Consider the following 46,925-nt stretch of genomic DNA (forward strand, 5'->3'; position numbering starts at 1 on the left):
CTCAAGATGAGATTTCCCAGTATGTAAGACCCCTTGTAGACGACGAGGTTGATAGGTTGGGGGTGGAAGTGCCGTAAGGCATGGAGCTGACCAATACTAATCGGTCGAGGGCTTATCCAAATCTATAAACGCGATGTTTCAGTTTTCGGATTCAGTTTTCAGGGAGCAACACAGCCTGACTGTTTGGTAATGATGGCGGAGGGGTTCCACACGTACCCATCCCGAACACGACCGTTAAGCCCTCCAGCGCCGATGGTACTTGGACCGCAGGGTCCTGGGAGAGTAGGACGTTGCCAAGCAGAATAGTTTTATCCCTTCGGGGTTTTTTTTTCGCCGAAAGGTTAAGATTGATTTTAGTAGGTTTGAGCGTCTAAGCTGACGCTGTTACTTTTTTAGCGGCCCGTTGGTCAAGTGGTTAAGACACCTCCCTTTCACGGAGGTAACAGGGGTTCGAGTCCCCTACGGGTCATTAACATATACACTATGCCGGTGTAGCTCAGTTGGTAGAGCAACTGACTTGTAATCAGTAGGTCGGGGGTTCAAATCCTCTCGCCGGCACCATTTATTTTTAATATTGATTTGATTGCTATGGCGGTCGTGGCGAAGGGGTTAACGCACCGGACTGTGACTCCGGCATTCGTGGGTTCAAGTCCCATCGGTCGCCCTTTATTATCTTAATAAAGAATTAGCTTGATATTAGTATTAAAATGTTGTAGAATGTAATATGTATGTTAAATCTATATTGTTACTGCCTAATTGTTATGAGTCATTAGCTCAGTCGGTAGAGCACCTGACTTTTAATCAGGGTGTCGAAGGTTCGAGCCCTTCATGACTCACCATTTTATTACATGCGCGTGTGGCGGAATTGGCAGACGCACTAGACTTAGGATCTAGCGTCTCACGACGTGGGGGTTCAAGTCCCTCCACGCGCATAGGTTTTGCGGACGTGGCTCAGCGGTAGAGCATCGCCTTGCCAAGGCGAGGGTCGTGGGTTCGATTCCCATCGTCCGCTCCAATCTTTATTCAGTGTAGAGCGTATATATTATATACGTTTTTATTCTACGCTTTAATTCATATAACAACTATACTGGTGTATAGTTAGCATGTGTGAGATTTGATTAACATGGTTATTCAGGTGTTAAAATGTCCCTGTTTCAACCATATCCTCTTAATCCGCGGGTGTAGTTCAATGGTAGAACTTCAGCCTTCCAAGCTGATAGCGTGGGTTCGATTCCCATCACCCGCTTTATAAAAAAGGATGTCTGCAATATGCAGACATCCTTTTTAGTTTTTCTAATAGAATATTTATTTATAGTATTGTATGTTTTGAAGACTTCAATCAACATACTTAGAAGAACGAAGAACGAAGAACGAAGAACGAAGAACGAAGAACGAAGAACGAAGAACGAAGAACGAAGAACGAAGAAAGAAGAACGAAGAACGAAGAACGAAGAACGAAGAACGAAGAACGAAGAACGAAGAACGAAGAACGAAGAACGAAGAATGAAGAATGAAGAACGAAGAACGAAGAATGAAGAATGAAGAACGAAGAACGAAATATAAAATCATAGTAGTGTTTACAATAGCATCAATAGCAATAAACAGTTTAAAGAATTATTTCAATTGTGAAAAAGTAATTGTAGAAAAAATAAAAATAAAAAGAAACAGCAGAGAAAATTAATTCTTTCTTTGCTGTTTCTTTTTATTAAGGTACATTTTATTTTACATACATAGTTTCTTTGATACATATGTAAAATAGAGAAGAATTATTTTAAGTTCCAGCGTAGAATCATACCCATTTGAGTGAGACCAGCGCCAAAGCCGTACAGTAATACAGTATCTCCGTTTTTTAATTTTTGGTTGTCTCTGCCTAATTGTAGAGCTAATGGGATAGAAGCTGAAGATGTATTACCGTACCATTCAGCACTGGTTAACGTGTTTTCTAAAGCAAATCCAGTTTTTTCACAAATAGAATCAATCATTTTAAGATTAGCACTATGAGGAACAAACCAGTTAATATCGGTCAGTGATAGATTGGTCTGATCTAAAAGATGTTGAATTCCTTTCGGTACAGTACGTACTGCCCATTTGTAAACTTCACGGCCATTTTGTACGATTTTGCCATTGCCCAGCATAGGTTGGTTATTGATCTGATCTGCTATTCCTGTACGGTATACGTGCTCGCCCCCAGAACCATCGCTATCCATAAATGTTCCTAAAAAGCTAGGTTGTTCTGGATCGTATTCGACCAAGGCTGCACCTGCACCATCGCCAAACAAAATGCAAGTGCTACGATCTGTATAATCTGTTATTTTGCTCATTGTTTCACTAGCAATAACTAAAATTTTGCGATGAAGACCGGAAGTGATAAAGCTATTTGCTACATGAAGCGCATACACAAAACCTGCACAAGTAGCATTGAGATCAAGAGCACCAGCACGTTTAATTTTAAAATAAGACTGAATTTGAGTAGCTGTACTTGGGAATACATAATCTGAAGTTGTCGTAGCTACAATAATAAGTTCTACATCTTCTAAAGTACCCGGGTATGTTTTTTGAAGATTTTTGACAGCTTCTATGCCTAATGTAGATGTAAATTGTTGATCATTAGCGATACGGCGTTCTCTTATGCCTGTACGTTGAACAATCCATTCGTCTGATGTATCGACTAGCTTCTCAAGATCGTTATTAGTTAAGCGTTTTTCGGGGACATAAGTTCCTAATGCTGTAAGACGAGCTGTTGAATGATTGATAAAAGTCACCTCTAATATGATTTAAGTTATAGGTTTGCAATAGTTCGGTGTTTACGGATTAATCGATTAATTTTGAAAAGATTTGGTTGATCATATTCATTTGTTATGGCGTGATAGAATGTTAAAAATAGCATTTGCTATTGAAAACTAAAATGAGATCTAAAAGAACTCAATTCTATTGAGTTTTTTCTGGTAATAATACTTGTGAAAAGAAAAGCGATGATTAAGGATACGTTTAATACGATGTTGTAGTGAATTGAAGAGAATAGTAAGCGATCCATTCTTACAATTTAGAATTAATACTTGATACTAATACCAGGTACTAATTAATTTTAAATATAACGTATTTGAAGGATAATGTAAATCGCTTATTGGTTTTGGTGGAATTGTAGATGTTATAATGTAGGCATATGAAGTTATCATACCATATAGAATCATATTGTTCGAAATAAGCGATAAGTATATTTCAAATCATAGACTTTTATTTTTTAATTTGGGTTGTTTTAAAAGTAATATAAGAGTTGGTATGCGTAGTGATGTTTCTTGGTAGGGTGTTTATTTGATGACTTTTGCTGTGATTGAGTGGTAGCGTATTTTGATGTTTAGTATTATTTTGTTATGCTAAAGGTTGTTGTGTTAGAGGATGTCATTATATTTTGCAATAAAGTAGTCGTTATATAGCAAGTCATTATATGTTGGTATTATTCAGTGTACTTGCAATAGATGGTTTTATCGTCCAAGTGCATCTAAAGAGATACGATGCCGAGAGTAATAGTTTTTCAGTATTAAAGGATCTTATCATTTTCAGTGAGGTGACTATAGGAATGGATATTAGACAATTAACTCTAGAAGATTTTGATGCACGAGCAGAGTTAGGAATGTATGCTTTTCAATATCGTAAATCTACAGAAGAACTGGAAAAAGAAAAACAAGATTTTAAACCAGAACGAACATGGGGTCTTTTTGAAGAAGAGCAATTGAGTGCTCAACTGACACTGTTACCATTGCAGACGTACATACACGGGCAAGTTTTTGAAATGGGTGGAATTGCAGGAGTTGCCACCTGGCCTGAGAAAAGAAGACAGGGTCTAGTGGCGAAGTTGTTGGAGCATACGTTGCAACAGATGAATGAAGCAGGTCAATCGATATCCTTTTTACATCCATTCCATTTCCCATTTTATCGTAAATTCGGTTGGGAAACGTATATTGAATATCGCAAGTATACGATTCCAACGAACAAATTACCTGCTAAAGTTCATGTCGAAGGTACGATCAAGCGTGGTATTCGTGATTTGGAGCTTTTGAATGCGATCTATGAGAAGTATGCGGCTCATTATAACGGAACTTTAGTTCGAGATACAGAACGTTGGGAACGCAAGTTGCCATCAGGAGACGAACTATTTACAGCAGTGTATTATAATCCTAAAGATCAGGCTTGTGGTTACGTCATTTATGAGATCGCAGATCAGAAAATGAATATTAAAGAATTAGTGTATCTGGATGAACGTTCACGTCAAGCATTATGGACTTATATTGCTAATCATGATTCGATGGTGACTGAAGTGAATTTGCAAGCGCCTATTAATGATGCTTTACCGTATTTATTGAATGATCCACGAATAGAGCAACAAGTTGTTCCTTATTTTATGGCGAGAATCGTTAATGTTAAGCATTTTCTTGAGCAATATCCATTTACAGTAGGGAAGGTAGAGTCGTTATCTATTCGTGTTAATGATTCAGCAGCCGAATGGAATAATGGTATCTGGGATGTGCTTATCAATGATGAAGGTAAAGCCAAAATAAGTCGACGTGAAGCTTTACCAGAAGGGCTACAACAGGATCTATGGGATCATAGTGATATTGATACAGATATTCAGGCATTAACGGTGGCGCTTATAGGATATAAACGTCCATTAGAATTATGCAGTTGGGGCAAATGGACAGGGAAGTTAGAAGCTGTGTATATTTTGGAATCACGCATTCCTATAGCGACTACACATTTGATGGACTTTTTCTAAGCAAGTATGAATGAGTGATGTAAAGATAGAATAGGTTTTAGAATAAAGCTTTAACTTGTGGAAGTTCTTATAGAGTGTGGAAAGATATTCATAGGGTAAGAGAATAATAGAACTGAAATCGTAAATATTAAATAGTACAATCTTTAAAATGATAATGAAGTAAAAAAGCTTATCCTCTATTGAAGTGCATTATACACTTTGTAGAAGATAAGCTTTTTTTAATATAGTGGTGCTTTTTTACTATCCAAGTATACTTTTGATGACTGAATGACTGAATGACTGAATGACTGAATGACTGAATGACTGAATGACTGAATGAGATAGAATATTTATATGGTATTGGGTATAGAAAAGATTTAAAAAAGGTATTTAAGGTGTTAACGTAGGTGCTTGACGATGATGAGTACCTTGTTCGTAGCTGTATGCTAATTTGATCAATGTACTTTCATCAAAAGGACGACCTAAAAACTCAATGCCAACAGGTAATTTGTTATTCACAAATCCAGCAGGCACAGTAATCGCTGGAAAGCCTGAGAAAGGGCTTAAACGGTTATTATCACCTGATATCTGTTCTTCACCAATCGTAGCTGCTGGCTGTGTTGTCGTCGGGTAGACAATAGCATCTAGATCATAATCTGCCATTACTTTTAAAAGAGATTCGCGTGTCACTTTGGTACGGTTGAGTACAATATCTTTATATTCTGGTGTATCGAGTGTGGCTACAGCATCACGTTTTTTCATCGATTCTGCTTGTTTGGGATCAAACTCATTAGAGGCTAAAATATCAGTCAGATTATGATAAGGTGCATCTTCTCCTAAGCTATTCAAGTAATCATTGATTTGAAATTTGAATTCATAGCCACTTAAGCTAGGATATTTCATAATCTGTGGAAGGTTAGGAATTTGAATCGGAACGGCTGTTGCGCCAAGCCTCTGAATATCATCTACAGCGGTATAGACTACTTGAGTAACTGATTTCTCGGTAGCGGTAGTATTGTTGAACAATTCAGTAGCGATTCCGATCCGAGCCCCTTTTAGACCATCCACTTGTAAATAGTCCGTATAGTTATCAGGAATATGTCCAACACTATAAGCGGTAGCCATATCATCTGGATCATAACCAGCAGTGGTCTGCAATAATATTGCTGCATCTTCGACTGTGCGTGCAATCGGCCCACCTACATCTTGTGTGAGAGCGAGTGGAATAATACCATCACGACTACTCAAGCCAACTGTAGGACGAATACCGACTAGACTGTTAAAAGCAGATGGTATTCGAATCGAACCACCGGTATCTGTGCCTAACCCAGCTGCTGCAAAGTTGGCAGCAATTGCGGCTCCTGTTCCACCGCTTGAGCCACCTGGATAATGATCAAGTGCATACGGATTAAGCGTCTGTCCTCCAAGAGAGCTAGAAGTGGTAATCCCGAATGCAAATTCATGTAGATTCGACTTGGCTAAAATAATAGCACCTGCTGCTTTGAGCATAGCGATCTGATCGGCATCTTGATCAGGAATAGAGTTCTGCAAGCAGACACAACCGGCTGTGGTCGGCATATCAGCAGTATCAAAGTTATCTTTGACAATAATCGGGATACCATGCAAAGGTCCACGAACGCCTGTGGTTGCACGTTCTTTATCTAATTGGGCTGCAATCTCAAGAGCTTTGGGATTAAGGGTGAGAATAGAATTAAGCTTAATACCTTGATGATCATATTTAGCGATACGATCTAAGTATTGTTGAACAAGCTGAACAGAAGTGAGACGACCATCTTTCATAGCTGTTTGCATATCTGCAATCGTTGCTTCTGTAATCACAAAAGGTTCATTTGTACCGGGAGAACCAGCTGCTTGTACAGAAGAAGTAACACCGTATGTACTGAATGGAGCAACAACTAACATCATAACTGTTAACCACATGACAATCATTTTACGATATGCTCTGATAGGTTGGATCTTAGACAAATAACTTCACTCCTTTAGAAGATAGACTCAATTATTGTCGATACATGTAATTAATTATGTATTTTAGTGTCAATAAATATTACATGTCAATATAAATTATATTATCTGCATACATTTTAATAAAATAATGAAATAAAATGATACATATTTAACTGTTTTTTAGTTTGTGAGCAGTTACATTAAAATAGAACTATAAAAAGAATATTTGTAAAAAAGAAACTTTATATTAAAGCTAAAAGTTTGATAGAATGAAATGGTAATGGTTAAAATGGAATTATAATCCAGTATGGGAAAGAGGAACTGAAATGGATAAGAAGTCGGTATATCATTTGGTTATTGTAGGATATGGCGGTATGGGAAGTTATCATGGGCAACTTATTGAGAAAGTACCTTCTCTCCAAGTCACAGGTGTGTATGATATTGTGGATTACCGTATGGAGCTTGCTGGACAACATGGTTATCAAACGTACGATACAATGGAAGCGGTTTTATCAGATGAAACTGTAGATATTGTGCTGATCGCGACTCCGAATGATGTACATAAAGAATTATCGATTCAAGCTTTGCGAGCAGGCAAACATGTGATTTGTGAAAAGCCTGTTACGATCAATAGCGCAGATTTGTTAGACATTGTAAAAGTGGCAGAAGAAACAGGTCAGGTCTTTACAGTGCATCAAAATCGCCGTTGGGATGAAGATTTCTTAATTATTCGTGAGATGTTTGAGAAACGTACTGTAGGAGAAGTTTTCCATGTAGAATCACGTGTACAAGGAGCAAATGGTATCCCGGGTGATTGGAGACAGCTCAAAGCTTATGGTGGCGGTATGTTGTTGGATTGGGGAGTTCATTTGTTGGATCAGTTGTTGTTGCTCACAGATAGTAAGATTGAGAGTGTGCATGCTCAATTGAGTACGGTGCTGGATACAGAAGTTGATGATGGATTTACCACATCTATTCGGTTCAAAGATGGGTTAACGGCTGTGGTTGAAGTGGGTACAACCAATTATGTTAAATTGCCACGCTGGTATGTGAAAGGTACAGAAGGAACTGCAATTATTCAAGATTGGGATCTAAGTGGAGAGATTGTCACCCGTAATACAGAAGTAGAGAAAGTAGAACCCAAACCGATTCAAGCAGGTCGTGGATTAACAAAAACGATGGCTCCGCCTTCTGAAGAATCTACCATTCGCCAACCGATTCAAACGATCGAACATCCGCCTGAAGAGTTTTATATCAACTTTTTATCGGTGATCGAAGGGTCAGCCAAATCAGCTGTACCGAATGAAGAAGTGCATCGAGTATTGGTATTGATCGAAACGATTTTTGAAGCAGCTGAAAAAGATACTGTTATTCATAAAGAATTTTAATATTGTATTAAAATCAATCCTATACAGCAAGAGCTGGTATTCTATAGAACGATATAGATATCAGCTTTTTTGCTATGATTTAGAGTGTATATCAGATCAGTTGAAGAAGAGCAGAACTGATGATTTGAAAAGTGTTACAATATGTAGATGTGCATCAATACTTATCGTAAAAGAAATAATATGAATACCAAATAGGATATACACACATATAAAGGAACGTGAAAGGATGGAACACGATGAAACAAGTGGTACTGGCTGAAAAGCCTTCTGTTGCAAGAGAAATCGCACGTGTGATGGGAAGTCATCAAAAGCATAAAGGATATATGGAAGGCCCTCAATATATAGTCACATGGGCATTAGGTCATCTGGTAGGTCTAGCAGAGCCCGAGGATTATGATACTCGTTATCAGAAATGGAATTTGGAAGATTTACCGATTTTACCAGAGAAAATGACGTTAAAAGTACTTCGTGAAAGCAGTCATCAGTATAAAATCGTTCAACATCTGTTAAAACGTAATGATGTACAAGGGTTGATTGTGGCTACAGATGCTGCGCGTGAAGGGGAATTGTTAGCACGCTGGATTATTCAGATGGCGAAGTGGAAAAAGCCATTTCAACGATTATGGATATCTTCACAGACGGATAAAGCAATTCGTGAAGGATTCAACAAGCTACGCCCGGGAAAAGAGTTCGATCGGTTATATGAATCTGCACGTTGCCGGGCAGAAGCAGATTGGATGGTTGGACTGAATATTACACGTGCACTTACTTGTAAATTTGATGCTCAATTATCAGCAGGACGTGTGCAGACCCCTTCACTTGGAATGATGATGAAACGGGAGAATGAAATTAAAGATTTTCGCTCACAAGATTATCATACTTTGCATATTGATCTAGGAGATCTGCAAGCCGAATGGAGACATCGTCAAGGAGACGGACGTATTTTTGAATCGCAACAAGTACAGCAGTTGGAACAGGCTCTAGCAGGTAAGCAAGCGAAGATTGTATCAGTGAAAAAGAATGAACGCCAAGAACCTCATCCACTAGCATATGATCTGACCGAATTACAGCGTGATGCGAATAAAAAATACGGATTTTCTGCTAAGCATACGTCTAATGTATTGCAAAAGTTGTATGAGCAACACAAAATCGTTACGTATCCGCGTACCGATTCACGTTATTTGTCTTCCGATATGACAGATACTTTCAAAGAACGTTTATCCAGTGTAGCTGTAGGTCCGTATGCGCCACTGGCACGTCCTTTGTTACGTAATGCTCTTAAGATTGATAAACGAATTGTAGATGACAGCAAAATTAGTGATCATCATGCTATTATTCCTACCGAGGAAATAGTTTCTTTGAATGCACTGACTAGCGATGAACGGAAGCTGTATGATCTGATTGCACGTCGGTTTATCAGTTTATTTTATCCACCTGCTACTTATGATACGGTTCAAGTGATCATCGAAGCGGCAGGAGAACAGTTCCATGCTAAAGGAGTAACAATTAAAGATTCCGGTTGGCGTACGGTATACGGTGAGCAGTGGGGTGAAGAAGATGAGGATGAAGATGCTACTCAAGATTCTCAGCGTTCATCTGATCGTCAAAGCACACAAAAGTTGCCAGAACTCCAACAAGGTGAGTCGAAAATGATTGCTCGTTGCGTGGTCAAAGCAGGTCGTACAATGCCTCCTAAACGGTACACTGAAGCGGCTTTATTATCTCAGATGGAAAAACACAGTCTGGGTACTCCTGCTACACGAGCAGACATTATTGAAAAATTAGTGTCGTCAGATACGATTGAACGTAAAGGAAATCATTTGCACCCTACTGGTAAAGGAGCACAATTAATTGAACTGGTGTCTCCTGAACTACGTACACCTGAATTAACAGCACGTTGGGAACAACAATTAGAAAAAATTGCCCGTGGTCAAGGTCAACCTGAGCCGTTTTTACAAGAGATTCGTCAAATGGCACAGTCCATGGTCGATGGAGTGAAAAAGAGTGATGTGAATTATAAACCTCACAATGTATCTTCAAGTCATTGCCCTGAATGTGGAACACGTATGCTAGAGAAAAAATCGAAGCGAGGCACGTTCTTGATCTGTCCGAGTGAAGATTGTAGCTATCGTCGATCAACCGAAAAGCAATTATCCAATCGTCGTTGTCCGCAATGTCATAAAAAAATGGAAATTAAAGACGGCAAAGCTGGGAAGTATGTGCAGTGTCTGGGTTGTGGTATTACCGAAACGTTGAATAAAGACGGCGGTCGTCCAGTGAATAAACGAGAGCAACAAAAGCTAGTGAAGAAATTTGAGCAAAAAGAATCGTTTGGTTCAAGTCTAGGCGATTTGTTGAAAGCAGCTTTGGAAGATAAAAAGGAATAGAAATGAATCGATACGATTGTTATAAGCTCTTTAGTGATTACATATGCTAAAGAGCTTATTTGCTATGCAGTGAAAATTATTTTATTAAAATAATCGTTGACGAAAATGGTTTTCATAATCTATATTTAAAAGAAAATATTTTCAGGTGGTGCAGACGAATGAAAAATTTTTTCGAGAAGGCCCAACGATTTGGTAAATCTTTTATGCTTCCGATCGCCGTATTACCCGCAGCAGGATTACTTTTAGGTATAGGGGGTGCCCTTTCTAATCCTAATACGGTAAGTACATATCCTGTATTACAGATTAGCTGGTTACAATATATTTTCAAAGTAATGAGCAGTGCTGGAGATATTACATTCAGTAACTTGGCGTTGATCTTTGCGATTGGTGTAGCTGTTGGACTGGCACGTTCAGACAAAGGAACAGCAGGACTGGCGGCGGCACTTGCCTATCTGGTCATGAATGCTTCGATCAATGCGATGCTGATTAACAGTAACCAGCTTGTGACTGAAAATATGGCGGCAGCCGGTCAAGGTATGATTCTTGGTATTCAATCTCTACAGACAGGTGTACTGGGCGGGATTATTATCGGTCTTGTCACTGCAAGCCTTCATAATCGATATAACAAAATTGAACTCCCTCAATTTTTAGGATTTTTTGGTGGTTCACGTTTTATTCCAATTGCTTCTTCGTTTGCAGCGATATTTGTAGGATTGGCTTTATTTCTAGTATGGCCAACGATTCAATTAGGGATTACAAAGCTAGGTGGAATCGTAGATGCTACAGGGTATGTAGGTACATTATTCTATGGATTCTTTTTACGTATGTTAGGCCCTCTCGGACTGCACCATATTTTTTACCTCCCTTTCTGGCAAACCGGACTTGGTGGTACAATGGAAGTATCTGGTAAGATAGTAGAAGGAACCCAGAATATTTTCTTTGCTCAATTAGGTGATCCTTCGACTGAAAAGTATTTCTCAGGCACATCACGCTTTATGTCAGGTCGATTTATTACGATGATGTTTGGATTGTTGGGTGCTGCATTAGCGATCTATCATACTGCACGTCCAGAACGTAAAAAGGTTGTTGGTGGCTTGATGTTATCAGCGGCGTTGACTTCATTTTTAACAGGTATTACAGAGCCATTGGAATTTGCTTTTCTATTTGTTGCTCCCTTCTTGTATGTGATTCATGCTGTTTTTGACGGATTTGCTTTTATGCTCGCTCATATATTTCAGATTACGATTGGTCAGACATTCTCGGGTGGGTTGATTGACTTTATTCTGTTTGGGATTTTACAGGGAAATGCCAAAACCAATTGGATCTATGTACCGATGATCGGTGTGGTCTGGTTCGCTCTGTACTATGTGACATTCCGCTTCTTGATCGTCAAATTCAACCTCAAAACACCGGGGCGTGAAGATGAGACTGTCGCTGATGCTAAAGGAAGTACAGACAGTGGAAGTGGGCAAACAACAACTCTAACCGATGCAGACGCTACAGATGCTGGTGAAGTGGATACATCTCGTCCTGCGGTGATTTTGAATGCATTGGGTGGCAAAGACAATATTAAAGACTTGGATTGTTGTGCGACTCGTCTACGGATATCCGTCTATCATCCGGATCAAGTCTCTCAAGATTGGTTGAAACATTCAGGCGCTAAAGGTGTCCTCATTAATGGTAACGGGGTGCAAGTAATCTATGGTCCACAAGTGAGTGTAATAAAAAATGAAATTGAGGAATATATGGAAACGGAGTGAATATAGTATGGATTTGGATTCATTGGGATTACAGCAGGGGCTAATCGTATCTTGTCAGGCATTGGAACATGAACCTCTGCATAGTTCTTTTATTATGGGTAAAATGGCAGTGGCTGCGCAAGAAGGCGGGGCTGTGGGTATTCGAGCCAATACAGCGCAAGATATCAAAGAAATTAAGCAAAAGGTGCCTCTACCTGTGGTCGGAATCGTCAAACGTAACTATGGAGATCATCCTGTATTTATTACACCTACGATCACTGAAGTTCATGAATTAGCAGAATCAGGTTGTGAGATTATCGCATTAGATGCAACGTCACGTCCTCGCCCGGATGGTGTGGCACTTGCAGATTTGGTCAAACAGATTCGTCTGCTTTATCCTGAATTGTTATTGATGGCAGATGTATCGACTGTCGAAGAAGGGATCATGGCGGAACAGCTAGGATTTGATCTGATATCGGCTACACTGGTAGGATATACCGAACAGACTTCACATCAGAAAGTATACGAGAATGATTTTGCTATTCTCAAAGAGATGATTCGCCAGATCAAAACGCCTATTGTAGCTGAAGGTAATATTATGACACCAGAGATGGCAGCACGTTGTCTGGAGCTTGGTGTATATAGTGTAGTGGTAGGCGGAGCAATTACTCGTCCGCAACAGATTACAGCACGATTTATGGAAAAAATGAAAGAAGTTCGTTCGGCATCGATTGTACAAAATAGACTTTAACCTTTATTTTATGTAACAAAAAATGGATAGCAAATCTAAAGAAAGAACCGGAGATGATCGATATCCGGTTCTTTTTCTTATGTTCCCTTTAAGATGGATCTTGTTTGTATAGAGCATGGAGTGTACGTTGACGTGCAGATAGCAGTTCTTCATTTTGCAGTAATAGCATGGAGATCATATCTAGTACATAAATAATCGCTAATTGACTATTGATAAAAGGAATATCGCCCATTCGCTGTAATCCAGGTGTAAACAGACACAAATCGGTCGTTTCTGTAAATGGAGTATGATCAAAATTGGTAATACCGACGATCTGAGCTTGATTAGCTTTGGCGATACGTAGCGCACTGTTCACTTCAGTGGTATGACCAGAGTTGGACAATCCAATTACCAAATCTTGTTCATCCATTAAAGACGCATTCATCATCATCATATGCGAATCGGTTACAGCATCTATTAAGATGTTCATTCGCATCAAGCGGTACTTAAATTCCAAAGCCGATAATCCTGAGCTTCCTAATCCATACACATAGACACGCCGTGCTTGCTTAATCTGTTGAACAACTTCTTCAATCATTTGTGGCTTGATCATATCCGCAGTTGCCATAATAATTTCGTTATATAAATGCCTTGTTTGTGCAAAGAAATTAAGTTCATCTCGCGGAATATCCACTTCTCGGTTAAGACTAAGCTTGAAATCTATAAAGTTACTAAATCCTGCTTTACGACAAAAGCGAGTAATCGTAGACATTGAAGCTTGCGTACGCTGGGAGAGATCGCGGATATTGATATTATGAATTGAATTCTTATGGAGCATGATGTAGTCAGCAATTTCTTTTTCTTTGGTCGATAATTGTTGATATCGTAATTGAAGTTCATCCAGTACATTGAGAGCCATCTGTAATCCTCCTTAAGCGCTTGGCAAAATATCTTACATTGCATTTATGTAAGTATCGAACAGTTGATTTCTTTCTATTATAGTATAGTTTGTAGAATGATCTCTATATTATAGGATTGTGCCATCAAATAATGGAATTATGCTATGTGCTTTTTATTATTTTACCGTTAGAATAAAAACGAACACGATAGAATAACTGGATATTCGGTACTGAGCCGAGCCATCAGAAAGGGATTATTCCATGTCTATATTTTATGATACTCATCAATCTACATTCCATTTACAATCTCGTTCAACGAGTTATGTCATTCAACTACTTAAATCTACGCATTTAGTTCACTTATATTGGGGACCTCGTCTACAAGGAACATCGATCAGCAGTCTATTGCAACAAGTCGAACGTGCTTCATTTAGCCCGAACTATCATGCAGATGATCGTGATTTCTCATTTGATACATTGCCACAAGAATACCCTGGTTACGGTCGTGGAGATTATCGTGAGCCTGCTTTTGAAGCTAAACATAGCAATGGAACTACAGTTAACGACCTTCATTATGTGAGTCATACCATTACAACAGGCAAACCAACACTTGAAGGATTACCAGCTACGTATGTAGAGCAGGAAAATGAAGCAGATACACTGGAAATTACTTTGCGTGATCCATTGACTGGACTTGAAGCTATTGTAAGCTATACGGTGTTCAACGAAATGAATGCGATTACACGTTCTGTGAAATTTGATAATAAAGGTGCAGAGACGATTCAGATTCAGCGTGCACTTAGTAGTAGTGTCGATCTAGCAGATGATGAATATCGTATGATGCAATTGTCGGGTGCATGGACGCGTGAACGTCATGTGCATTACCGTCCACTCACTCCAGGATTACAACGGATCGAAAGTAAACGTGGTTCGAGTAGCCATCAGCAAAATCCATTTATTGCTTTACTTGGTAAAGATGCAAATGAAGATCAAGGGCAAGTCTATGGAATGAGTCTTGTGTATAGCGGTAATTTTGTCGCTCAAGTTGAAGTGGATCAATTCCATACTACACGTATGCAGATCGGATTATCGCCATTTGATTTTGAATGGAAATTAGAAGCAGGCGACACGTTCCAAACACCTGAAGCGGTGCTGGTTCATTCTTCTGAAGGATTAGGTGGTATGTCTCGTACTTATCACAAGCTGTATCGTACGCGTCTAAGCCGCGGAACACATCGTGATCAAGTCCGTCCTATTTTGATTAACAACTGGGAAGCGACTTATTTTGACTTTGATGCTCCTAAGATCAAGTCGATAGCAGCTGCTGGAAAAGAGTTAGGCATTGAATTATTTGTACTGGATGATGGTTGGTTCGGTCATCGTAATGACGATCGTACTTCACTTGGTGATTGGGTGGAAGATCGTCGCAAATTACCAGAAGGACTAGGTAAGCTGGCAAAAGAAATCACAGCTACTGGAATGCAATTCGGATTATGGTTTGAACCTGAAATGGTTTCTCCAGATAGCGACTTGTATCGTGCACATCCTGATTGGTGTCTACATGTACCTGATCGCAGTCGTACGATGGGACGGGAGCAATTGATTCTAGATCTTTCGCGTCAAGATGTATGCGATTATATTGTAGAGTCTGTGAGCGCTGTTCTTTCTTCTGCTCCAATTACGTATGTGAAATGGGATATGAACCGTAATATGTCCGAGATCGGTTCGGCACTGTTACCAGCGGATCGTCAACGGGAAACAGCACATCGGTATATGCTTGGACTCTATAGTGTTTTAGAAAAGATAACATCAACATTCCCACATATCCTATTCGAAAGTTGCTCTGGTGGTGGAGGTCGATTTGACCCGGGAATGCTATATTATATGCCACAAACATGGACAAGTGATGATACAGATGCAGTAGAACGTCTGAAAATTCAATACGGTACAAGTATGGTCTACCCGGCAAGTGCGATGGGTGCTCACGTATCAGATATACCGAATCACCAAGTAGGGCGTATGGCTCCATTGACGACTCGTGGTCATGTAGCCATGTCCGGTAACTTTGGTTATGAGCTTGATCTGACGAAGCTTACCGATACAGAAAAACAAGAAGTGAAAGAGCAAGTGGCTCAATATAAAGAGTTACGAGAGCTGATTCAATTCGGTCAGTTTTATCGTTTGCTGAGTCCTTTTGAAAGTAATATTACCTCTTGGATGTTTGTCTCAGAAGATCAACAAGAAGCTTTTGCAGGTTATTTCCAGGTGTTAAGTGTTCCTAATGGACCGCTTCGTCGTCTGAAATTAAAAGGACTTGATCCACATCGTCGTTACTCAATGTCTGTAAATGGTGTTACAGATGCTAACACTTATGCTGGTGATGAATTGATGTATCACGGGGTGATTGCTCCTTATGCGCAAGCCGATTTCTATAGTGCTTTGTTTGTATTCAAAGCGGTGGAATAGTACACTTACACTGTAGAGATTGAATCAATGGAGGCAGACAGAAATGGAACAGGTATTATGGGTCTGGCTGCTGATTGTCAATATTATTGCTTATATCGTGATGGTCACAGACAAAAAACGTGCACAACGTCATCGTACTCGTGAACGTATACCAGAGAAAACGTTGTTTATCTGGGCGGCTATCGGCGGAGCTTTGGGGATCTGGATCGCGATGATGACCAAGCGCCACAAAACCAAACATCGTTCATTTGTAATCGGTGTGCCATTGTTATTGATTTTAAATATTGTGGTGTACGGTTATATCTGGATGACATGGATACGGTAAACACTAGAAGAGCAAAGACCTGATAATTCGTTATCAGGTCTTTGTTTCGTTTCATGAAATGAGCATAACGGGTAATAAAGGAGTATACTGAAAGTATAACGCTTACGATCATTGTCTAAGTGTTATGGATGGATGATATCTTCATTCTGTTGACCCGTCTTACATAACAACAGATATCCTACAGAATCCTGATCTCAGAAATCCAGATGCAGCATAATCACACCACCAATGGATACCCACTGGCATAGAGGAGATGGATAATATGTTATTTTCCAAAATTTTATTAGCATACGATGGTTCCAAAGCATCTAACAAAGCACTAGATCGTGCGGTTGAACTTGCAACAGCAGCGCCACACGCTGAAATTCATGCAATTCATGTGTTTGATTTTCCACGTTATTTTGTAGGGGAAGGGATTGTACCTGTACCGACAACGTCTAACGAGGAATTGTATGAATTAGCGACACAAACAGCGAAAGAAGCTAAACGTCGCTTAGAAGCAGCTGGAATTAGCAATACGATCAGTGTGGAAATGATTCAAGGTGCAGCAGCACAAAACATACTAGAGTATGCAGAAGCGAACCACTGCGATGTGATCATTATTGGTAGTCGTGGACTCGGTAGTATTCGTGAATTTGTATTGGGTAGTGTGAGTCATAATGTTGTACAACACGCTAAAATCCCAGTATTGATTGTGAAGTAACACCAAAGCTATCAGTAGATCTAAAAGGTATGCATTACACTTGTAGCCCTCTGAAGACGTATAGAATGATTGTCCAAGCGACAACGGTTCTATGCGTCTTTTTTATTTTGATAGGGAACAAGTACGAAAGAAATCAAAGATGAAAGCCTTTAAATACGAACAATATAATATTAGTATCATAAAACGTTCGTCTTTAAGTTGACATGATGTGTTGTAGATTGGTACACTAACACATGAAGCTTATCAAACGTATGAAATAATGACTCGTATAAAACCGGGAATATGGCCCGGACGTTTCTACCCGAATACCGTAAATGTTCGGACTACGAGAGTAAACAGATCCATCTATGTCATTGTAGTCTTGATGGTAGACCTTATACTTTTTTTGAAAGGGATAGGGCTGTCTATACTGCGGATGCAATATGTATGATCTGTTAAGCTCCCTGAAGTCCGAAGAACCTGGAAATGAACATATTTCTAACAGGATCTGCGGATTTTTTTTCGTGTGAAGCGGTGCTAACATTGTGAGAACAAGTGAATGTTATGCTAAATACAATTACAGATTACTTATCGAACACGATAGATTAATTTTATCTTGGAAAGTAGGTTATAACATGTCGGTACAGGTCGCTGTTGTTATGGGTAGCAAATCAGATTGGGAAACGATGCAACATGCTTGTCAGATGCTCGATGAACTCGAAATTGCTTATGAGAAAAAAGTAGTCTCTGCTCACCGTACACCGGATTTGATGTTTGAATTTGCAGAGCAAGCGCAAGAGCGTGGAATTAAAGTGATTATTGCAGGTGCAGGTGGAGCCGCTCACTTACCGGGCATGATCGCAGCCAAAACATTATTGCCTGTTATCGGTGTACCTGTACAATCGGCGGCATTGAAAGGTCTAGATTCTTTATTATCAATCGTCCAGATGCCCGGCGGGATTCCAGTAGCTACTGTAGCGATTGGCAAAGCAGGAGCCACGAATGCAGGATTGTTAGCGGCACAGATGATCGGTGCTTTTGACCCTGAAGTTATGAAGCGTGTAGAAGCTAGACGTGAACGGATTCGTCTAGAAGTGATCGCTTCGAGTGATACGCTATGAGTGACATTCAATCTTCTAAATTGATTCCACCGGGTTCTACGATAGGGATTTTAGGTGGCGGACAGTTGGGACGCATGATGGTTCTGCAAGGAACACCGCTCGGGTATCAATTTATTACACTCGACCCAGCGACCAATGCACCTTGCGGTCAGGTCAGTCAGCAAATCGTAGGACGTTATGATGATCCACAAGCTGCTGAAATGCTAGCGAGCCAAGCCGATGTGATTACGTATGAATTTGAAAATGTAGATGCTGATGTAGCGGCATTGTTAGAGCAGAAATCGTATGTACCCCAGGGGAGTCAATTGTTATACACGACTCAACACCGATTACGTGAAAAGCGTGCGATTGAAGCGGCAGGCGCAACCGTAGCTCCTTATATGGAAGTACGCAGTGCAGCAGAAACGTTACAAGCGGTACAGCAATTCGGAACACCTTGTGTGCTCAAAACAGCAACAGGCGGTTATGATGGCAAAGGGCAATTTGTGATTCGGAATGAAGAGCAAGCCCAGCAAGCCTATGACGAATTAAGTGTTGCAGGAACAGAGTTAGTGGTTGAGCAATTTATTCATTTCCAATGTGAGTTGTCTGTAATTGCTGCTCGTAGCTCCAATGGAGAGATCAAGACATTTCCTGTATCTGAAAATGTTCATGTGGATAATATTCTTCATCTTTCGATTGTACCTGCGCGTGTATCGGCAGAAATACAACAACGTGCGGAACAAATGGCGGCAGCTATTGCAGAGTCTATGAATGCGGTGGGATTGCTGGCTGTTGAATTATTTTGCACCGAAGATGGACAGTTATATGTAAATGAATTAGCACCTCGTCCGCACAATTCAGGTCACTATACGATTGAAGCTTGCGAGACGTCACAGTTCGAACAGCATGTAAGAGCGATCTGCGGATTGCCTCTGGGAAGTACAGCATTGCGCTCACCTGTAGTGATGGTCAATATTTTGGGAGAACACATTCCTGCAATTACTGAAAAGATGATACAGGTCGATCTCTCAACAACATCACTACATGTGAACCCTAAGTACCATTTATATGGGAAAGAAGAAGCCAAACACAAGCGCAAGATGGGACATATCAATGTGCTGTGTCATAATATAGAAGATGCTCTGGCATGGATAGACCAAACGAATATATGGAGGCACGAATAAACTTATGATCGAACGTTATAGCAGACCTGAAATGAGAAATATCTGGAGTGAAGAGAACAAATTTAAAGCTTGGTTGGAAGTAGAAATTTGCGCTTGTGAAGCATGGGCGGAATTAGGCGTTATTCCAAAAGAAGATGTAGAAAAATTACGTGCAGGTGCTTCTTTTGATATGGATCGCATTTATGAGATCGAAAAAGAAACACGTCATGATGTGATTGCATTTACCCGTGCGGTATCTGAAAGCTTGGGTGAAGAACGTAAATGGGTACATTACGGTTTAACATCAACAGATGTGGTGGATACAGCACTTGGTTATCTTTTGCGCCAAGCCAATGAAATCTTAGAACGTGATATTATCAATTTTATCGAAATTTTGAAAGATAAAGCGATCGCTTATAAAGATACACCGATGATGGGACGTACGCATGGTGTTCATGCAGAGCCGACTACATTTGGCTTGAAAATGGCATTATGGCATGAAGAAATGAAACGTAACTTGGAGCGCTTCCGTCATGCAGCCGACAACGTTCAATACGGTAAAATGTCTGGTGCTGTAGGAACATATGCGAATATTGATCCTTTTGTAGAAGAATTCGTATGTAACAAGTTAGGTACCAAAGCGGCTCCCATCTCTACACAAACGTTACAACGTGATCGTCATGCTGAATATATGGCAACACTGGCTTTGGTAGCAACATCGCTTGATAAATTTGCAACTGAAGTACGGGCACTACAGAAGAGTGAAGTGCGTGAAGTCGAAGAAGCTTTTGCTAAAGGTCAAAAAGGTTCATCTGCCATGCCTCACAAACGTAATCCAATCAGCTCTGAAAATATCTCAGGTCTTTCTCGTGTAATCCGTGGTCATATGGTGTCTGCGTATGAAAATGTAACGTTGTGGCATGAACGTGATATTTCACATTCATCGGTAGAACGTATTATTTTGCCAGATGCAACGATGTTGTTGAACTACATGTTGAATCGCTTTGGTAACATTATCAAAAACTTAACGGTATTCCCTGAAAATATGCAACGCAATATTCAACGTACGTACGGTGTTCCTTTCTCCGGTCGTGTGATGACTAAATTAATTGATAAAGGTATCAGCCGTGAGCAAGCGTATGATACAGTTCAACCTCGTGCAATGCAAGCGTGGGAAGAGCAACGTTCGTTTAAAGATATTATTTTGGAAACTCCTGCAATAACAGAACTATTGAATGCTGAAGAAATTGAAGAAGCATTCAACCCATCATGGCATCTGAAACATGTCGATACGATTTTCAAAAAACTCGGTCTGGAATAGGAAAGAGGGGACACTACACATGATATCGCAAGCCGTCACAACAGCTGTTGATCTGGTTAATGCACCGCTGATCTATAAAGGAAAAGTACGCGAATTGTATGATCTGGGCGAGCACTATCTGATAGTCGTTACTGATCGCATTTCTGCTTTTGATTATGTACTTGATCCACCTGTACCACACAAAGGGGAAGTGTTGAACCGCTTAAGTGCTTTCTGGTTCGGACAAACCAACAACCTGATCGATAATCATGTCGTACATATTGATGTCGATCAATTAGGCGATATCGTGCGTGACCCGGAAGCACTGCGTAACCGCATTATGGTCACACGCAAAGCGGAACGTATCGATATGGAGTGTGTAGTACGTGGTTATATTACAGGCGGTGGGTGGAGACAATATCAAGAAACCGGTCAAGTGAACGGGATTACCCTTCCTGAAGGCTTGCGTAAAAATGGTGTATTCCCTAATCCGTTGTTCACCCCTGCTGCCAAAAATGATACTGGTCATGATGAAGATATTTCTTTTGACGACATGAAAAATCGAATTGGTGCAGAACTTGCTGAAGAATTAAAAACCAAAAGTATTCAACTTTATGAATATGCCCGTCAGTATTGTGATCAACACGATATTATTCTAGCAGATTGCAAATTCGAATTCGGATTGATTGATGGCAAAGTCGTCTTAATCGACGAAATTTTCACGCCGGATTCTTCACGCTTCTGGGCGAAAAACAACTATGCACTGGATATCGAAATCGACAGTATGGATAAAGAACCAGTACGCACGTATCTGGCAGGCACAGATTGGGATAAAAACAGCCAACCTGCTCCTTTACCAGAATCTGTCGTCCAAGCCACATCCGAACGCTATCTAGCCATCTATCAGAAGTTAACGGGGAGGCAATTGATTTGATCCTTGGGGAGACCGCTGCGGGAAAGAATCATCCTGCCGATCGCTGTTAAGAATGAATATCTGGAATGACTGCTTGGCAGTCGATATTCATTCTTAAAGGCGAACGCTACGCTTCTTATGGATGATTTCTTTCCCTCCGCTCCGCCCGGATCGAGATCAATTGGCGCTCGTTAGGGGTGGGACAGAAAAGATAAGGACTGCATGGTGTTCACTATGTAGACTATCCATATCAAGGCAGTCTACCAAGTCATATTTTCTGCTCACTTCACCCCTCTGATTGAGATTGCGACCTGATCTATCGACCAGAATTGTAGCTCTTTGCTCTAAACTAAGCATTTACACACTAAGTACAAATAAAGTGATTCTTCGTTCCAAGCGAAGGAATCAGAATCATCTGTGACCATAGCGAGGTATCTATAGAATCACCAAGTCATTCATTTTCAAAGTTCTCAATTTAAAGTAATCACTACCTGATACACCTAGCAATATTAACTCAGCATCACCTAATCTAAGGAGGAACAAAAATAACATGATTAAAGCTACTGTCTACGTGACCATTAAGCAAAGCGTACTTGACCCACAAGGTGTTGCTGTTCAAGGTGCACTTCATTCTTTAGGATTCAATGAAGTCGAGAGTCTTCGCATCGGGAAGTACATGGAGATTGAATTGGATACAGATAATCGTGAAGAAGCAGAAGAACGCTTGAAAGTGATGTGCGAGAAGTTGCTAGCTAATACGGTTGTTGAAAATTACCGTTTCGAACTGGAGGGTTAAATCCATGAAATTTGCAGTCTTGGTATTTCCGGGCTCTAACTGTGATATTGACTGCTTCAAAGCAGTTGAAGACACTTTAGGGGAATCGGTAGAATATGTTTGGCACACAGCGACAGACTTATCAGCGTATGATTGTATTTTGGTTCCAGGTGGCTTTTCGTATGGAGATTACTTAAGATGTGGAGCGATTTCTCAATTTGCTCCGGTGATGACTGAAGTGGCTAAAGCCGCAGAACAAGGCAAATACGTACTTGGGATTTGTAATGGATTCCAGATTTTGACTGAAGCTCGTCTGTTACCCGGTGCTTTACTTCGTAATGAATCGATGAAATTCCGTTGTCATGATACATTGCTAACGGTCGTGAATAACCAGACTCCATTTACTCGTGATTATGCAGATGGTGAAGAAATTACGATTCCGATTGCTCACGGTGAAGGCAACTACTATTGTGATGATGCGACGTTAGAACAATTAAAAGATAATAACCAGATCGTTTTCCAATATGGACATAATCCGAATGGATCGTTACATGATATTGCAGGGATTTGTAATGAACGTGGCAATGTTGTAGGCATGATGCCTCACCCTGAACGTGCAGTGGATGAATTGTTAGGATCAGCAGATGGCAAAAAAATGTTTACATCTATTTTGAAAGCTTGGAGGGATCAACATGACGCAGCAAACATCCGTTAAGGAACCGACGGCGGAGCAAGTCGCAGACCAGCAAATATACAAACAAATGGGTGTATCGGATAGCGAGTATGAGTTGATCTGCGGTTTTCTCGGACGGAAACCGAACTACACCGAAATCGGCGTATTTAGTGTAATGTGGTCGGAACACTGCGCATACAAAAACTCCAAACCGTTACTACGTCGCTTTCCTACAACTGGACCTCGTGTATTGATGGGGCCGGGTGAAGGTGCAGGGATTGTCGATATCGGTGACAATCAAGCTGTTGTTTTCAAAATCGAAAGTCATAATCACCCTTCTGCGGTTGAACCTTTTCAAGGAGCGGCAACAGGTGTAGGTGGAATCATTCGTGATATTTTCTCTATGGGAGCAAGACCTGTAGCGGTATTGAACTCTTTGCGTTTCGGTAAACTCGAAAGTGAACGTGTGAAATATTTGTTCGAGCATGTGGTATCCGGGATTGCAGGTTATGGTAACTGTATCGGGATTCCAACGGTTGGCGGCGAAGTGATGTTCGATGAAAGTTATGATGGTAATCCACTTGTGAATGCGATGTGTGTAGGATTAATCGATCATGACAAAATTCAACGTGGTGTCGCTAAAGGGGTAGGTAACCCTGTATTTTATGTAGGGCCTCCTACAGGACGTGATGGAATTCATGGAGCTACGTTTGCCTCTGAAGAATTGACAGAAGAATCAGAAGCTCGACGTACCGCAGTACAAGTCGGTGATCCATTTATGGAGAAACTGGTCATGGAATCTTGCTTGGAATTAATTGATTCCGGTATTGTGCTAGGGATTCAAGATATGGGTGCAGCAGGTCTAACATGTTCAAGTGCGGAAATGGCAAGTAAAGCAGGAAACGGTCTAGAATTGTATCTCGATCAAGTACCACAGCGTGAAGATGGCATGACAGCTTATGAAATGATGCTCTCTGAATCTCAAGAACGGATGTTGTTCGTGGTGGAGCCGAAAGACGAAGCACAAGCGATGGAGATCTTTGAACGTTGGGGCGTTATCTGTGCCAAAGTTGGTAAAGTAACCGATGATGGACGACTGAAACTATTGCATCATGGCGAAGTAGTAGGTGATATGCCTGTACATGCTCTAGTGGATGAGTGCCCTATTTATGATAAGCCTTCTTCAGTGCCAGCGTATTATGAGCAACAAGCACATGTAGATACCAATCGTTATGATGAAGTGACTGATCTCAGTGGTGCATTGAAATCAATTCTAGCTTCACCAACGGTAGCAAGCAAAGCTTGGGTCTATGATCAATATGATTATATGGTGCGTACAAGCACAGCCGTTCGTCCAGGATCAGATGCAGCCGTCATCACGATTCGTGGTACACGCAAAGCACTCGCCATGACAACCGATTGTAATGGACGTTATGTGTACCTTGATCCAGAAGTAGGCGGTAAAATCGCTGTCAGCGAAGCGGCTCGTAATATTGTCTGCTCAGGTGCGGAGCCGCTTGCCATTACAGATAATCTCAACTTTGGTAGCCCTGAAAAACCAGATATTTTCTGGCAAATGGAAAAATCAGTAGACGGTATGGCAGAAGCTTGTCGTGTACTGGATACTCCAGTCATCGGCGGTAATGTCAGCCTTTATAATGAAAATACTCGTGGAGCGATCTATCCTACGCCTGTTGTAGGTATGGTGGGATTGATTCATGATACAGATCATATCACTACACAAGGATTCAAAAACGAAGGCGATGTTATTTTCGTACTGGGAGATACATTTGCAGAATTAGGCGGTAGTGAATTCCAGAAAGTGATTCATCAGGTGACAGAAGGTCGCCCACCAGCATTAGATTTGAATACCGAAAAGAAATTGCTAGGTAGCGTACTGAGTGCGATTCAAAGCGGACTGGTTCAATCTGCACATGATCTATCTGAAGGTGGATTATCTGTAGCTTTAGCAGAGTCTTGCATTAGCGGTAAATTAGGTGCAAGCGTAGCACTCAACAGCGACAACTTGCGTCATGATCTACTGTTATTCAGCGAAAGTCAATCTCGTATCTTGTTATCAGCAACACCTGCACAAGCAGATGCTCTAGAAAGTCATATTCAATCTCAAGGTGTACCTGTACGTCGTATCGGTCAAGTGCAAGGCACAGAACTTCAAATCCAAGTGGACGGCAAACAAGTCTTGGCAGAGCAGGTGAACAATCTGCGTCAAGTCTGGGAGGATGCGATTCCATGTCTGATGAATTAAACAAACAGACGTTGTGGACAGGTGATTATTATAATCAAGGTACCGGTCCCAATGATATTTTTGATACATTAAAAGAAGAATGCGGTGTTTTCGGAGTCTACGGACATTCCGAAGCCGCTTCCCTTTCTTATTATGGATTACATGCGCTTCAACATCGCGGGGAAGAGAGCGCAGGCTTATGTGTAAGTGATCGTAACCAATTTCATTATCATCGTGGTATGGGACTGGTTAAAGAAGTCTTTGATAAAGATACTTTAGGTTCGTTAACAGGTGATATCTCGATTGGTCATGTCCGTTATTCGACCAGTGGAGATAGTCGTCTTACCAACGCTCAACCATTAGTATTTCGCTATCGTGCAGGTGAATTGGCACTAGCCACTAATGGTAATATTGTGAATGCTCCGCAGATTCGGCGTGAGCTAGAAGAAGCGGGTTCTATTTTTCAAACGACGAGTGATACAGAAGTGGTCGCTCACTTAATCGCACGTTCCAACAAGCCTCTGGTCGAAGCGGCAAAAGATGCGTTCCGACAAATTGTAGGCGGTTTTGCTTTTATGATTATGACCAATGAGCAATTAATTGTTGCTTCTGATCCTAACGGATTGCGTCCAATCACGATGGGTCGTCTGGGTGAAGCATATATTTTTGCTTCCGAGACCTGTGCTCTTGAAACGATTGGTGCAGAGTTAGTACGAGATGTTCAACCAGGCGAATTACTGATTTTGGATCAACATGGATTGATCGAAGATCGTTATATCGAACCGCAACGTAAAGCGCTATGTTCGATGGAATATATTTATTTTGCACGACCGGATAGTGATATGAACGGTGCGAATCTACATGCCGCTCGTAAACGGATGGGTTCTGTGATGGCACAGGAATCATTTATCGATGCTGATCTTGTGACAGGTGTACCGGATTCCAGTATTTCAGCCGCTATCGGATTCGCGGAACAAACGGGTATCCCTTATGAACTTGGGATGATTAAAAATAAATACACCGGACGAACATTTATCCAACCGAGTCAAGAATTACGTGAACAAGGTGTCAAAATGAAGCTTAGTGCTGTACGCCGTGTGGTGGAAGGTAAACGTGTCGTGATGATCGATGATTCGATTGTACGCGGAACCACTTCACGTCGTATCGTCAATATGCTACGTGATGCAGGTGCTACAGAAGTGCATGTACGTATCACTTCCCCACCTTTTAAAAATCCATGCTTCTATGGTATTGATACACCGGATCGCCGTGAACTGATTGCTTCTACGATGTCGATTGAAGAAATGCGCAAAGAACTGAATGCCGATTCACTTACCTTTTTGAGCTTTGAAGGCTTGATCAAAGCAGTCGGTGGCGACAACAGCACAGACTACAAAGGTGGTATGTGCATGGCATGCTTCGACAACGATTATCCAACTCAAACGGACTTCGGCGGCGAAGAACAATTCGGATGTGGATGTTAGTCGAAGGCTTTACATCTGGAAAAGGTGGCTGGCGTTTGAGTTAGGGACCGCTATGGGACAGGAATGATCTTCCCGATCGCTGGTAAGGCTTGGATATCTTGATTAACCGCCAAGCGGTTGATATCCAAATCTTAAAGGCGAACGCTACGCTTCTCACAGATTCATTCCTGTCCCGTCGCTCCGATGCTCAAAAGCCACCATTTCAGAGTGATGCAAAGTTCGATCTAGTGGGGGTGGCAGGGTAGATCAGAATGATCTAAAGCAGTGGATGTTGATGCTACTCTTTTGGTGCAAGTTGGAAGAATGGTAAGGCACTGTATTGTCCTGTCGTCCTCACAGTAGGGATTTTAGAACTTCTTGAACATTTAGAATGATGGATTTAAAAAAGATATCTATTTGTATCATATGTATAGTATTACTAGGTTTTAGAGGTTTTGTATGGAATGATATTTAATATTATTTGTTGAAGTATGAACAGAAAATTTAAGAAATCTAAGCTTTTTGGAAGTTATGAAAAGTATGCATGTTCTCTAAATGTTTATTATATTTTTACCTACTATGAGTCTATGTTGAATAGCGCTAGACTTTCTAAAAAAATGAATTGAGTTTTCAATATAAATAGCAATTTCTCAAACATCACTTATATCTATTTAAATTAAAAAATATACACTTGTTCAACAAGCAACAACTACGAACCTATATACAATCCAACCAGCGATTACGAAGTAGAGCCTCATTACATTACCAAAACAATCTTAGAGAATTAGGGTCTGCTTTTAGAAAAGTTGAACCACGCTCAAGCGGAGAGGAAAAGGATTGTTCGAAAGAGCGAAGCGCTCGCCTTACAAGTTTTCGATAGAAAACTACATCGGAAGCATAAGCTAAGGTTGGATATCGACTGCCCAGCAGTCCTATCAAGATATTCATTCTTAACAGCGACGATAGAACAACCTTTTCCTCGCAGCGCTGTAGCTCACCAACTCTTCTACCCGCAACCCCATTTCCTAAGCCCAAACGAAAGGTGCGATGTACAGTGTCAGAAGCCTATAAAAGTGCCGGGGTCGATATCGCGGCAGGGAATGAAGCAGTAGAACGGATGAAAAAGCACGTTAAAACAACGTTTCGCCCGGAAGTGATGACAGAACTTGGTGGTTTCGGTGCATTGTTTGGCCTGAACAAAGATAAATATGATGAGCCTGTACTCGTATCCGGTACGGATGGTGTCGGCACGAAGCTGAAGCTTGCTTTTGCGATGGATAAGCATGACACGATTGGTATCGATGCTGTTGCGATGTGTGTGAATGATATCGTGGTACAAGGTGCAGAACCGTTGTTTTTCCTTGATTATCTAGCATGTGATCGTGTGATTCCTGAAAAGATCGAAGCGATTGTATCCGGTATTGCTGATGGATGTCGTCAAGCAGGATGTGCCTTGATCGGTGGAGAAACGGCTGAAATGCCAGGAATGTACTCGAAAGGTGAATATGATATTGCTGGATTTACCGTAGGTATCGTAGATAAAGCCAAAGTGATCACAGGTAGTGAAATCGCATCTGGTGATGTCGTGCTAGGCTTAGCTTCTAGTGGCATACACAGTAATGGCTTCTCACTGGTACGTAAATTGTTACTTGAAGACGGTGGATATGATCTCAAAGATACGGTAGCAGAACTTGATGGTGCTGTACTTGGAGATGTATTGCTAGAGCCTACTAAAATATATGTTAAATCAACACTTGCGTTACAAGAAGCGGTTAAAGTCAAAGGGATGGCACATATTACAGGTGGCGGATTTATCGAAAATATTCCACGGATGTTGCCTGAAAACGTGAATGTTGATATTGAATACGGAAACTGGCCGATCTTGCCTATTTTTCAATTGATGCAAGCTAAGGGCGGTATTAGCCACAAAGATATGTTTACGACATTCAATATGGGTATCGGTATGGTGATTGTGGTTGCTGCGGATCAAGCAGAACAGGCATTAGCAGTTCTCAAAGAACAAGGCGAGACCGCATACAGACTTGGAAGTGTGCATGAAGGAACCAAAGTTGTGACATTTACCGGAGTCGATGTGTAATGAAGCCTTTTCGAATTGCTGTCTTTGCTTCAGGGGAAGGCACTAATTTTCAAGCGATGGTCGATGCATGGCAAAAGGGGTATTTTGGTGCAACAGAAGCAACAACAATCGAATTGTTAGTTTCTGATAAACCGCAAGCCCCTGTGGTTCAGCGTGCGATACAAGCGGGTGTAGATACGTATGTTTTTCGCCCTAAAGAATACAGTAGTCGTGAACAGTATGAAATAGAGATTGTAGCTGAACTGGAACGCCGGGGGATTGATCTGATTGTGTTGGCAGGCTATATGCGTTTGCTTACACCGACAATCGTGAATCCTTATATGGGTCGGATGATCAATGTACATCCGTCTTTATTGCCTGCTTTTCCAGGAAAAGATGCATTAGGTCAGGCACTAGCCTACGGTGTGAAATTAACAGGGATTACGGTTCATTTTGTAGATAATGGCATGGATACAGGGCCGATTGTGGCGCAACAAGCTATAGAAGTACAGCCACACGATACAACAGAGACGCTAGCCGAACGGATACATGAGATTGAACGGAAATTGTATCCACAAGTGGTGGCTCAGATTGCACAAGGTAAAGTCACGCTTGAAGGACGACAAGTGATTGTGGAAACATAACTTTTTTCAAATTAAAGGAGGAATAAATCCATCATGAGTATCAAAAGAGCGCTAGTGAGCGTGTCCGACAAAGCAGGTGTGGTTGATTTTTGCCGCGAGTTGTCTCAATTGGGTGTTGAAATTATTTCGACAGGTGGGACTAAAAATCTGCTTGCTGAAGCAGGAGTACCGGTGATTGGTATTTCAGAAGTAACTGGATTTCCTGAGATTCTAGATGGTCGTGTCAAAACATTACATCCGGCAGTACATAGTGGTCTGTTGGCAGTTCGAGATAGCGCGGAACACCAACAGCAAATGAAAGATTTGGAATTGGGATATATTGATCTGGTCGTTGTGAATTTGTATCCTTTCCAAGAAACGATCTCCAAACCAGATGTAGCTTATGAAGATGCAATAGAAAATATTGATATTGGTGGACCTACGATGTTGCGTAGTGCTGCGAAGAATCATGCATTTGTTAGTGTAGTGGTCGATTCTAACGACTATGCACAAGTGCTAGAAGAAGTACGTGCAGAAGGGGATACAACGCTGGATACACGTAAACGTCTAGCAGCTAAAGTATTCCGCCATACTGCGGCATATGATGCTCTAATCTCTGATTATCTGTGCAATGTATTAGGTGATCCTTTGCCAGAGCGTTACACAGTAACATATGAGAAGATTCAAGATCTTCGTTATGGCGAAAATCCACATCAAGCGGCAGCTTTTTACCGTAAGCCGATGGCACCAGCAGGTACACTGACGACTGCGGAGCAACTTCATGGCAAAGAGTTATCTTACAACAATATCAATGATGCCAATGCGGCTCTACAAATTGTAAAAGAATTTACAGAACCTGCTGTTGTGGCTGTCAAACATATGAATCCTTGCGGAGTAGGCGTAGGCGAGACGATCGCTGAAGCATACAACAAAGCATACAATGCAGATCCAACTTCGATTTTCGGTGGAATTGTAGCGGCTAACCGTACAATTGATGCAGAAACAGCGCAACCGCTCAGTGAGATTTTCCTAGAAATCGTACTTGCTCCTGACTTTACACCAGAAGCATTAGAAATTTTGACGAAAAAGAAAAATATTCGCTTGCTGAAAATGGGCGAATTGACTTCATCGGAAGCACGTACATCGCAACATGTAGTGACTACGATTGAAGGCGGTATGGTCGTACAAGAAAGTGATGTACATTCGATTACAACAGATGATCTAAAAGTCGTCACTGACCGTTCTCCTTCTGGCGAAGAATTGAAGCAATTGTTATTCGGATGGAAAGTCGTGAAGCATGTGAAATCCAATGCGATCGTATTAGCAGCCGATGATATGACTGTTGGCGTAGGTGCGGGTCAGATGAATCGTGTAGGAGCCGCTAAAATTGCGATCGAACAAGCAGGAGAAAAAGCGAACGGAGCTATTCTTGCTTCAGATGCCTTTTTCCCAATGGGTGATACGGTCGAATTGGCAGCCAAAGCAGGTATCAAAGCGATTATTCAACCGGGTGGATCGATCAAAGACGAAGAATCAATCAAAATGGCTAATGAATATGGTATCGCTATGGTATTTACAGGCGTACGTCATTTCAAACATTAATCGTATAGGAATATGATTTGGCACAAATGGAAATAGATTCACTGAGAAATACTACAGAATCAGATGATAGATAGTTATAAAACAATGTTTGTACTCCTATAAATTCGCTTGCAATATGCAACAAAACAGACCGAATTTTTCTTGTTCGGTCTGTTGCTTTGTTGGCTTGAAAAATCCTTCTCTATGTAAAGGAGCGTGACGTGATGGATATTTTAGTGGTTGGTGGTGGTGGACGTGAGCATGCAATCATCTGGTCGCTTGCCCAAAGTCCAAAAGCAGATAAAATTTACTGTGCTCCTGGAAATGCAGGCATTGCACAACTAGCAGAATGTGTGCCGATTCAAGTGAATGAATTTGAGAAATTAGCTGATTTTGCGGAAGAACAAAAAGTAGGCTTGGTTGTGATCGGTCCAGATGATCCACTAGCTGATGGGATTGTAGATGTTTTTGAACATCGTCAAATTCCAGTATACGGTCCTCGTAAAAATGCAGCACTTATCGAAGGTAGCAAAACCTTTATGAAAGACTTGCTTCATAAATACAATATTCCAACAGCCGCTTATGCAAAGTTCGATGATTATCCATCTGCCCTTCAGTATCTTCAACAACAATCGATGCCTATCGTGATCAAAGCCGATGGACTTGCCGCAGGTAAAGGGGTAACGGTTGCACACAGTATGGACGAAGCGGTCGATGCATTACAGTCGATTATGCAAGATAAAGTATTTGGTGAAGCAGGCAGTAAAGTAGTGATTGAAGAATTTTTGGCTGGACAAGAAATGTCGATCTTAGCTTTTGTTGATGGAGAAACGGTTCGTCCTATGGCGGCGGCGCAAGATCACAAGCCTGCATATGATAACGATCTAGGACCAAATACAGGTGGAATGGGAACCTATTCGCCGTTACCACATATCCAACAAAGTATTATTGATGAAGCAATAGAGACGATTATTGTTCCAACTGCCAAAGCGATGGTTGCCGAAGGTCGTTCATTTAGCGGAGTATTATTTGCAGGATTGATGATATCACCAGATGGCACGCCCAAAACGATTGAATTTAATGCACGCTTTGGTGATCCTGAGACGCAAGTGGTCTTACCACGTCTACAAAGTGATCTGCTAGAGATTTTCCTAGCGACGGTAAATGGTACACTTGCCGATATTGAGATCCAGTGGAGTGAGCAAGCCGCTGTATGTGTAATCCTTGCTTCAGGAGGTTATCCTGCTGCTTATGCTAAAGGATTGCCGATTAGTGGGCTAGAACATATAGATGAGCAAGCACTGGTATTTCATGCAGGTACAGCATTAAGTACAAATGGTGAAGTGGTGACCAATGGCGGACGTGTACTGGGTGTTGTAGGATTAGGAACAGATATTGCAACAGCACGTGCCAAAGCGTATGAACATGCTGAAAAGATTACATTTGAAGGTAAGCATCAGCGTAGTGATATTGCGGCTAAAGCGATGCAAGATCAATAAAATAGATAAGCCGTCTGAGTCAAAAAAGACGGCTTTTTTTATTGGCTACATACTTTTATTGTAACAACTAATTAAGACTGTGAAATATAAAATGATGGTATAACATATTTTACAGAAAATTTACGGTTATTTTCCATAATATTGTTGACTGAATTGCCATATATTGATTAGATAGTAAGGTCTATTCTTTTTAAGGAAAAGATATAATAAATCTAAAGAAGATTGTCATTAACAAAGGGAGGGTGAATAAAGAAGTAGTCACTGTGCAAAATATGCTAACTAAGTTGTATGAGCTACAGATATTCAAAAGGGAGAGAAGCGAAAAAAATGAGAAAGATTAGCACAATGATAGCCATAAGTATGATGAGTATGTTACTTACAGCTCCACTAATGTATGCAGCAGAATATCAATATGATGATCTAGGTCGAGTCACTTCAGTTACTAAAGATGGCAAGCAAACCACATATACGTATGATCAAGGTGGAAATATATTAAGTATCAAATCCAGTACTAGCAGTAAGTCATTACGTCAAACGTCCAATGTAATGACAGGTTGGACAGCTTATGCCACAAAAGGAATTAAAGCGAGTTATCGTACAGCAACAGAAGATGTATACGCACCTACAACCACCACAATACCTCAATCAGTTGTACATAATGTGTATGGCGACACTACCGTAGCAAGCGATGTATACCATTCCTCTTCTTCTATGATGAACACACAATGGATCGAAGTATCGTCTAAACATACAGGCGCTGCGAATATTTACCGTGATATTGCTGTGAAAGCAGGGCAAGCTTACTCTTATAATGGCTGGGTACAGACCCAAAATGTAAAAGATGCTGTCGTGCAAGTCATCATTAATTATTATGATAAAAACAATAAATTAGTGCATTACAACAACATTTTGAACCTCAAGCAAAATACGGACTGGCATACGTACGGTGCCAACTTAAAAGCTCCAGCACAAGCGGTCAAAGCCCGTGTTCATTTGCAGATTGTTCTGCTCAAATCAAATGGTACAGCACAAGCCGGATTTGCTGATCGTACATTTGAACAGTCAACACAGGGGGATAACCGTTAATGAAAAATAAATATGTACGGTTAGCCTTATTGTTTGTTGTTTTATTTGCTGTAGTCGCAGGGTTCAAAATGAATTCTGCTTCTGCGGAGACCGGCGTATATACATTAGGTCCTGGAAGAACAATGGATTTTACATATACAGCTTCTTCCTCTGCAACTATTTATGTGACAGGTACCAATTATGATTATGTAAAGTACTTAGCAAGCGGAGATGTATCTGGTTTCTATACTAAAACAGCATATGTTCCAATTACTTTATCTATTAATCAGACCGTGCGAATAACGAATAATTCGTCTTCTAATATGACAATAGATATGAAAAGTAAAACATTTCAACTCTCGTCTCAAATTTTTAAAGCACTGACTCGATATTCTGTACAACCGGGAGCTAGCGCTTATGTGAAAAATAGTAATTTAGACTACTCTTTATCGGTTGATATTGGTGGCATTAACTCGAATATTCATTATGGTGCAGATGGAGAATTGATTGTTTCTTCTTTCACTCGTAAAGATACGGGTGGAGGAGAAGTTGTCGAAAAGGGTGGCACTATTCTTGTTACTAACCGTGACAATGTAGCATTCGAAATTGTAGGTCCAACCATTCCGATAGATATTACTGGAACTAGTTCAACAGCTGATTTCAGATACAATCTAACTAAAGGTGGTTCTGTACAAGCAACTAATAATACGACCAAAAACTTCTATGTGTATATTGACGGCACAGATAATTATGAATTTTCAATCTTTGATGAGGATGGAACACTGGCTTCATCAGGAGTAACCAAGACTCCAACTAAATATGTTAAAGCAGGGCAAAGTATCGTTTTGACTAATCCTAGCGATGCTTCTATGTTGGTTACAGGTGCATCTCCTGCATTCTATACCACAACCCAAGTTGAACCGCCGATGATTACCAAAACGTTAGCACCCGGCAAAAGTATTAAAGTGCTGAACAACTCTGGCGATACCATGAAACTGTTAACCGATGATATAGGCAATGGTTTCCAGATTGCGGAGTACAAATCCAATGGCGCTGTAGATAGTTACGATATTTTAAATACAAGTGCTAACTACATTATGGGAAATGGTAACTATGTTGTGATTACCAATCCTGCTTTTAATACACAATCAATTAAGATTAAGATTCCTAAATTGAATTCAGTGATATCCGATTCAGCTAACCCTGCTTTATTGGATCAAGATATTTCTCCAGGCCATTCGGTAGAAATCAAAAACGTATCGCCTACCAAAACAGGACTATTTGTATCTGGTGAATTTGATTATGCTCTGTATGATAGTGCAGGCATTAATGAGTATGCACCTGTAGTGAAATCTTCAAATATTTATCCTGATCCAGGTGAAAAAGTAGCTATTACCAATATAAGTAGCAGCAATACAAACACAAGTATCCATGCTCCTTATGAAGCATTTGTAGCGACTGCTCGTACGCAACCCGTCACGTTTAATCGTGTACTGAATGTAGGCGAAACATTAAAAACAATCAACACCTCTAATTATTCATTCTATATCAATGCAAGTGGGCAACACCACTATGCTGTCTACAAAAAAGATAATAATAAAGTTGATGATTTTGATAATCCGATCGTAAGTGCAAGACATCTGATTAGCAAAGATGAGAAAATGATCACCACCAATAGTGGTAATCAAGCGATGACGGTATCCGGTCCTTATGACGCATTTGATATCAGCAGTCGGGCTGAACCTGCTTTATACAAAGGTTATCTCAATGCAGGACAAAGTGCGAAATTAACAAACACCAGTCCGGCGCTGTTCAGTATGTTTACGGATGGAATATATGATCAAGCGAGTTATCGTGCAGATGATACATTACGCTCACTAGATCATGATCGTGTCGCCAAATCATTACCTTTTTATAATGGAGAACGAGTGACGCTAACGAATGCTGGAAGCAGTCAACTTGTTATTTTGAGTCCTTATGATGTAACAACAGCTCAATCGAGTAGCGATCCTGCACTACTGGTGAAGCAATTAGCTATTAATCAGAGTGCCGAGTTTATTAACAAAGATAAAGCCAATGAAACGGTTTATTTTACAGGTAAACATGACTTGATGGATTATGATACAACAGATCAGCCTAACAGCTATTATCGTGGTACCACTACAACGTACCGTTCTGTAGATCCTAATCAACGCTTAGCTGTCATGAATACGGATGTAAAAACAATTGATGCATATGCGGCTTTTGAATTATTTACAGGTAAAGACCGTACCAATCCAGTCACATTCAAGAAAACATTATCTACAAAACAAAGTCTAGACTTCACGAATAAAACAAGCAAAACATTCTTCATTTATCCTAATGGAACGTATGATTTTGCAGAGTATCAAGCAGGGCAATCGATCGAAATGGGAAGAAAAGAAACCAGTTCTTCCAAAAGCCTGCTGACATCTAATCGTATGTCGGTCACCAATGTGATTTCAACAGATTTAACAGTAGAAGGGCCTTATGATGCATTCACGATACAAGCACGTACGAATCCTGCTTTGTTTGAAGAAGTATTATCGAAGCGTGAAAGTATCGAAGCTCAATATACAGGTACTAAGTCAGGGCAAGTACGTCTGACGGTCAATTATGATTCTGCTTTATTTTCAAATGATGTATTAAGTGAATATGGTCGTAACCATACTGGTTCGGCTGTACAAGTGGTAGCGACAGGTGAACGTGTCGCTGTACAAAATGTAGATGCAACTCCCGGTTTGGTATACGGAGCGTATGACACATTTAAAGTAATACCGCGTACCAATCCCGTCACATTCCAGAAGGTACTGAATACCGATGAGAATGTAGATATTACCAATACACAACCATCCAAATCGTTTAACGTGTATCTCAACGCTGTAGATAATATCTACGACTATGTCAAACGAGATGCAACTGGTGGAGTCGATGGATTAGGACGAGCAGTATCGGGTGGAGTTGAACTTCTAGAGCATGGAGAGCGCATTGCGATTACAGCGCCAACAGCGCATTCTGTAATGATTGAAGGCTCTTATGATGCGTTTAAGATCGCTAATCGTACGAACCCAGCGTTGATGAAAAAAGCATTAGCACCCGCTCAAAGTCTAGAAGCGACCAATATAGATAGTATTCCTTCTCGATTAATTATCGAGCAAATCTATGATATGGCAACGTATGATAGTACGGGTGCACTAAAACAATATAGTCATGGATTAAGTGGAACACCTTCACAAACACTAGATCCTAAGGCCAAAATAGCCATTCAAAATAGTGATACGATCTACAATGTGGTATATGGTCCTTTCGAGTCGTTCCAGTTAGCGGACCGAAGTAATCCAGTTACTTTTACCAAAACGTTATCTACGAATGAGTCTATAGCATTTGAACAAAATGCACTGAATCAAATGTTTTTATATTTCAATGGTAATCCGTATGATTACGCACAGTACAAAGCCAATAAAGAAGTGCGTGAGTACGGTTGGGACGAACTGCTTTCGCAAGCGATGACCAAAGGAGATCGTATTGTTGTTGCAGCATCAGGTACAGCTAATGTAACGGTTCAAGGTTCGTACGATGCCTACAAAATGACAACAGTGAGCGGTAAACCTGTAACGATCAAAACGCTTGAAGTCGGCGAAAGCTATTCAATCCGTAATATTTCGCCAGGCAACTTTTTTGTTAAATTAGCAGGTAATCATAGTTATCAACTGTACAATGCGAATGGCAAACTCACCATTTCGAGTACAGGAACAACAGCTAGTTATCACGACGTTCCTGCTTCATCACGTCTGGTTGTAACGAATGTAGATGTAGCACCTATTACAGTCTATGCACCGACAGAAGCGATCAAAGTGACACAAGGCGATGATCTGTTAGTCAAAACATTGACGATGGATCAGACGATGAAAGCGACCAATACATCAAGCAGTTCAGCTACATTATCTGTAGATGGTAAGTACGATGTGGCCGTATATGATGCTTCAGGCAAACCTGTTCAGTATGATCGCAAAACAACCGGTAATTCGGTATCTGTTCCAGCAGGTGGTTATGCGATTCTTACAGGGCAACAAGCGTCCAATACACTGGTTAATGGAAATAAAGATCATTTTAATTTCCAAGATCAGGACACTCCGGCACTATCACTTTACACATTAGCACCGAATACGATGGTCAAAGCAACCAATGTACACGATCATGCGCGTGCACTTAATGTAGGTAGTAAGTTTAGTTACTGGACAGAGCAAGGGGAAGAACAAACAGGTTCAGGTACAGTTACGATCGGAGCAGGCAATACGACTGTGATTCGTAATACGGGTACAACCACATATGAACTTTATAGTCCATATGGTTCTTTCAAAATGGAAGTCACAACAACGACTCCAGTTCCTGTACCGCCAGTAGTGAATCCTTCTGTAGGAACTATCGATCCAGCCGATTATGATCAACAGACGTATTATGCAGATCCTGTTGACACTTCTACAGGAGCACAAATTATCAATAAAACGATGATGGTTGCTCATGGAACAGTCGATATTCCTTTCCAAGCTCAGTATTATGCTCTTTTACAAGGTAATGCGGGTCTTGGTAAAGGATGGAGTCATAATTTTGAAATGCGTTTGAGTAAAAACAATACAACAGGTCAGATGACGGTATATTGGAATGCTTTCCGTACCAATAACTTTATGCTAAATAGTGATAAAGCTACCTACACTCCTGTTGAACGTGCAGTACGTAATGACCAATTGCAAAAAAATGCAAACGGCACATACACATTGACCCGTTATGATGGAACACATTACATTTTCGCTGCTAACGGAACACTGCAATCAATGGGTGAACGTGGCGGCATTACAATGACGATGCAGTATGATAGTTCAGGTAAGTTACTATCTGTGACGGAACCGACCAGTGGAGCAAAGTTAGTCATCACTTACAACGCTATCGGTAAAGTAGCGACAGTTGCCGATCAAGCGGGTCGTACATCTACATTTACTTATGATGATACAGGTCGATTGATTACACTTACCGATCCAGGAAGCCACAAAACAGAATATACGTATAACAAAAATAATCAGATTGTGACAGGTTCATTAGATGGCAAGCTTGTATTCTCAAATGCGTACGATAGCAAAGGCAGAATATTGCGTCAGAATGATGGAATCACTGCACATCAACCAACAACGTTTGCTTATAGCAATGCAGACGGAATGCTCACGACGACGATTACAGATCGCAACGGTGATATTCAAAAACGTGTGCATAATATCAATTATCAATTGGTTGAAGTTCAAGATGGCAATAGCAGTAAAACAAGCTACACCTATGATGCTCAAGGCAATCGTACCAGTATTACGAATGCGCTAGGTCAGACGGCGAAGTTCGAATACGATAGCAAAGGGAATTTGACCAAGAATACAGATCCATCTGGTCTATCGATGACTTTGACCTACGATGCCAAAGGGAATTTGCTCAAAGCAACAGGACCTGATGGTAACAGCATTACAAGTACGTATGATGCCAATAGTCGTCTACTCAGTACAACCGATACCGAAGGTTATAAAGTATCGTATGAGTACAATGACAAAGGCATGTTAACAGCAGCAACCGATCCGCGTGGCGGGAAGACGATCTATAGCTATAATGGCTATAAATTAGATACGGTGACTGCTTCTACAGGCGAGATTATGAAAGTGGGTTACGATGCCGCAGGTCGCATGACGACTCAAAGCGATGCAGAAGGTAACCTTTCACAAGCTGTTTATAATGATAATGATCAATTAATTAATATGATTGATCCGCTCAAAAATAAAATCAGCTACACGTATGATCGGCAAGACAATCTAGCAAGTGTTACCGATGCACGTGGCAATGTGACAAGCTACACCTATGATGCTAATGGACAATTAACAGCGGTTCGTAATGCACTGGGTGGAACACTTTCGATCACTTATGATAGCGAAGGCAATATGACAGCTGTCACTGATCCGTTAGGTCGTAAGAGTTCATTTACGTATGATGCCGCAGGTCGTCTGATGACAGAAACGAATGCTGCAGGCGCAACGGTGAAATATGCATACGATACATTAGGTCGTCCAATCGAAGCGTATGATGCACTCAATCACAAAATGTATACAGTCGAATACGATACCGCAGGCAATCCGGTCAAAATGACAGATGCGCTAGGCTATACGTATACAAGCACATACAACGATCTCAATCAGTTAACCCAATCAGTCGATCCGTTAAAACGCACAACGACCTATGGGTATGATCGTAAAAACCAATTAACATCGGTTAAAGATGCGATTCAAGGCAGTACATCGCAGACAATCGATGCGTTTAGCCAGATTACTCAAATGGTAGATGCGAATGGTAATCGTGCCAAATATCAGTACGATCTGCTTGGACGTCTGACTTCAGAGCAAGATGAAGCAGGGGGCAACCATAGCTACACGTACAACAATGTAGGATTACTAGGTAGCGATACCGATAAAAATGGTCGTAACAGTAAATATAGCTACGATGCCGCAGGGAATTTGAGCCAATTTACCGATGAAGCGGGTAGTGTATCGTATGACTATGATGCTAATGGAAATATCACTTCGGTTAAAGGTAGTAATGGCGAAGTATTAGTACGTAACTATGACAAATTGAACCGTGTAGAATCGTTCACTAATGGAGATGGACAGACCATTTCGTATAGTTACGATGCCGCAGGACAATTAACAGGACTTACGTATCCAGATGGCAAAAAAGTATCCTATACGTACAATGCCAATGGTCGACTAGCTACAGTGACAGACTGGGCAGGACGCCAAACTTCTTATACGTATGATGCGAATAGTCGCTTATTATCGACAACACGTCCAGATGGAACGAAAGAAGTTCGTACGTATGATGCCGCAGGACAAGTATTAACATTGAAAGACTTGCAAGCGGATGGAACGGTATTGTATGAATACAATTACACGTATGATCAGGTTGGACAAGTGACGAATGAAGACGGTGGCGATATCAATGCCGATCTGAATACTGTTACAGCCGATGTCTATGGGCCTGGATTATCTCCATTGCTTGAAGATGTGATGATTCAAAGTGAAGGATTACCACAAACTACAGATATCGTATCATCCGGTGTTCAAACCGATGTATACACACAGCCAGCCAGTGTAACCGCAGATGTATACGGTACAGGCGATATGACGATGACGTACAGTGCAGACAATCGTCTAGCTACGGTCAATGGTGAAGCAGTGAAATATGATGCCGAAGGAAATATGCTGGTCGGTCCACTTGCTGGACAGATGCAAAACTATACCTTTGATGCACGTAACCGTCTGGTTGAAGCCGGTGGGGTACAATACGGATACGATCACGAAAATCATCGTACGTCGATGACCGTTAACGGAACGACCACGAAATATGTGATCAATCCCGAAGCTGTGTTGTCTCAAGTGTTGATGGAAACCGATGGAACAGGCAAACCAACCGCATGGTATGTGTACGGTAATGGCTTGATCGGACGCCAAGATGCGAATGGAGCGTACCAAAGCTACCACTACGACCGTCGAGGAAGTACACTCGCATTAACCGATGCTAAGGGACAACTCACCGATACGTACAGCTACGGTACCTATGGTGAATCGTTAGGACACGAAGGAACTACCGAGCAACCGTTCCAATACAACGGACGCGACGGAGTCATGACTGATCCGAACGGGTTGTACCAGATGCGAGCAAGGTACTACAATCCAGAGATCAAGCGTTTCGTGAACCGAGATGTATTGAGTGGAAGTATCGACGATGGGCTGACCATGAATCGCTATGCCTATGTAAATGGGAATCCGATTTCGTATATCGATCCATTTGGACTGAGTGCGGATAGTGACGAGATGTTGAAAACGGTTGGAAGTTTCTTAGCAGATGCTGTGCCAGGATTAGGTACACTCAAAGGACTGCAAGAAATATTTACCGGAGTCAACTATGTCACAGGAGATCAATTATCGGTTGCAGATCGAGTAGCTAATGGAGGCGGAGTTCTCTTAAGTTGGGTACCTGGAGGCAAGATTGCAGGGAAAGCCTTAACTAAGGGAGCAATTGATGGTGGTAGTTGGGTTATAGCCAGAGTGGCTAAGAATAAAAATAGTTTTAAATACTTGTCTAATTTTGAAGATCATATAATTAACGCTCAAGGTATTGTTAGAAAAGGGAATAAGGGAGTTGTTGGAGGACACAATTTGCAAAGCTTTGAAAAAATTATAACAGATCAAGGTTGGAACCTAGAGGATATCATTATTTCCAAAACATCGCATTCTACAGTTTCTGGAGTGTTTCAGGTTCAGTACAGACTTCCTGCTCTTGATAGAGAATTAAAAGTAATACCTAATCAGTTTAAAAATATTTCCCATCCCAAAACAGTATATGATCCAAATGTAATCTCTAATAACCAAATGATAGCATGGGGTAAGGAAGCAATGGAAAATGGAGAGATGATAGGTAGAGAAATTAGAGGAACAGCTTCAAATGGTTTAAAATTCACAGGATACCTTGATGAGAACGGTATAATAACGAATTTCTTCCCGACTTTATCAAAATAATTTTTAGGAGAATGCTGTGATGAGTGGCAATTTAACAGAAAAAGAATTATTGAATATGTATTATAGACATCTTGAAGAGGGATACTTTTTAGATGCACTTAAAAATTTTTGTGAAGAAAAAGGATTTGGTGGAAGTGAACACGTTTGGTGTGTTTTTGCAAATGAATTAAATGAATGGGATGAAGGTTATTTTGGTGAGATAGGAGTTTGTTATTTTTTTGATTACCCAGCAGTGGAAGAAGATCAAACGCTAGTATTAGATTACGCTACTTTCTATCATCATTTAAAAGAAGCAAGCATAAATTATTTAATACACAATCCAAATGCTAAGGTTGAAGTTGAAGCTCAATTAAAGGAAATTAAAAAAAAGCTTAATATTTCTTAACAAATATTCCAAACCAAATAATAAAAATTCTATTAATACATTTGCGTATACTATCTAATTACACTAAACAGATCTACTCTAGTAAACTATTACTAGAATAGATCTGTTTTTTGCTAGTTTCGTTTTATTATTTTATGGGATATTCAAAGCTGTTCAAAGATAAACTTTGGAGTTAATAGTATGAGAGTTAAATCAGAACTACCAATATTAAAATCACAACCCATACGGATATCTTCTTCTTGGAAAGTGGACTACAATACTTTTGTAGAATTAGATCCAAAGACATTGAATGAAAAATGGATTAATTTCACAGAAGATTTACTTCAAATGAGTTATATTCGAGATAATATTATTTGGGATATTGGATGGTATCCAGAAGCAAACCCTCTAGGGGAATATGGATTAGAATTAATTAAAAATTTAGATTGGTCTAATCCGATAGAAAGTTATTCTACAAAGCATAAAGTTGCTTTGCTTGCAAAACTTGAATATTTATTATGGGCTGTTGGTCAAGGGTATTATAATTAAAGGTAGTTTGAAATAAATTTAAAATACAAGCTGTATATTTTACAACTTGTATTTTTTAACTTAAAAATCGTTTAATTATTCGTTTTAATAGTTCAAACTCAAGCTATAAGAGATTGGTGATTCAAATTTGTAAAATTAGATGGAGTGAGTGCGGATATTAATAAGATGTTTAATGCAGTGAAAATATTCTTATCAAATGCTATTCATGATTTGGTGAATCTAAATTATTTATAGGAATTATTTAAATAAAATATTATGTTACAGGTCAAGAACTTTCTGTAGGCGATCGAGTTGCTACTGGAGTAGGCACCCTAGTTAGCTTTTTCTCTGGTGGTAAAGTCGTTAGAAGCTAATAAAAGAAAAATCATTTTATGCTAAACCTTGAGAACTTTTTATAGCTGGTTTTGGATTTATCATGGGCCAACAAATTAAGCCGAAGAATATATATATAGAATTAAGAAAAACTTCTATAGGAAAAGAAACTATTGCTATTATTGAAAAAAATAATGTTGAGGTTAATCTTTCTTATACAGAGCCTTTTGAAGATATATATGGAGAAGCATTTGGTAACACAGCTATCACGTATATCAAAAATACACAGTCTTTAAATTAACTGCTCAAATTATTATTCATGAAGTTACACATGCTGGTTTAAAGATTAAGGGTACTCAGAGAGCTGAGATCATAGCTTTTATGAGGGGTTCTAAGCACAATTATAATGAATTATCTGTTAAACAAATCAGAGAGATTATTGAAATGGTTAAAGCCACTTATCCTGAATTACCTTATCGCTAAAGAGGAGTTGATTACTGTGACTAAAAGAAGTAAAGAAGAAATTTTAGAAGCAATTGAAGAGATGCATTTATTGCGAAAAAAGGTAATGAGTGGAGAGAAAATACCTTGTCCCAAATGTGGAGAATATTTAATTTTTTATGGCAAAAATAGTGGCAAACATCCCGGTATTTTTTGTCCTAATAATGACTTTGAAATTCTTATTGAATATGGTAATAAATTTTTCGAGAAATGATCATTGAATTATAATTAAATACAGATTGAGAATAAAATAATTATTATAAATTGCACTAAATTTTATACTTAAAAGATATTTATGAAGTCTTTCGAGAATGGATTATAAAACAGGTTAGAAGATGTCTGTGAGAGACTAGATAACTAGTGTAGTATGAAAATTTTGTTAGTAAAAAAAGCAACTAAAAGTGCTATTAATGGCCATAGTTAGCTTGTTATTAAATTTAGTAAAAAAATAGTGCTGATGAAGTTTTAAATGAGAGCATAGATTATAGAAATGTACAAAGGCTACAAAATAGTAGAAAAGAAACATTGGCTCTTACAAAAGAAATTAGACAGTTTAAACAATACTGGGGTCAATATGGAATTAATGTCAAAGTAGATAAGAAAGGAAAAGTTCTTACAGGGAATTATGAAGCAGGATTTGATTATAGCAGTGGAGCAATATGGATCAAGAAAAATCCGAGTCTCATTAATTTATATCATGAAGGGTATCATGCGGAGCAATGGTTAGCGATAGGAAAAGAAGCTTATATGAATCTTAGTCGATTAGAACGAGAGGAATATGTCTATTCAAGAGTAATGCAAAATGAAGAATTGTTTGACGGTAACTCAATCAATCATTCAAAAGAATATATTAATGATTTGCGATTAAAACACAGATGATTTGGAAGGTGAGTAGAATTGAAAAGATATAATAGAACTAAAGAAGAATTAAAAAAAATACTTGATGAAGTAGATCGGAATTTTCCTAGACATCATCGCAGAATAAACGAGATTACTATGGATACTGTATTAACACCAGAAGAAGCAATAGCAATTGCTAAAAAATATCATGAAGAAAATAAAGAGGAAGGGATCGTAAGTGAAGAAATCGAAAGATTATATTTTGATGAAGGATATACGTTCAAAAGAGATGAAAACAATAGAGAAAATGATGATATCCGACCAGCATGGCGAGTAACAGTAGATTTACCACCTAACCCTTTTTTGTTTGAAGATTACACGTTAATTATATCGGATCGAGATCGTAAAGTAATGGGGATGTTAGGTCAAAATGGACAACCAGTAGAATTATAACGGTTGGGTTCGAAAAAAGAAATCTTGAAAGATTATTTCTTTCAAGATTTCTTTTTATTTAATGATTTTCTAATCATACTGTACGTATAAACCATTAAAGACATCTATGTTGAATCTTTAGGATGCGATGAAGCTATAACTGATCCAAACGAGAGGTGCACGAGATGAAAAACGTATTACAATCCAGAGATCAAATGTTTCGTCAATCGAGATGTCGTGAGTGGCAGTATTGACGTTGGAATGACCTTGAACCGGTATGCGTATGTGAATGGGAATCCGATTTCGTATATCGATCCGTTTGGATTGAGTGCTGATAGTGACGAGATGTTGAGAACAGTAGGGAGTTTCATAGCGGATGCTGTGCCAGGATTAGGTACACTCAAAGGACTGCAAGAAATATTTACCGGAGTCAACTATGTCACAGGAGATCAATGATCAGTTGCAGATCGAGTAGCTAATGGAGGAGGAGTTCTCTTAAGTTGGGTACCTGGAGGTAAGATTGCAGGAAAAGCCTTAACTAAGGGGGCTATTGATGGTGGTAGTTGGGTTATAGCAAGAGTGGCTAAAGAAATTGATAATACTCCTAAGATCCTTTTAACTAAAACTATTATTAGTAAGGATATGAAGGAGAAAATATTACAAGGACAACGTAAAGTACCAAAAAACGAATTAATTGGTGGACATTCATCTACTATAAATAATAGTAATACTGATTTTGCAGTAGAAGTTCTGTCCAATAATGCTGATGGAACAAAAAATGTTCTTTTTACTAAACAATTTTCAGACGGTAATATTTCTAAACTTAAAAAAAGTACATTATTTCCAGACTCATGGAATGATGAACAAATTCTCAATAGTATCTTAGAAGTTGGAAACGCACCAGCTATTTCAACAAGATTAAGAGATGGAGCAACTTGGCATAGAAAAATTGTAAACAATGTAGAAATTGATGTTCTCAAAATTGGAGATAATTTGAGTAGTGGATATCCTACAGGAACAAAAAATGCACCTCGTCCTTCAGGTTTTTAAAATTTGTAAAGTGAAAGGTTCTAAATATGTATAGAGAATTAGATAATCTCTTATCAGCTAATACAACAGTAGATTCTTGGTATGATGATGGTTGTACAATTGCAAGTGAGATTCTATCAGGATTTAATAAAGAAGATTGGGAAAAATTATCAATTGAAGTATTTAATAAGTCTTTAGAGTGGCAAAAAAAAATAGCCTATTGTTTGGATAGTAATTGTAATGTATATGAATTAAAAATTTTGTTGTCATTGCTTGAAACTAAAGATGAAGAACTTTTTCAAATATGTATAGATACTTTAAGAAGTTTTACAACTTTAGAGAATAAACAAATAATAATCAAAAATCCATCTATCTTACAACGAATTAATAATTTATTACCTACGTCAGGTATAGCAGTAAAAAAAGTATTAGAAGATTTTATTATTAAAATTTATTCATAGAGATTTAA

Annotated in this window: 33 protein-coding genes, 7 tRNA genes, 2 rRNA genes, 1 pseudogene and 1 riboswitch; of the genes and pseudogenes, 40 read left to right on the forward strand and 3 right to left on the reverse strand. The window is 39.9% G+C overall.

Annotated features, from left to right (window positions below; translation table 11 throughout):
• From PaeCFBP13512_RS21355 to PaeCFBP13512_RS21395, 9 genes are all read left to right on the forward strand, one after another.
• Window positions 1–120: ribosomal RNA gene (locus PaeCFBP13512_RS21355) — 23S ribosomal RNA — on the forward strand; the annotation flags it as partial.
• A 62-nt stretch (window positions 121–182) separates the two neighbouring features.
• A 5S ribosomal RNA gene (gene rrf, locus PaeCFBP13512_RS21360) occupies window positions 183–299 on the forward strand.
• A gap of 98 nt (window positions 300–397) precedes the next feature.
• Window positions 398–469 (forward strand) — tRNA-Glu (locus tag PaeCFBP13512_RS21365).
• A gap of 16 nt (window positions 470–485) precedes the next feature.
• Window positions 486–561, forward strand: a tRNA-Thr gene (locus PaeCFBP13512_RS21370).
• Between the two features lie 30 nt (window positions 562–591).
• Window positions 592–664 (forward strand) — tRNA-His (locus tag PaeCFBP13512_RS21375).
• Between the two features lie 99 nt (window positions 665–763).
• Window positions 764–839 (forward strand) — tRNA-Lys (locus PaeCFBP13512_RS21380).
• 11 nt (window positions 840–850) lie between these two features.
• A tRNA-Leu gene (locus PaeCFBP13512_RS21385) sits at window positions 851–932 on the forward strand.
• A gap of 8 nt (window positions 933–940) precedes the next feature.
• Window positions 941–1,015 (forward strand) — tRNA-Gly (locus PaeCFBP13512_RS21390).
• 160 nt (window positions 1,016–1,175) lie between these two features.
• Window positions 1,176–1,246 (forward strand) — tRNA-Gly (locus PaeCFBP13512_RS21395).
• A 520-nt stretch (window positions 1,247–1,766) separates the two neighbouring features.
• Here PaeCFBP13512_RS21395 and PaeCFBP13512_RS21405 read toward each other — a convergent pair.
• Window positions 1,767–2,753, reverse strand: coding sequence for a ketoacyl-ACP synthase III (locus tag PaeCFBP13512_RS21405; protein WP_137225878.1), 987 nt, complete (start codon window positions 2,751–2,753; stop codon window positions 1,767–1,769).
• Window positions 2,754–3,577: 824 nt separating this feature from the next.
• On the opposite strand from PaeCFBP13512_RS21405, the gene PaeCFBP13512_RS21410 reads away from it, so the two are divergent.
• Complete coding sequence (locus PaeCFBP13512_RS21410; protein ID WP_137225831.1) at window positions 3,578–4,771, forward strand: GNAT family N-acetyltransferase; 1,194 nt, start codon at window positions 3,578–3,580, stop codon at window positions 4,769–4,771.
• Window positions 4,772–5,140: 369 nt separating this feature from the next.
• Here PaeCFBP13512_RS21410 and PaeCFBP13512_RS21415 read toward each other — a convergent pair whose 3' ends face one another.
• Complete coding sequence (locus PaeCFBP13512_RS21415) at window positions 5,141–6,676, reverse strand: amidase family protein (RefSeq protein ID WP_441343343.1); 1,536 nt, start codon at window positions 6,674–6,676, stop codon at window positions 5,141–5,143.
• A gap of 365 nt (window positions 6,677–7,041) precedes the next feature.
• On the opposite strand from PaeCFBP13512_RS21415, the gene PaeCFBP13512_RS21420 reads away from it, so the two are divergent.
• The 4 genes from PaeCFBP13512_RS21420 (at window position 7,042) to PaeCFBP13512_RS21435 (ending at window position 12,980) form a co-directional block, all read left to right on the forward strand.
• Complete coding sequence (locus PaeCFBP13512_RS21420; protein WP_069328909.1) at window positions 7,042–8,103, forward strand: Gfo/Idh/MocA family protein; 1,062 nt, start codon at window positions 7,042–7,044, stop codon at window positions 8,101–8,103.
• Between the two features lie 236 nt (window positions 8,104–8,339).
• Window positions 8,340–10,490 carry a DNA topoisomerase III gene (locus PaeCFBP13512_RS21425; RefSeq protein ID WP_137225833.1) on the forward strand — a complete coding sequence of 717 codons (2,151 nt, stop codon included), beginning with the start codon at window positions 8,340–8,342 and terminating at the stop codon, window positions 10,488–10,490.
• A 158-nt stretch (window positions 10,491–10,648) separates the two neighbouring features.
• Window positions 10,649–12,250, forward strand: a complete 1,602-nt coding sequence (locus PaeCFBP13512_RS21430; protein WP_137225835.1) for a maltose/glucose-specific PTS transporter subunit IIC — start codon at window positions 10,649–10,651, stop codon at window positions 12,248–12,250.
• A 7-nt stretch (window positions 12,251–12,257) separates the two neighbouring features.
• Window positions 12,258–12,980 carry an N-acetylmannosamine-6-phosphate 2-epimerase gene (locus PaeCFBP13512_RS21435; protein WP_137225837.1) on the forward strand — a complete coding sequence of 241 codons (723 nt, stop codon included), beginning with the start codon at window positions 12,258–12,260 and terminating at the stop codon, window positions 12,978–12,980.
• Between the two features lie 88 nt (window positions 12,981–13,068).
• Here the strand turns inward: PaeCFBP13512_RS21435 and PaeCFBP13512_RS21440 are convergent, their stop codons facing one another.
• Window positions 13,069–13,878, reverse strand: coding sequence for a MurR/RpiR family transcriptional regulator (locus tag PaeCFBP13512_RS21440; protein WP_137225839.1), 810 nt, complete (start codon window positions 13,876–13,878; stop codon window positions 13,069–13,071).
• A 241-nt stretch (window positions 13,879–14,119) separates the two neighbouring features.
• Here PaeCFBP13512_RS21440 and PaeCFBP13512_RS21445 point away from each other — a divergent pair, with 241 nt between their 5' ends.
• The 26 genes and pseudogenes from PaeCFBP13512_RS21445 to PaeCFBP13512_RS21575 all read left to right on the forward strand — a co-directional run bounded on the left by PaeCFBP13512_RS21445 (window position 14,120) and on the right by PaeCFBP13512_RS21575 (window position 46,917).
• Window positions 14,120–16,324, forward strand: coding sequence for an alpha-galactosidase (locus PaeCFBP13512_RS21445; RefSeq protein WP_137225841.1), 2,205 nt, complete (start codon window positions 14,120–14,122; stop codon window positions 16,322–16,324).
• A 43-nt stretch (window positions 16,325–16,367) separates the two neighbouring features.
• Window positions 16,368–16,649, forward strand: coding sequence for a DUF1294 domain-containing protein (locus tag PaeCFBP13512_RS21450; protein ID WP_069328915.1), 282 nt, complete (start codon window positions 16,368–16,370; stop codon window positions 16,647–16,649).
• A gap of 262 nt (window positions 16,650–16,911) precedes the next feature.
• A complete protein-coding gene (locus PaeCFBP13512_RS21455; RefSeq protein WP_069328916.1) occupies window positions 16,912–17,352 on the forward strand; it encodes a universal stress protein in 441 nt (146 codons plus the stop codon).
• A 244-nt stretch (window positions 17,353–17,596) separates the two neighbouring features.
• A riboswitch (purine riboswitch) is annotated at window positions 17,597–17,698 on the forward strand.
• Between the two features lie 268 nt (window positions 17,699–17,966).
• Window positions 17,967–18,452 (forward strand): 5-(carboxyamino)imidazole ribonucleotide mutase, encoded by a 486-nt coding sequence (purE, locus tag PaeCFBP13512_RS21460; protein ID WP_137225843.1) that lies wholly within the window; start codon window positions 17,967–17,969, stop codon window positions 18,450–18,452.
• The gene (gene purK, locus PaeCFBP13512_RS21465) at window positions 18,449–19,618 is read left to right on the forward strand and encodes a 5-(carboxyamino)imidazole ribonucleotide synthase (RefSeq protein WP_069328918.1); all 1,170 of its coding nucleotides are present in this window, start codon (window positions 18,449–18,451) and stop codon (window positions 19,616–19,618) included. The genes purE and purK overlap by 4 nt, the downstream gene beginning before the upstream one ends.
• 4 nt (window positions 19,619–19,622) lie before the next feature.
• On the forward strand, window positions 19,623–20,918 hold the full coding sequence (gene purB / locus PaeCFBP13512_RS21470) for an adenylosuccinate lyase (RefSeq protein ID WP_137225845.1): 1,296 nt from the start codon (window positions 19,623–19,625) through the stop codon (window positions 20,916–20,918).
• Window positions 20,919–20,937: 19 nt separating this feature from the next.
• Window positions 20,938–21,831, forward strand: a complete 894-nt coding sequence (locus tag PaeCFBP13512_RS21475; RefSeq protein WP_137225847.1) for a phosphoribosylaminoimidazolesuccinocarboxamide synthase — start codon at window positions 20,938–20,940, stop codon at window positions 21,829–21,831.
• A gap of 529 nt (window positions 21,832–22,360) precedes the next feature.
• Entirely contained in the window at window positions 22,361–22,606 is a 246-nt protein-coding gene (purS, locus tag PaeCFBP13512_RS21480) for a phosphoribosylformylglycinamidine synthase subunit PurS (RefSeq protein WP_069328921.1), read from the forward strand.
• A gap of 4 nt (window positions 22,607–22,610) precedes the next feature.
• Window positions 22,611–23,300 carry a phosphoribosylformylglycinamidine synthase subunit PurQ gene (purQ, locus tag PaeCFBP13512_RS21485; protein WP_137225849.1) on the forward strand — a complete coding sequence of 230 codons (690 nt, stop codon included), beginning with the start codon at window positions 22,611–22,613 and terminating at the stop codon, window positions 23,298–23,300.
• Window positions 23,278–25,524 (forward strand): phosphoribosylformylglycinamidine synthase subunit PurL, encoded by a 2,247-nt coding sequence (purL, locus tag PaeCFBP13512_RS21490; protein WP_137225850.1) that lies wholly within the window; start codon window positions 23,278–23,280, stop codon window positions 25,522–25,524. The genes purQ and purL overlap by 23 nt, the downstream gene beginning before the upstream one ends.
• A complete protein-coding gene (gene purF, locus PaeCFBP13512_RS21495) occupies window positions 25,509–26,987 on the forward strand; it encodes an amidophosphoribosyltransferase (protein ID WP_069328924.1) in 1,479 nt (492 codons plus the stop codon). Before purL ends, purF begins: the two co-directional genes overlap by 16 nt.
• 1,033 nt (window positions 26,988–28,020) lie before the next feature.
• Complete coding sequence (gene purM, locus PaeCFBP13512_RS21500) at window positions 28,021–29,064, forward strand: phosphoribosylformylglycinamidine cyclo-ligase (protein WP_137225852.1); 1,044 nt, start codon at window positions 28,021–28,023, stop codon at window positions 29,062–29,064.
• A complete protein-coding gene (purN, locus tag PaeCFBP13512_RS21505; RefSeq protein WP_137225854.1) occupies window positions 29,064–29,687 on the forward strand; it encodes a phosphoribosylglycinamide formyltransferase in 624 nt (207 codons plus the stop codon). The genes purM and purN overlap by 1 nt, the downstream gene beginning before the upstream one ends.
• Before the next feature lie 33 nt (window positions 29,688–29,720).
• On the forward strand, window positions 29,721–31,268 hold the full coding sequence (gene purH / locus PaeCFBP13512_RS21510; protein ID WP_137225856.1) for a bifunctional phosphoribosylaminoimidazolecarboxamide formyltransferase/IMP cyclohydrolase: 1,548 nt from the start codon (window positions 29,721–29,723) through the stop codon (window positions 31,266–31,268).
• A 203-nt stretch (window positions 31,269–31,471) separates the two neighbouring features.
• Window positions 31,472–32,746 carry a phosphoribosylamine--glycine ligase gene (gene purD / locus PaeCFBP13512_RS21515; RefSeq protein ID WP_137225858.1) on the forward strand — a complete coding sequence of 425 codons (1,275 nt, stop codon included), beginning with the start codon at window positions 31,472–31,474 and terminating at the stop codon, window positions 32,744–32,746.
• Between the two features lie 363 nt (window positions 32,747–33,109).
• Complete coding sequence (locus tag PaeCFBP13512_RS21520) at window positions 33,110–33,832, forward strand: RHS repeat domain-containing protein (protein WP_161594332.1); 723 nt, start codon at window positions 33,110–33,112, stop codon at window positions 33,830–33,832.
• Window positions 33,832–42,429, forward strand: a complete 8,598-nt coding sequence (locus tag PaeCFBP13512_RS21525) for an RHS repeat-associated core domain-containing protein (protein WP_137225861.1) — start codon at window positions 33,832–33,834, stop codon at window positions 42,427–42,429. Before PaeCFBP13512_RS21520 ends, PaeCFBP13512_RS21525 begins: the two co-directional genes overlap by 1 nt.
• Window positions 42,430–42,448: 19 nt before the next feature.
• Window positions 42,449–42,814: a ribonuclease toxin immunity protein CdiI gene (gene cdiI, locus PaeCFBP13512_RS21530; protein WP_137225863.1), complete on the forward strand. Its 366-nt coding sequence runs from the start codon at window positions 42,449–42,451 to the stop codon at window positions 42,812–42,814.
• Between the two features lie 180 nt (window positions 42,815–42,994).
• Entirely contained in the window at window positions 42,995–43,342 is a 348-nt protein-coding gene (locus PaeCFBP13512_RS21535) for a hypothetical protein (RefSeq protein ID WP_137225865.1), read from the forward strand.
• Between the two features lie 415 nt (window positions 43,343–43,757).
• Complete coding sequence (locus PaeCFBP13512_RS21545) at window positions 43,758–43,955, forward strand: hypothetical protein (protein WP_137225866.1); 198 nt, start codon at window positions 43,758–43,760, stop codon at window positions 43,953–43,955.
• A gap of 138 nt (window positions 43,956–44,093) precedes the next feature.
• On the forward strand, window positions 44,094–44,369 hold the full coding sequence (locus tag PaeCFBP13512_RS21550; protein WP_161594333.1) for a hypothetical protein: 276 nt from the start codon (window positions 44,094–44,096) through the stop codon (window positions 44,367–44,369).
• A 263-nt stretch (window positions 44,370–44,632) separates the two neighbouring features.
• Window positions 44,633–45,034, forward strand: coding sequence for a zincin-like metallopeptidase toxin domain-containing protein (locus tag PaeCFBP13512_RS21555; protein ID WP_137225870.1), 402 nt, complete (start codon window positions 44,633–44,635; stop codon window positions 45,032–45,034).
• An 18-nt stretch (window positions 45,035–45,052) separates the two neighbouring features.
• Entirely contained in the window at window positions 45,053–45,448 is a 396-nt protein-coding gene (locus tag PaeCFBP13512_RS21560; RefSeq protein WP_137225872.1) for a PepSY domain-containing protein, read from the forward strand.
• 186 nt (window positions 45,449–45,634) lie between these two features.
• Window positions 45,635–45,883: pseudogene (locus PaeCFBP13512_RS21565) on the forward strand (pre-toxin TG domain-containing protein); the annotation flags it as partial.
• 123 nt (window positions 45,884–46,006) lie between these two features.
• The gene (locus PaeCFBP13512_RS21570; RefSeq protein ID WP_241669456.1) at window positions 46,007–46,477 is read left to right on the forward strand and encodes an EndoU domain-containing protein; all 471 of its coding nucleotides are present in this window, start codon (window positions 46,007–46,009) and stop codon (window positions 46,475–46,477) included.
• 26 nt (window positions 46,478–46,503) lie between these two features.
• On the forward strand, window positions 46,504–46,917 hold the full coding sequence (locus PaeCFBP13512_RS21575) for a hypothetical protein (protein ID WP_137225876.1): 414 nt from the start codon (window positions 46,504–46,506) through the stop codon (window positions 46,915–46,917).
• Window positions 46,918–46,925 lie beyond the last annotated feature (8 nt).

The organism is Paenibacillus sp. CFBP13512 (assembly GCF_005233705.1).
In the GTDB taxonomy this organism is placed as follows: Bacteria; Bacillota; Bacilli; order Paenibacillales; family Paenibacillaceae; genus Saccharibacillus; species Saccharibacillus nuruki.

What these genes read in the sequence shown, in the direction of transcription:
- purH (WP_137225856.1), top strand. Translation starts at nt 29,721, where the DNA reads ATGAGTATCAAAAGAGCGCTAGTGAGCGTGTCCGACAAAGCAGGTGTG.
- PaeCFBP13512_RS21455 (WP_069328916.1), top strand. Translation starts at nt 16,912, where the DNA reads ATGTTATTTTCCAAAATTTTATTAGCATACGATGGTTCCAAAGCATCT.
- PaeCFBP13512_RS21445 (WP_137225841.1), top strand. Translation starts at nt 14,120, where the DNA reads ATGTCTATATTTTATGATACTCATCAATCTACATTCCATTTACAATCT.
- cdiI (WP_137225863.1), top strand. Translation starts at nt 42,449, where the DNA reads ATGAGTGGCAATTTAACAGAAAAAGAATTATTGAATATGTATTATAGA.
- purL (WP_137225850.1), top strand. Translation starts at nt 23,278, where the DNA reads ATGACGCAGCAAACATCCGTTAAGGAACCGACGGCGGAGCAAGTCGCA.
- purQ (WP_137225849.1), top strand. Translation starts at nt 22,611, where the DNA reads ATGAAATTTGCAGTCTTGGTATTTCCGGGCTCTAACTGTGATATTGAC.
- PaeCFBP13512_RS21435 (WP_137225837.1), top strand. Translation starts at nt 12,258, where the DNA reads ATGGATTTGGATTCATTGGGATTACAGCAGGGGCTAATCGTATCTTGT.
- PaeCFBP13512_RS21575 (WP_137225876.1), top strand. Translation starts at nt 46,504, where the DNA reads ATGTATAGAGAATTAGATAATCTCTTATCAGCTAATACAACAGTAGAT.
- PaeCFBP13512_RS21440 (WP_137225839.1), bottom strand. Translation starts at nt 13,878, where the DNA reads ATGGCTCTCAATGTACTGGATGAACTTCAATTACGATATCAACAATTA.
- PaeCFBP13512_RS21420 (WP_069328909.1), top strand. Translation starts at nt 7,042, where the DNA reads ATGGATAAGAAGTCGGTATATCATTTGGTTATTGTAGGATATGGCGGT.
- PaeCFBP13512_RS21425 (WP_137225833.1), top strand. Translation starts at nt 8,340, where the DNA reads ATGAAACAAGTGGTACTGGCTGAAAAGCCTTCTGTTGCAAGAGAAATC.
- purN (WP_137225854.1), top strand. Translation starts at nt 29,064, where the DNA reads ATGAAGCCTTTTCGAATTGCTGTCTTTGCTTCAGGGGAAGGCACTAAT.
- PaeCFBP13512_RS21535 (WP_137225865.1), top strand. Translation starts at nt 42,995, where the DNA reads ATGAGAGTTAAATCAGAACTACCAATATTAAAATCACAACCCATACGG.
- PaeCFBP13512_RS21410 (WP_137225831.1), top strand. Translation starts at nt 3,578, where the DNA reads ATGGATATTAGACAATTAACTCTAGAAGATTTTGATGCACGAGCAGAG.
- PaeCFBP13512_RS21430 (WP_137225835.1), top strand. Translation starts at nt 10,649, where the DNA reads ATGAAAAATTTTTTCGAGAAGGCCCAACGATTTGGTAAATCTTTTATG.
- purE (WP_137225843.1), top strand. Translation starts at nt 17,967, where the DNA reads ATGTCGGTACAGGTCGCTGTTGTTATGGGTAGCAAATCAGATTGGGAA.
- purK (WP_069328918.1), top strand. Translation starts at nt 18,449, where the DNA reads ATGAGTGACATTCAATCTTCTAAATTGATTCCACCGGGTTCTACGATA.
- purB (WP_137225845.1), top strand. Translation starts at nt 19,623, where the DNA reads ATGATCGAACGTTATAGCAGACCTGAAATGAGAAATATCTGGAGTGAA.
- PaeCFBP13512_RS21450 (WP_069328915.1), top strand. Translation starts at nt 16,368, where the DNA reads ATGGAACAGGTATTATGGGTCTGGCTGCTGATTGTCAATATTATTGCT.
- PaeCFBP13512_RS21520 (WP_161594332.1), top strand. Translation starts at nt 33,110, where the DNA reads ATGAGTATGTTACTTACAGCTCCACTAATGTATGCAGCAGAATATCAA.
- purS (WP_069328921.1), top strand. Translation starts at nt 22,361, where the DNA reads ATGATTAAAGCTACTGTCTACGTGACCATTAAGCAAAGCGTACTTGAC.
- PaeCFBP13512_RS21545 (WP_137225866.1), top strand. Translation starts at nt 43,758, where the DNA reads ATGGGCCAACAAATTAAGCCGAAGAATATATATATAGAATTAAGAAAA.
- purF (WP_069328924.1), top strand. Translation starts at nt 25,509, where the DNA reads ATGTCTGATGAATTAAACAAACAGACGTTGTGGACAGGTGATTATTAT.
- PaeCFBP13512_RS21525 (WP_137225861.1), top strand. Translation starts at nt 33,832, where the DNA reads ATGAAAAATAAATATGTACGGTTAGCCTTATTGTTTGTTGTTTTATTT.
- PaeCFBP13512_RS21415 (WP_441343343.1), bottom strand. Translation starts at nt 6,676, where the DNA reads ATGATGTTAGTTGTTGCTCCATTCAGTACATACGGTGTTACTTCTTCT.
- purD (WP_137225858.1), top strand. Translation starts at nt 31,472, where the DNA reads ATGGATATTTTAGTGGTTGGTGGTGGTGGACGTGAGCATGCAATCATC.
- PaeCFBP13512_RS21475 (WP_137225847.1), top strand. Translation starts at nt 20,938, where the DNA reads ATGATATCGCAAGCCGTCACAACAGCTGTTGATCTGGTTAATGCACCG.